Annotated in this window: 50 protein-coding genes (2 of these 50 cut by a window edge); 18 read left to right on the top strand and 32 right to left on the bottom strand. The window is 70.9% G+C overall.

Features of this window, described 5'->3' with window-relative positions:
- On the bottom strand, positions 1-348 hold the 5' portion of the coding sequence (locus ACFPQ9_RS33310; RefSeq protein ID WP_380861804.1) for an HD domain-containing protein. The gene continues 291 nt to the left of window position 1, outside the view; 348 of the gene's 639 nt are visible here — the first part of the coding sequence; the start codon lies at positions 346-348; the stop codon falls past the left edge of the window.
- 119 nt (positions 349-467) lie between these two features.
- Between ACFPQ9_RS33310 and ACFPQ9_RS33315 the strand changes: the two genes are divergently transcribed.
- The 3 genes from ACFPQ9_RS33315 (at position 468) to ACFPQ9_RS33325 (ending at position 3882) form a co-directional block, all read left to right on the top strand.
- Positions 468-1451, top strand: a complete 984-nt coding sequence (locus tag ACFPQ9_RS33315) for a GlxA family transcriptional regulator (RefSeq protein ID WP_380861806.1) — start codon at positions 468-470, stop codon at positions 1449-1451.
- A 119-nt stretch (positions 1452-1570) separates the two neighbouring features.
- Entirely contained in the window at positions 1571-2932 is a 1362-nt protein-coding gene (locus ACFPQ9_RS33320; RefSeq protein WP_380861808.1) for an MFS transporter, read from the top strand.
- A 98-nt stretch (positions 2933-3030) separates the two neighbouring features.
- Positions 3031-3882 carry a PaaX family transcriptional regulator gene (locus ACFPQ9_RS33325; RefSeq protein WP_380861810.1) on the top strand — a complete coding sequence of 284 codons (852 nt, stop codon included), beginning with the start codon at positions 3031-3033 and terminating at the stop codon, positions 3880-3882.
- 21 nt (positions 3883-3903) lie between these two features.
- Here ACFPQ9_RS33325 and ACFPQ9_RS33330 read toward each other — a convergent pair whose 3' ends face one another.
- From ACFPQ9_RS33330 to ACFPQ9_RS33350, 5 genes are all read right to left on the bottom strand, one after another.
- Positions 3904-4428: a glycoside hydrolase family 30 beta sandwich domain-containing protein gene (locus tag ACFPQ9_RS33330; RefSeq protein WP_380861949.1), complete on the bottom strand. Its 525-nt coding sequence runs from the start codon at positions 4426-4428 to the stop codon at positions 3904-3906.
- Positions 4428-4583, bottom strand: a complete 156-nt coding sequence (locus tag ACFPQ9_RS33335) for a hypothetical protein (RefSeq protein WP_380861812.1) — start codon at positions 4581-4583, stop codon at positions 4428-4430. Before ACFPQ9_RS33335 ends, ACFPQ9_RS33330 begins: the two co-directional genes overlap by 1 nt.
- A gap of 118 nt (positions 4584-4701) precedes the next feature.
- On the bottom strand, positions 4702-6141 hold the full coding sequence (locus ACFPQ9_RS33340; RefSeq protein ID WP_380861814.1) for a hypothetical protein: 1440 nt from the start codon (positions 6139-6141) through the stop codon (positions 4702-4704).
- A gap of 112 nt (positions 6142-6253) precedes the next feature.
- The gene (locus ACFPQ9_RS33345; protein ID WP_380861816.1) at positions 6254-8404 is read right to left on the bottom strand and encodes a glycoside hydrolase family 99 protein; all 2151 of its coding nucleotides are present in this window, start codon (positions 8402-8404) and stop codon (positions 6254-6256) included.
- A complete protein-coding gene (locus ACFPQ9_RS33350; protein WP_380861818.1) occupies positions 8401-11247 on the bottom strand; it encodes a carbohydrate-binding protein in 2847 nt (948 codons plus the stop codon). Before ACFPQ9_RS33350 ends, ACFPQ9_RS33345 begins: the two co-directional genes overlap by 4 nt.
- Before the next feature lie 496 nt (positions 11248-11743).
- Between ACFPQ9_RS33350 and ACFPQ9_RS33355 the strand changes: the two genes are divergently transcribed.
- The 3 genes from ACFPQ9_RS33355 to gdhA all read left to right on the top strand — a co-directional run bounded on the left by ACFPQ9_RS33355 (position 11744) and on the right by gdhA (position 14255).
- Positions 11744-12133 (top strand): RNHCP domain-containing protein, encoded by a 390-nt coding sequence (locus ACFPQ9_RS33355; RefSeq protein WP_380861820.1) that lies wholly within the window; start codon positions 11744-11746, stop codon positions 12131-12133.
- Positions 12134-12161: 28 nt separating this feature from the next.
- Positions 12162-12590, top strand: coding sequence for an RNHCP domain-containing protein (locus ACFPQ9_RS33360; RefSeq protein ID WP_380861822.1), 429 nt, complete (start codon positions 12162-12164; stop codon positions 12588-12590).
- Positions 12591-12890: 300 nt separating this feature from the next.
- A complete protein-coding gene (gdhA, locus tag ACFPQ9_RS33365) occupies positions 12891-14255 on the top strand; it encodes an NADP-specific glutamate dehydrogenase (RefSeq protein WP_380861824.1) in 1365 nt (454 codons plus the stop codon).
- Positions 14256-14314: 59 nt separating this feature from the next.
- Here the strand turns inward: gdhA and ACFPQ9_RS33370 are convergent, their stop codons facing one another.
- Positions 14315-15055 carry a DUF1775 domain-containing protein gene (locus tag ACFPQ9_RS33370; protein ID WP_380861826.1) on the bottom strand — a complete coding sequence of 247 codons (741 nt, stop codon included), beginning with the start codon at positions 15053-15055 and terminating at the stop codon, positions 14315-14317.
- Positions 15056-15380: 325 nt separating this feature from the next.
- Here ACFPQ9_RS33370 and ACFPQ9_RS33375 point away from each other — a divergent pair, with 325 nt between their 5' ends.
- Positions 15381-16385, top strand: coding sequence for an esterase/lipase family protein (locus ACFPQ9_RS33375; protein WP_380861828.1), 1005 nt, complete (start codon positions 15381-15383; stop codon positions 16383-16385).
- Between the two features lie 310 nt (positions 16386-16695).
- Here ACFPQ9_RS33375 and ACFPQ9_RS33380 read toward each other — a convergent pair whose 3' ends face one another.
- The 3 genes from ACFPQ9_RS33380 to ACFPQ9_RS33390 form a co-directional block, all read right to left on the bottom strand.
- Positions 16696-18078: an L-serine ammonia-lyase gene (locus ACFPQ9_RS33380; protein WP_380861830.1), complete on the bottom strand. Its 1383-nt coding sequence runs from the start codon at positions 18076-18078 to the stop codon at positions 16696-16698.
- A gap of 68 nt (positions 18079-18146) precedes the next feature.
- A complete protein-coding gene (gene glyA, locus ACFPQ9_RS33385) occupies positions 18147-19409 on the bottom strand; it encodes a serine hydroxymethyltransferase (RefSeq protein ID WP_380861832.1) in 1263 nt (420 codons plus the stop codon).
- Positions 19406-20596, bottom strand: a complete 1191-nt coding sequence (locus tag ACFPQ9_RS33390) for an aromatic ring-hydroxylating oxygenase subunit alpha (RefSeq protein ID WP_380861834.1) — start codon at positions 20594-20596, stop codon at positions 19406-19408. Before ACFPQ9_RS33390 ends, glyA begins: the two co-directional genes overlap by 4 nt.
- A gap of 211 nt (positions 20597-20807) precedes the next feature.
- On the opposite strand from ACFPQ9_RS33390, the gene ACFPQ9_RS33395 reads away from it, so the two are divergent.
- The gene (locus ACFPQ9_RS33395) at positions 20808-21599 is read left to right on the top strand and encodes an IclR family transcriptional regulator (protein ID WP_380861836.1); all 792 of its coding nucleotides are present in this window, start codon (positions 20808-20810) and stop codon (positions 21597-21599) included.
- A gap of 20 nt (positions 21600-21619) precedes the next feature.
- Here the strand turns inward: ACFPQ9_RS33395 and ACFPQ9_RS33400 are convergent, their stop codons facing one another.
- The 9 genes from ACFPQ9_RS33400 to ACFPQ9_RS33440 form a co-directional block, all read right to left on the bottom strand.
- The gene (locus tag ACFPQ9_RS33400) at positions 21620-22222 is read right to left on the bottom strand and encodes a sarcosine oxidase subunit gamma (RefSeq protein ID WP_380861838.1); all 603 of its coding nucleotides are present in this window, start codon (positions 22220-22222) and stop codon (positions 21620-21622) included.
- Positions 22215-25451 carry a sarcosine oxidase subunit alpha family protein gene (locus ACFPQ9_RS33405; RefSeq protein WP_380861840.1) on the bottom strand — a complete coding sequence of 1079 codons (3237 nt, stop codon included), beginning with the start codon at positions 25449-25451 and terminating at the stop codon, positions 22215-22217. The genes ACFPQ9_RS33400 and ACFPQ9_RS33405 overlap by 8 nt, the downstream gene beginning before the upstream one ends.
- Before the next feature lie 28 nt (positions 25452-25479).
- Positions 25480-26730: a sarcosine oxidase subunit beta family protein gene (locus ACFPQ9_RS33410; RefSeq protein WP_380861842.1), complete on the bottom strand. Its 1251-nt coding sequence runs from the start codon at positions 26728-26730 to the stop codon at positions 25480-25482.
- Positions 26727-27587 (bottom strand): bifunctional methylenetetrahydrofolate dehydrogenase/methenyltetrahydrofolate cyclohydrolase, encoded by an 861-nt coding sequence (locus ACFPQ9_RS33415; protein WP_380861844.1) that lies wholly within the window; start codon positions 27585-27587, stop codon positions 26727-26729. The genes ACFPQ9_RS33410 and ACFPQ9_RS33415 overlap by 4 nt, the downstream gene beginning before the upstream one ends.
- Before the next feature lie 146 nt (positions 27588-27733).
- On the bottom strand, positions 27734-30172 hold the full coding sequence (locus ACFPQ9_RS33420) for a GcvT family protein (RefSeq protein WP_380861846.1): 2439 nt from the start codon (positions 30170-30172) through the stop codon (positions 27734-27736).
- 192 nt (positions 30173-30364) lie between these two features.
- Positions 30365-31330, bottom strand: a complete 966-nt coding sequence (locus ACFPQ9_RS33425; protein ID WP_380861848.1) for an ABC transporter substrate-binding protein — start codon at positions 31328-31330, stop codon at positions 30365-30367.
- Positions 31331-31343: 13 nt separating this feature from the next.
- Complete coding sequence (locus ACFPQ9_RS33430; protein WP_380861850.1) at positions 31344-33347, bottom strand: ABC transporter permease; 2004 nt, start codon at positions 33345-33347, stop codon at positions 31344-31346.
- Positions 33347-34432 carry a quaternary amine ABC transporter ATP-binding protein gene (locus tag ACFPQ9_RS33435; RefSeq protein ID WP_380861852.1) on the bottom strand — a complete coding sequence of 362 codons (1086 nt, stop codon included), beginning with the start codon at positions 34430-34432 and terminating at the stop codon, positions 33347-33349. The genes ACFPQ9_RS33430 and ACFPQ9_RS33435 overlap by 1 nt, the downstream gene beginning before the upstream one ends.
- Positions 34433-34452: 20 nt before the next feature.
- Entirely contained in the window at positions 34453-35922 is a 1470-nt protein-coding gene (locus ACFPQ9_RS33440; RefSeq protein ID WP_380861854.1) for an aldehyde dehydrogenase family protein, read from the bottom strand.
- Between the two features lie 219 nt (positions 35923-36141).
- Between ACFPQ9_RS33440 and purU the strand changes: the two genes are divergently transcribed.
- Positions 36142-37014, top strand: a complete 873-nt coding sequence (gene purU, locus ACFPQ9_RS33445) for a formyltetrahydrofolate deformylase (RefSeq protein WP_380861857.1) — start codon at positions 36142-36144, stop codon at positions 37012-37014.
- A 79-nt stretch (positions 37015-37093) separates the two neighbouring features.
- On the opposite strand, the gene ACFPQ9_RS33450 is transcribed toward purU, so the two are convergent.
- Genes ACFPQ9_RS33450 through betA form a run of 3 tightly spaced genes read right to left on the bottom strand, consistent with a single transcriptional unit; the run spans position 37094 to position 40459 of the window.
- Positions 37094-37936, bottom strand: a complete 843-nt coding sequence (locus tag ACFPQ9_RS33450) for an alpha/beta fold hydrolase (protein ID WP_380861859.1) — start codon at positions 37934-37936, stop codon at positions 37094-37096.
- A gap of 12 nt (positions 37937-37948) precedes the next feature.
- On the bottom strand, positions 37949-38785 hold the full coding sequence (locus ACFPQ9_RS33455; RefSeq protein WP_380861861.1) for a methylenetetrahydrofolate reductase: 837 nt from the start codon (positions 38783-38785) through the stop codon (positions 37949-37951).
- Positions 38786-40459, bottom strand: a complete 1674-nt coding sequence (betA, locus tag ACFPQ9_RS33460) for a choline dehydrogenase (RefSeq protein ID WP_380861863.1) — start codon at positions 40457-40459, stop codon at positions 38786-38788.
- A 201-nt stretch (positions 40460-40660) separates the two neighbouring features.
- Between betA and ACFPQ9_RS33465 the strand changes: the two genes are divergently transcribed.
- Positions 40661-41407, top strand: a complete 747-nt coding sequence (locus ACFPQ9_RS33465; protein WP_380861951.1) for an IclR family transcriptional regulator — start codon at positions 40661-40663, stop codon at positions 41405-41407.
- Between the two features lie 9 nt (positions 41408-41416).
- On the opposite strand, the gene ACFPQ9_RS33470 is transcribed toward ACFPQ9_RS33465, so the two are convergent.
- From ACFPQ9_RS33470 to ACFPQ9_RS33490, 5 genes are all read right to left on the bottom strand, one after another.
- Positions 41417-42547 (bottom strand): aromatic ring-hydroxylating oxygenase subunit alpha, encoded by a 1131-nt coding sequence (locus ACFPQ9_RS33470; protein WP_380861865.1) that lies wholly within the window; start codon positions 42545-42547, stop codon positions 41417-41419.
- 103 nt (positions 42548-42650) lie between these two features.
- Entirely contained in the window at positions 42651-43811 is a 1161-nt protein-coding gene (locus ACFPQ9_RS33475; protein ID WP_380861867.1) for an NAD(P)/FAD-dependent oxidoreductase, read from the bottom strand.
- Positions 43808-44173, bottom strand: coding sequence for a bifunctional 3-phenylpropionate/cinnamic acid dioxygenase ferredoxin subunit (locus tag ACFPQ9_RS33480; RefSeq protein WP_380861869.1), 366 nt, complete (start codon positions 44171-44173; stop codon positions 43808-43810). Before ACFPQ9_RS33480 ends, ACFPQ9_RS33475 begins: the two co-directional genes overlap by 4 nt.
- A 196-nt stretch (positions 44174-44369) precedes the next feature.
- On the bottom strand, positions 44370-45005 hold the full coding sequence (locus ACFPQ9_RS33485; RefSeq protein WP_380861871.1) for an MBL fold metallo-hydrolase: 636 nt from the start codon (positions 45003-45005) through the stop codon (positions 44370-44372).
- Positions 45002-46087 carry an S-(hydroxymethyl)mycothiol dehydrogenase gene (locus ACFPQ9_RS33490; RefSeq protein ID WP_380861873.1) on the bottom strand — a complete coding sequence of 362 codons (1086 nt, stop codon included), beginning with the start codon at positions 46085-46087 and terminating at the stop codon, positions 45002-45004. The genes ACFPQ9_RS33485 and ACFPQ9_RS33490 overlap by 4 nt, the downstream gene beginning before the upstream one ends.
- A 205-nt stretch (positions 46088-46292) precedes the next feature.
- Here ACFPQ9_RS33490 and ACFPQ9_RS33495 point away from each other — a divergent pair, with 205 nt between their 5' ends.
- The 4 genes from ACFPQ9_RS33495 to ACFPQ9_RS33510 all read left to right on the top strand — a co-directional run bounded on the left by ACFPQ9_RS33495 (position 46293) and on the right by ACFPQ9_RS33510 (position 48540).
- Positions 46293-46595: an ArsR/SmtB family transcription factor gene (locus ACFPQ9_RS33495; RefSeq protein ID WP_359043828.1), complete on the top strand. Its 303-nt coding sequence runs from the start codon at positions 46293-46295 to the stop codon at positions 46593-46595.
- Positions 46592-46984: a VOC family protein gene (locus ACFPQ9_RS33500; protein WP_380861875.1), complete on the top strand. Its 393-nt coding sequence runs from the start codon at positions 46592-46594 to the stop codon at positions 46982-46984. Before ACFPQ9_RS33495 ends, ACFPQ9_RS33500 begins: the two co-directional genes overlap by 4 nt.
- A gap of 78 nt (positions 46985-47062) precedes the next feature.
- Complete coding sequence (locus ACFPQ9_RS33505; RefSeq protein WP_380861877.1) at positions 47063-48190, top strand: PP2C family protein-serine/threonine phosphatase; 1128 nt, start codon at positions 47063-47065, stop codon at positions 48188-48190.
- 107 nt (positions 48191-48297) lie between these two features.
- Positions 48298-48540 carry a hypothetical protein gene (locus ACFPQ9_RS33510; protein ID WP_380861879.1) on the top strand — a complete coding sequence of 81 codons (243 nt, stop codon included), beginning with the start codon at positions 48298-48300 and terminating at the stop codon, positions 48538-48540.
- A 73-nt stretch (positions 48541-48613) separates the two neighbouring features.
- Here the strand turns inward: ACFPQ9_RS33510 and ACFPQ9_RS33515 are convergent, their stop codons facing one another.
- The 5 genes from ACFPQ9_RS33515 to ACFPQ9_RS33535 all read right to left on the bottom strand — a co-directional run bounded on the left by ACFPQ9_RS33515 (position 48614) and on the right by ACFPQ9_RS33535 (position 53805).
- Positions 48614-49072, bottom strand: coding sequence for an SRPBCC family protein (locus ACFPQ9_RS33515; protein WP_380861881.1), 459 nt, complete (start codon positions 49070-49072; stop codon positions 48614-48616).
- Between the two features lie 143 nt (positions 49073-49215).
- The gene (secD, locus tag ACFPQ9_RS33520) at positions 49216-51489 is read right to left on the bottom strand and encodes a protein translocase subunit SecD (RefSeq protein WP_380861883.1); all 2274 of its coding nucleotides are present in this window, start codon (positions 51487-51489) and stop codon (positions 49216-49218) included.
- A gap of 137 nt (positions 51490-51626) precedes the next feature.
- Positions 51627-52058 (bottom strand): hypothetical protein, encoded by a 432-nt coding sequence (locus ACFPQ9_RS33525; protein ID WP_380861885.1) that lies wholly within the window; start codon positions 52056-52058, stop codon positions 51627-51629.
- Between the two features lie 56 nt (positions 52059-52114).
- On the bottom strand, positions 52115-52843 hold the full coding sequence (locus tag ACFPQ9_RS33530; RefSeq protein WP_380861887.1) for a response regulator: 729 nt from the start codon (positions 52841-52843) through the stop codon (positions 52115-52117).
- Positions 52844-52845: 2 nt separating this feature from the next.
- Positions 52846-53805, bottom strand: a complete 960-nt coding sequence (locus tag ACFPQ9_RS33535; protein ID WP_380861889.1) for a HAMP domain-containing sensor histidine kinase — start codon at positions 53803-53805, stop codon at positions 52846-52848.
- Between the two features lie 474 nt (positions 53806-54279).
- Between ACFPQ9_RS33535 and ACFPQ9_RS33540 the strand changes: the two genes are divergently transcribed.
- The 4 genes from ACFPQ9_RS33540 to ACFPQ9_RS33555 form a co-directional block, all read left to right on the top strand.
- Positions 54280-54645 (top strand): TraR/DksA family transcriptional regulator, encoded by a 366-nt coding sequence (locus ACFPQ9_RS33540; RefSeq protein WP_380861891.1) that lies wholly within the window; start codon positions 54280-54282, stop codon positions 54643-54645.
- A 63-nt stretch (positions 54646-54708) separates the two neighbouring features.
- Entirely contained in the window at positions 54709-55077 is a 369-nt protein-coding gene (locus ACFPQ9_RS33545) for a TraR/DksA family transcriptional regulator (protein ID WP_380861893.1), read from the top strand.
- Positions 55074-55934: a rod shape-determining protein gene (locus ACFPQ9_RS33550; RefSeq protein WP_380861895.1), complete on the top strand. Its 861-nt coding sequence runs from the start codon at positions 55074-55076 to the stop codon at positions 55932-55934. The genes ACFPQ9_RS33545 and ACFPQ9_RS33550 overlap by 4 nt, the downstream gene beginning before the upstream one ends.
- A 388-nt stretch (positions 55935-56322) precedes the next feature.
- Positions 56323-56790 carry the 5' portion of an Rv1733c family protein gene (locus ACFPQ9_RS33555; protein ID WP_380861897.1) on the top strand. Its footprint extends 177 nt past the window's final position, so only the first 468 of its 645 coding nucleotides appear in the window; its start codon is at positions 56323-56325; its stop codon lies beyond the right edge, outside the window.

The raw sequence follows: 56790 nt of genomic DNA on the forward strand, positions 1-56790 counted from the left end.
CTCCGGGGTGGTGTGCAGGGCGACGGCCGTCCAGACCCGGTCGGCCGGCTCGCCGGTGACGCCGTGGGCGTGCAGGAAGCGGCGGGCCTCGTCGGCGCCGTCGATCTCGAACCGCTGGTCGGTGCGCCGGTAGCGCTCGGTGAGGCCGAGGTCGTGGAACATCGCGCCCACATAGAGCAGTTCGGAGTCGAACCGGAGCCGCGCCCGGAGTCCGCGCAGCGACCCGAACAGGAAGACCCGCCGGGAGTGGTCGAACAGCAGTGGCTCGGCGACGTCCCGTACGAGCTCGGTGGCCTCCCGTGCCAGCGCGCTGTCCGGGATCCGTACGCCCGCGATCGTCTCCACCATGATGACGGCCTTCCTCTTCTCGCCCGACCGGTCCGCCCGGCCGGTGACCTCCTTCAATGTCGCCCGGTGGCCTATCCTGAGGCCATGTCCTTCCTGCCGCACGACCCACAGATCCGGACATGACCCATCGCGTGGCCCTCCTGGTGTTCGACGGGGTGACCCTGCTCGACGCCGGCGGCCCTCTGGAGGTGCTGCACCAGGCGGGGCGGCTCGGCCACCCCTACGCGCCGGTGCCGACCTCCCCGTACGGCGGCGACGTCACGACCTCCTCGGGCGTGGCGCTGGCCCGGACCGCGGCCGCGGCCGACGTGGGGCCGGTCGACACGCTCGTGGTCGCCGGGGCGGACGCGCTCGCCGAGCGACGCCCCGGCGAGGACCTGCTGACGGCGGCCGCGCTGCTCGCGGAGCGCGCGGAGCGGGTCGCGTCGGTGTGCAGCGGTGCGTTCGTCCTGGCCGAGCTGGGCCTGCTCGACGGCCGCAGGGCGACCACGCACTGGCGGCACGCCAAGACGCTCGCCCGCCGGTATCCCCGGGTGCGGGTGGAGCCGGACGCGCTGCACGTCCGGGACGGCCGGTATCTCACCTCGGCCGGCATCAGCGCCGGTATCGACCTGACCCTGGCGTTGGTCGAGGACGACCATGGAGCGGACGTGGCCCGGGAGGTCGCCCGCGAACTGGTCGTCTTCATGCAACGTCCGGGCGGACAGTCGCAGTTCTCCACCGCCCTGGCGACTCCGCCGCCCCGCAGCGATCTGCTGGCCTCGCTCACGGCGTCCGTGCTCGCCGATCCGGCCGCCGACCACAGTCTGCCCGCGATGGCCGCGTCCGCCGCCGTCAGCACCCGGCACCTGACGCGGCTGTTCCAGAGCGAGTTCAACACCACACCGGCCCGCTGGGTCGAGCGCGTCCGTCTGGACCGCGCGCAGCAACTCCTGCTCGACGGGCACAGCGTGACCTCGGCGGCGCGGCACAGCGGGCTCGGCAGCGACGAGACCCTGCGCCGCGCGTTCGCCCGCCACCTGGGCACCACCCCGACCGAGTACCGCGGGCGTTTCACCACGACGCGCCCGCGAGAGTCGACGGCGGCCACCCGCCCGAAGTAGTCGGGCCGCCGAACAGCCGCGGCCCGCGCCGGGACCTGTCAATGTTGTGCACTTTATTGACGACGGTCATCAGTGCGCCTACTTTCGCGGTGTCCTTCCCCCGCTCAAGGGAGACCGCGATGCCCTCGTCCCCCGTCGCATCACCGTCGCCGTCCACAGACCCCGAACGGACCCGGCAGCTGCGCAGAGTCGCCCTGTCCGGCCTGCTCGGTACGGCCGTGGAGTTCTACGACTTCCTCGTCTACGGCACCGTCGCCGCGCTGGTCTTCGGCGAGCTGTTCTTCCCGGGCGCCGATCCCGCCGTCGGCACCATCGCCGCGTTCGGCACCTTCGCCGCCGGCTATGTCGCCCGCCCGCTCGGCGGCATCGTCTTCGGGCACTTCGGCGACCGGCTCGGCCGCAAGTCGATGCTGTTGCTCACCATGGGTCTGATGGGCGGCGCCAGTTTCCTCATCGGCCTGCTGCCGACGTACGACACGGTCGGCGTGTGGGCGCCGGTCCTGCTGATCGCGCTGCGCGTCCTCCAGGGCATCGCCATCGGCGGTGAGTGGGGCGGCGCCACGCTGATGGTCGTGGAGCACGCCGGAGAGCGGCGCCGCGGACTGTGGTCCAGCTTCACGCAGATGGGAGCACCGCTCGGCTCCCTGCTGTCCTCGCTCGTCGTCACCCTCGTGGTCGCCATGCCCCGGGAGCAGTTCACGGCCTGGGGCTGGCGCGTGCCGTTCCTGCTGAGCGTGGTGCTGCTGGGCGTCGGCCTGTTCGTCCGGCTGAAGGTGGTCGAGAGCCCGCTGTTCGCCGAGGTGAAGAAGGACCGTGCCGAGGCCCGGCTGCCGATCCTCGACGTCCTGCGCCGTCCCCGCCCGCTGCTGCTGGCCTGCTGCGTCGGCATCGGTGCCTTCACCGCCCAGTCCCTGCTGACCAGTTACCTCATCGCGTACGCCACCGGCGTCGGCTACGCACGCCCGCAGGTGCTCACCGCGCTCACGGTCTCCGCCGCCGTCGCCCTGGTGGTGCTGCCCTGCGCCTCCGCGCTCTCCGACCGCGTGGGCCGCCGCCCGGTCGTCCTCACCGGAGCCGTCCTCTCGGCGGCCACCGCCTTCCCGGTCCTCGCGCTCATCGACTCCGAGTCGCCGGGCGCGCTGATCCTCGCCGTCGTCATCGGCCACGGCATCGCCCAGTCCACGATGTACGGCCCACTGGGCGCCCTGCTCACCGAGATGTTCGGCACCCGGGTGCGCTACACCGGTGCCTCCCTCGGCTACCAGGGCGCCACCCTCATCGGCGCCGGCTTCTCCCCCATGATCGCCGGCAGCCTGGTCGCCGGCAGCGGCAACGGCACCCCCGTGGCGCTGCTGCTGTGCGGCGGGTCCCTCATCACCGCGCTGGCCGTCGCGTTCGTGCGCGAGACCAGCCGTACGTCCCTGTCCGGCGCCGCAGCCCGGCTCCCCGCCACCGCGCGGTCGGAGGAGATCACCGCATGACGACCGGCACCCGCACGACGTTCGATCCGACCGCACCGATCCACTAGCCGTACGACCGCCCGTCGGGGCCCTCGACGGGCGGCCGTACCCTTGCCAGCGTGGAGGACGACGACATCCTGGACGGTCAGGACACCTCGGAGGGCCCGCAGCCGCGCCCGCAGTCGCTCATGCTCGCCTTCTTCGGCAACCACGTCCTGGAGGAGGGCGAGGTCGGCGTCTACTCCGGCAGCATCATCGACGTGCTCGGCCGTGTCGGCGTAGGCGAACAGGCCGTGCGCTCCACGCTGACCCGGATGGTCAACCGGGGCCTGCTGCGGCGCCGGCGCGAGGGCCGCAAGATGTTCTTCGGGCTGACCCCGCAGGCGACGCGTGTCCTGGAGGACGGCCGCACCCGCATCTGGCGGCAGAACGCGGTCAACGACGACTGGGACGGCTCCTGGACCCTGCTCGGCTTCTCCCTGCCGGACTCCTGGAAACGCCAGCGGCACGATCTGCGCTCGCGGCTCACCTGGTCCGGGTTCGGCGCGTTGTACAGCGGGCTGTGGATCGCGCCCGGGACCGTCGACGTCTCCGACGTCGTCGAGGAGCTCGGCCTCTCCGCCCATGTCAAGGTCTTCCACGCGCAGGCGGACGTGGCGACCGACATCGAGCTGATGATTCGCGAGACCTGGGACCTGGAGAGCATCGCCGCCCGCTATGTGCTCTTCGACAAGCGCTGGACCGCCCATCTCGACGCCGGGGCCGGCGACGACCCGATCGGCACCCGGCTGCGGCTGGTCAGCGAGTGGCTCTGGACGATCCGCACGGACCCCCGGCTGCCGGCCCGGCACCTTCCCCCGGAGTGGCCGGCCCGCCCCGCGCAGGAGACGTTCCGGCGCGTCGCCGACCACACCGCGCGGCCCGCGCGGGAGAGGGCACGCGAGCTGCTGGAGACCACCCGGCTGGGGTGAGCGGTCGGCGACGCCCCGCTGCTATCGGTCCCGGCCGCCGTACCCCTTCCAGCGGTACGTGGCGAAGGAGTTGGCCGGCACGGTCACCACGAACTTCTGGCCGCCGACGACGACCCGGACCCGGCTGTCCGTGCCGGCGTTGTTCCCGAGTACGGCGACATGAGCGCCGTTGCGGGAGCGGTAGACCACATTGCGGATGCCGTTCTCCGTGGCGCTGGAGTCCAGGCGCACATCCCCGGGCGCGAGGTACTTCGCGAACTGCCCGAGTCCGTACAGCTCGTCGCGCACGGTGAAGTCCTTCGTGACCGTGTTCACCTTCACCAGCCGGTCCGGCCACTTGGTGGTGGCACCGACCTGCTCCCAGTCGATGTCGTTGTCCCGGGAGGGCGTCCAGTGCAGGGTCCCGCCGTCCTGGTCCGTCGCCTGGGCCCACAGGACATAGGAACCGGCGTCGAGACGGAAGTCGTCGAGGACGGTCGAGGGCGAGAGGTCGCTGGTCTCCGTGAGGTGGACCGGCTTCCCGGTCTCCTTGCGAGCGTCGCGCATCACGCCGGGACGGTCGGCAGTGGCCGCCATGCCTGGGTGCCGCCTGTCGAGTAGGTGCCGGTCACAGCCTGGCCGTGTGCGGCCTGACCGGTGCCGACGAGTGCGGACAGGGTGGTGACCGCGACGGCCGCGAAGGTGGTGAGGGGACGTCTCACAGCTGCTCCTGGACTTGGGGGGACAACAGCGTGGGATGGTGCGGGAGTTGAGATCCAAGCAACGTCCGCACACTTACGTCAAGGCATGAAGAAAGCCGTCCCGCACGCCCTTCCGGACTCACCCGGCGGCGACGGCCGCGAGCAGCTGGGCCCGCGTGGGTCCCGGTGGCATACGGCGCTGGACCTCGGGGATGAGCCGGTCCACCGCCTCGACCAGGGCGGGGGCACGCAGTTCGGCCGCGGCGCCGGGCAGGAGGTGGGCCGCCGCCCGCTCCGCTCGCAGCGCTTCCGGGTCTCGTTCCGCGAGGAGCGCCAGTGCCCTCGCCCGGCCCCAGTCGGGGTGCCGGTAGCGACGGCCGGCCGCGTGCGCGTCCATCTCGGCCAGGCGGTGTTCGGTGTAGGAGGTGCTCCGCCCGTAAACGCCGTCCAGTCCGTCCCGGGTGGCCCGGCCGAACTCGGCGATCGGATCGAGGCGTTCGGTGACGCCCGTCCGCCGGAGGACGTCACGCAGCCTCAGGCTGTGCTCCAGACTCATCGCCAGTCCCCGGCCGATGCTCGGCACGGTGAGCGCCCACGCGTCACCGACGGCGACCACCCCGGTGACCCGGGGATGCACGTCGTCGTACAGGGTCCGCTTACGGTCCGTCAGACCGGCCATGATCTGTACGCCGTCGGTGATGGGCCGGCCCCCGAGCCAGGCGTCGGCGCCCGGGAAAAGACGTACGGCGGCGCACCACGGGCCCTCGTGGCGCAGCAGCCGGCGCAGTTCGTGGTCGTCGCCGCGGCTGATGAGGCCGAGCGAGTACGTGCCGTGGTCGGCGGGGATGCGCAGCAGGCCGAGGGATCCGTGCTCGGCGATCAGCGGGAAGGTGTCGGCCGGCAGGGTGCCGTCGGCCGACCGGAAGTAGCGGCAGTAGTACGTGAAGCCCCGTCGGCCCACCTCCTCCACCGGCCCCGGAACGCCGATGTCCCGCAGCCAGGCGGGCAGCGCCGAGCGGCGGCCGGTGCAGTCGACGACCAGGTCGGCGGGCAGCGGGCCGGTGCTGGTCTCGACTCCGGTGGCGTGGGGCACGCGCCGACCGCGGGCGGGCCCGGTGGTGATCGGGCCGTCGGCCGGGTCGCCGGCGCGCAGTCCCCGGCAGACGACGCCCCGTACGATGCGCACGCCCGCCGACTCGGCCGCGTGGGTGGCGACGTGTTCGAGCAGGCTTCGCCGTGCGGCCAGCGTGTCGAAGCGGGCGTCGGCGGGTCGCAGGTCGCCGCGCAGGCCGGGTTCGGGGGCCAGGGCGTTCATCCGGACGGCCCCGGCCGCCGTCATCCGCTCGACCAGGCCCGGCAGTTGCGCTTCGGCAAGTCGGAGCCAGCCGGCGAGCGGGAGGTGGGTGAGGCGCAGTTGCGGGATGCCCGGGCGGTGCCAGCGCGACCACGCCTCGTCCGGGTCCGGCGGCGCCGGATGCGGGTCGCGCTCCAGCACGGTCACCCGATGTCCGTCCGCGGCCAGCAGCAGGGCTGTCTGGAGACCGCCGAGCGCGGCGCCCAGTACGACGATGCTCGCCATGGGGGTCATCATTCCCCGTGGGCGGGCTGCTCGTGCGCGCGCACGGGCCGATGTCGGCCGTCCGAGCAGCGTGGGTGCCCAGCCGGACGGCTCCGGCCGGGCACTTCGGGTTTCAGCCTCGCGACGCCTCCTCGAATCGGCCCACCCAGTACGCGGTGCGGTCCAGGTACGCCGTCTGTGCCGCCTCTCCCGTCTGCCCGTAGGCGCCGTCGTAGGTCCGGTAGCCGTGGCCTGCGGGTGGCGTGGAGTCGGCGGGTTCGATGGAACTGCCCTCGTGCCACTCGTTGAACGACGTGACCGACACCCAGGTCGGGGATCCGCCGATCGCCGGGTCCAGGGCGTTGGACCACTGCCGGTCGTAGGCCGCGCCGTTCGCCCGTTCCACGGTGGGTGTGGAGTTGCCCGGCACGGCCCGGTCGTCGATGTAGCCCGGCGCGACGGACGGCGCCCAGATCAGGCCGTTGGCCCGGGCGTGGTCGCCGGCCTGCTTCCAGCCCGGTGCCGTGGCGCCCGCGATGCCGTCGTAGGTGTACATGCCGGAGAAGTGGGCGATCTTGGTGGTGTCGGTGGTCTGGGCGAGCACGATGCTGGTGTCGGTGACCCGGTCGAGCGCCGACCAGTCGGCGACGTCCAGGCTCTGGAACACATAGAACGCGCTCTTGCCGCCGTGCTCCGCCGAGCGGTGGAAGGCGGGGTGGCTGCCGTAGGTGCTGTTGATGTACTCGATGTCGGCGGCCGTCGAGGCGCCGGTGCGGCCCGCGTACGGCTCCAGGTGCCAGGCCACCTCGATGTCTCGCTCCCGCGCCGCGTCGAGCACGCCCCGAGCGAGCCGGTCCTCGTAACTGCCCCGGCCCCACCAGCTGTAGACGATGACACCGGCGCCGGACCGGGCGACCCACTCCATGTGCCGGGCGACGGCGCCCTCACGGTCGCCCGAGTCGTACGGACCCAGGGCCGGGTAGGGGTCGGCGCCGATGTCGTCGGGCGGGGTGCGGCCGCCCTGCTGCCAGTGCCGCCAGCCGCCGTTGACCGCCGGGCTGCCGTACCAGGGGTAGTAGAAGAGGTGCACGTCGTCGGAGAGGGCGTCGGCGGTCGGGGCGGCGCCGAGGCTGAAGGTGTCGATGTCGAACAGGGCTCCCCCGCCGCCGGTGAATCTCAGGAACAGCGGCCCGAAGGCGGATCCCGTGAGGGTCGTGGTGACGGTCTTGAAGGTCTCCCAGCCGCCGGTCACCGGTACCGCCACGGTGCCGAGCAGGGTGCCGGTGGCCGAGCCCGAGCGGATCTCGATCGTGCCGCCCGCTCCGGCCGAGGACACCTTCGCCGTGAACGTCCTGGCCCCCGCGGTGGAGACGGGGGCGTAGCCCGCCCAGTCACCGTTCTCGATGTAGCCCAGCGTCTGTCCGCCGCTCGCCGGGGCGTGCGCGGCGACCTGCACGCCGGAGCCGGAGGTGTACGCCTCGGCCTCGACCTGACCGGTACCCGCCGGGGCCGAGCAGTCGGCCGTCGCCTGTCCGGCCGTGTACCGCACGCCGCCCAGCAGCAGGGAGCGGAAGGCCGGGTCGGCGTAGGACTCGACGGTGTGGCCGAGCCCGGTATAGAAGGAGCGGCCCTGTCCCTGGCCGTGGCACCAGGTGATGGGGTGGTCGGCGCCCATCGAGCCGCCGCTGTAGGTGCTTTCGTCCAGGGTCTGCAGGACGTGCACGCGGGGGCGGGGGTTGGCGCGGTAGTTGTACCACTCGTCGGTGCGGGTCCAGCTGGCACCGAGGTGCGAGGTGGCCGGGTGGGTGCGGTCCTCGGTGCGGATCGTGGCCTGCTGGATCGCGGGGTGGCTCTGGAACCAGGCGCCGACCAGCTGTCCGTAGTACGGCCAGTCGTACTCGGTGTCAGCGGCCGCGTGCACGCCCAGATAGCCGCCGCCGGAGTCGACGTAGGACTGGAGCGCGGTCTGCTGGGCGGCGTTCAGGACGTCGCCCGTGGTGTTGAGGAACACCACCGCCTCGTATCCGGCGAGGTTCGCGGACGTGAAGGCGCCGGCGTCCTCGGTCGCGGTGACGGAGAAGTCGTTCTGTGCGCCGAGGGTGCGCAGGGTGTCGATGCCCGCCGGGATCGCGTCGTGCCGGAAACCGGCCGTCTTGGAGAAGACGAGGACCTCGAAGGAGGCCGCGTGCGCCGTCCCGGCCGGGGTGAGCAGGGCGCCCAGCACGGCCAGGGCCAGGGCCGTCGTGCCGCGGCGCAGCCGCCGCATCAGGGTGGTCATGGTCATCGCCCCTTTCGTGTCGAGGAGGCGAGCGTGAAGGTGTCGACGTCGAAGAGGCTGCCGGTGCCTCCGGTGAAGGTGAGGAACAGCGGGCCCGTTCCGGCGCCGTTGAGCGTGGCGCTGACGGTGGTGAAGGTGTCCCAGCTGCCGGTCACCGGCACCGTCACGGAGCCGAGCAGCGGCCCGGTCTGCGAGCCGGAGCGGAACTGGAGGGTGCCGCCGGCGCCGGCCGAGGAGACCCGGGCGGAGACGGAGGTCGCGCCCGCGGTGGAGACGGAGGCGTAGCCCGCCCAGTCGCCGTTCTCGATGTACCCCAGGGTCAGACCGCCGCTCGCCGAGCCGTGCGCCGCGGACTGGACGCCCGAGGCGGAGCTGTACGACTCCGCCTCCCACGGTGTGGTCGTGGTGGAGCCGGAGCCGAGGGTGAAGGCGTCGACGTCGAAGAGATTGCCCTGCCCGGTCGGGCCGCGGAACACCAGGAACAGCTCGGTGGTGCCGGAGGGCGCGCCGGAGAGGCCCGCCGTGACGTCGGTGAAGGTGTCCCAGCCGCCGGTCACCGGCACGGTCGCGGTGCCGAGCAGCGTGCCGGTGGCGGAACCGGCACGCACCTGGAGGGTGCCGCCCGCTCCGCCGGAGGCCACCCGGGCGGTGAACTTCGTGGCGCCCGCGAGGACGTACGGCTTGAACGAGATCCAGTCGCCGTCGTCGGTGAAACCGACCGTCCGGCCGCCCTCGGCGGTGGCATGGTTCGCGATCTCGATGCCGGACTGGGCGCCGAAGTGCTCGCCCTGCCGGTGGCGGGGTTGCAGGGTGCGCACGGAGTGCGTGGTCAGGCCGCCGGCGTCGGTGTACTCGGCGTCGAAGACCCCGTAGAGGTTGGCGGCGCTGTCGTGTTCGCCGTCTGCGGGCACCGTCAGGTTGCCCTGGCAGCCGTTGGTGGAGGTGATGGCGTGGGTGTGGCTGTCATGGCCGAGGAGATAGGTGACCTTGACCTTGGAGCAGTCGACGCTGCCGTCCTCGGGATCGCTGACCTGCACCCGGAACGGCACGGTGTCACCGAAAGCGAACGGCTGCCCGTCCGGGGGCTGTTGCAGGGTCACCGTCGGCGCCGTGTTGCCGGCGGTGACCACCAGGCTGGCCGTACCGGTCAGCCCCTCCGGATCGCGGACCGTGAGGGTGGGGCGATAGGAGCCGGCGGTGGTGTACGTGTGGCTGGGGTTCGCCTGGGTGGAGGTGGTGCCGTCGCCGAAGTTCCAGGAGTAGGTCAGCGCCCCGCCCTCCGGGTCGGAGCTGCCCTGGGAGGAGAACCGCACGGTGAGCGGCAGGGCGCCTGAGGTGCGGTCGGCGGACGCCCGGGCGACGGGGTTGCGGTTGCTGCCCGCGATGTACTCGATGCGGTACAGGCCCGCGTTGTTGCTGCCGGTGCCGTAGTCCAGCACGTACAGCGCGCCGTCCGGGCCGAAGTCGGTGTCCATCACCTGGGTGCCGGTCCAGGGGACGTTTTCGATGGTGCCGTAGGTGCCGTCGCTCCTGACCTCGATGGCCTTGATCCAGCGGCGGCCGTACTCGGCGGCGAAGTAGCGGCCGTCGAGGGACTGCGGGAACTTCACCGTGGAGGCCGAGTTCGGGTCGTACCGGTAGACCTCACCGCCCATCGGTGACTCGGAGCCGCCGCCGAACTCGGGCGGTGAGCCGTCCAGGCCGTACTTGATCCAACTCGGCTTCGCGGGCGGCAGCTTGGCCTGCCCGGTGTTGCGGAAGGAGTTGTTGGCGGGGCCGCCCGCGCAGTCGTACTTCGCTCCCGAGGGGCCGCTGGGGAAGGTGTACTCGTTGTACGTCTCGCCCGTGGTGTTGGTGCCGGTGCAGTACGGCCAGCCGTAGTTGCCGGGTCCGGTGATGCGGTCGAACTCGACCTGGCCGCCGGGTCCCCGGTTCGGGTCGGTGCCGCCGGCGTCGGGGCCGTAGTCGCCGAGGTAGACCGTGCCGGTGGGGCGGTCCACGGACATCCGGAACGGGTTGCGGAAGCCCATCGCGTAGATCTCGGGCCGGGTGCCCGCGGTGCCCGGTGCGAAGAGGTTCCCTGCGGGGACGGTGTAGCCGCCGGCCGCGGTCGGCTTGATCCGCAGCACCTTGCCGCGCAGGTCGTTGGTGCTGCCGGAGCTGCGCTGGGCGTCGAACTGCGGGTTGCGGTCGGTGCGTTCGTCGATCGGCGCGTAGCCGGAGGAGTCGAACGGGTTGGTGTCGTCGCCGGTGGTCAGATACAGGTTCCCGGCCGCGTCGAAGTCGATGTCGCCGCCGACGTGGCAGCACTGGCCGCGGTCGTTGGGCACCTCAAGGACGACCTTCTCGCTCGCCGGGTCCAGGGTGCCGTCGGTGCGCAGCGTGAACCGCGACAGGTTGAGGTGTCCCTTCCAGCGTTCGAAGTCGGCGGCGCTGCCGGTGACGGGTGCGTCGCCCGCCGGGGTGTTCAGCTTCGGGGAGTAGTAGACGTAGACGTACCGGTTGGCGGTGAAGGAGGGGTCGACGGCGATGCCCTGGAGGCCCTCCTCGTCGTGCGTGTAGACGTCGAGTTTGCCGGCCTGTTTGGTGTTGCCGGCGGTGTCGGTGAGGCGGATCGTGCCGTCGCGGGCGGTGTGCAGGACCGAGCGGTCGGGCAGTACGGCCAGGGACATCGGTTCGCCCAACTCGGCAGCGCCGGTGGCGAGTTGGACATGCTGATAGTCGGCGGGCGGCAGGTCCGCCGGGGCGGCGGAGGCCGGGGCGGCCAGGGGGTCCGCCGTGACGGCGGCGGCCAGGACGAGCGCGAGCGCGGTGAGCGTTCTCAGCCCCGCGCGAGGGCGCCGAAGCATGGGGGGTTGTCCTTCCTGACGATGCGGGTGTCAGGCAAGGCGCGCGCCGGCCGCGCTTGCCGGGGAGGTGCGTCCGTGCGGGTTCGATGCGCTGTGCGGATAACTTACGCCTTGAACAAAGGGAATTGCAGGCTTCCGCAGATGTCTTGCATGCTGCGGGGCGTCGCCAAATTTGTCAAGGGCCTGTCAAAATCAACCCTGCCCGGCCCGACCCCCAGCCCGGCCCCGCGACGGCCCCGCGCCGGCCCCGCGCCGGCCCCGCGCCGGGGCGACGAAATAACGAGTGGACGCCGCCCCGCAGCCGAGTGCTAGCTTGAGCGAGCTCAACCCATCGACTTTGCTCTGACCTGCCCTGGAAGGGGTGTTTTTGTGACCCGGCCCGCGCCGAGCGCGCCTCGCCGCACCGCGTAAGCCGCCCCTGACCGATTCAGGGCCTCCCGAGGCCGCTCGGCCTGCTCTTGCTGTCCTCGCACACTTCTCAGCAAGGAGCACCCGGGTGTCCAGCGACAACCTCGCTCACCAGCACAACCCCCTCAACGACGTCCTCAGCACCGACGGCACCTTCACCTGCGTGTGGTGCGGGCTGACCGTGTCGGCCCTGGCCCCCGACGGCAGCCGCCGTAACCACTGTCCGTCCTGCCTGCATTCGCGGCACGTCGTCGACCAGGTCGACGGCGGCCGGTGCGAGTGCGACGCGCGGATGAACCCCATCGCCATCGCGGTGCTGCGCACCGGTGACTGGATGCTCGTCCACCGCTGCGTCCGCTGCGGCGAGCTCACCTCGAACCCGGTGTGCGCGGACGACAACCAGCTCATCCTGATGCGCATGGCCGTGCGCCCGCTGGCACAACCTCCGTTCCCTCTCGAAGCGTTCGGCTCCCTCTGAACGCCCGGCTCGGAAAGGAGGACCAGCCATGCCACGCCGAACCCGGGCGAGCGGCCGCAACCGGCGGCACCGCCCCCAGCGCACCAAGGACGTACTGCACGGCAACGGCGGCCACCGGGCCAATGACTTCCGGTGCGTGGGCTGCCGGCTCGACGTGTCCCTCGTCGCACCCGGCACCGCACACCGCAACCATTGCCCGAACTGCCTGGTCAGCCTGCACGTCGACCGACGCGTCCCCGGCGACCGCGCCGCGGACTGCCATGGCCGGATGGAGGTACTGGGGCTGACCGTAAGGCCGGACGGTGAATGGATGCTCATCCATCAGTGCCAGTCCTGCGCCGCACTCAGCGCCAACCGCATCGCCGGCGACGACAACGCCGTCGCCCTGATACGTCTGGCGCTCAGACCGCTGCGGGACGGCAGGGCCGCCGGCAGCGCGCTGCTCACGGTGCTGTGACGCCATGAGGGGGCCGGGTCGGCGCCAGGGCGTCGGCCCGGCTTCTCCCGCGGCCGCGCGCAGGTGCTACGACGCTACGAGACGCCGACTCGGACCCGCTGCTGCGCAACGGCTGGATCTACGGCCACGACGCCGAGCACGCGATCAGCGCTCGCCCTTGAGCCGGGCGGGTGGGCCGTGCCACGGCACCTGTGCCACCGGCGGGACGACCGCCGTCGACCTGGTGCGACCGTCCACTGAGTACCCACCCCGCGCTCTCCCGTACATTCGCCTGCAACGTCGTACAACGGAGGTACGTCCATGACGGTCCAGTACACGCCGCCCGCGGACCTGCGCCTGACCGCCGAGGTCTACGCAGGCGTCCAGGCCAGGGACCCCGCACAGTCAGAGTTCCACCAGGCCGCGCGCGAGGTACTGGAGTCGCTGGAGCCGGTGCTCGCCCGCCACCCCGGGTACGCCGGACACCACATCCTGGAGCGGTTGTGCGAGCCGGAGCGGCAGCTGCTCTTCCGTGTGCCCTGGGTCGACGACGCCGGCCGGGTCAGGGTCAACCGGGGCTTTCGCGTGGAGTTCAACTCCGCGCTCGGACCGTACAAGGGCGGACTGCGCTTCCATCCGTCCGTGAACCTCGGCATCGTGAAGTTCCTCGGTTTCGAGCAGATCTTCAAGAACGCGCTGACGGGTCTGCCCATCGGCGGTGGCAAGGGCGGCGCCGACTTCGACCCCAAGGGCCGCTCGGACGGCGAGATCATGCGGTTCTGCCAGTCGTTCATGACCGAGCTCCACCGCCATCTCGGCGAGCACACGGACGTCCCGGCGGGCGACATCGGCGTCGGAACCCGCGAGATCGGTTATCTCTTCGGCCAGTACAAGCGCATCACCAACCGCTACGAGTCCGGGGTCCTCACCGGCAAGGGCCTCGACTGGGGCGGCTCCCATGTGCGGACCGAGGCCACCGGATACGGCACCGTCTACTTCGTCTCCGAGATGCTCGCCGAGCGCGGCCAGGACCTCGACGGCCGGCGGATCGTGATATCCGGCTCCGGCAACGTCGCCATCTACGCGGCGCAGAAGGCGCACCAGCTCGGTGCGAAGGTCGTCGCGATGTCGGACTCCGGCGGCTATGTGGTCGACGAGGCGGGCATCGACGTCGAACTGGTCAAGGAGATCAAGGAAGTCCGGCGCGGCCGGATCAAGGAGTACGCCCAGACGACGACCCGGGCCCGGTACGTCGAGGGCGGTTCCGTCTGGGACGTGCCGTGCTCGGTCGCGCTGCCCTGCGCCACCCAGAACGAACTGGACGAGAACGCGGCACGGGCGCTGCTCGCCTCCGGAGTGGTCGCCGTGGCCGAGGGCGCCAACATGCCCACCACACCGCAGGCCGTACGACTGTTCCAGGACGCGGGCGTCGCGTTCGGCCCCGGCAAGGCGGCCAACGCCGGCGGGGTCGCCACCTCGGCCCTGGAGATGCGGCAGAACGCCGGCCGAGACGCATGGACCTTCGAGGAGACCGACCGGCGGCTCGCGGCGATCGTGGCCGGCATCCACACCACGTGCCGCACGACCGCCGAGGAGTACGGGGCGCCGGGCAACTACGTCGTCGGCGCCAACATCGCGGGCTTCGTCAGAGTGGCCGACACCATGCTCGACCTGGGGGTCATCTGAGGTGACACCGGGCGTGTCGTGGATCGTGCGTCAACGACACGCCCAGAAGCGAGGCGTGGTCAGGCGGCCCCGCCCTTCCGCTTCCGCAGCCACCAAGCGCCCCCGCCGAGCAGCACCACGGCCGCGGCGATGCCCACGGGCACGGCGACGGACATGCCGTCGTCGTCCTTCGCGTCGGCCGCCGGCTTCGCGGAGGAGCCCTGGGCGCCGGGCCCGTCCGAGGCGGCGGTCGATGACGGGGCGGCGGTCGTCGGTTCCTCCGTGGGGGTGGGGCTCACCGGCACGGCGCCGGGCGCGGCGGCCTTCAGCGCAAGGCGGGGCGCGGGGTGACCGTGGCCGTGGCCGTCCCCCTCGGCCTCGTCCTCCAGCTCGATCCAGCGGTCGACCTTGCCGTCGCTGTAGCTCTGAAGGGTCTTGAAGACGACCTCCTTGGCGTCCGGCAACTGCCGTACGGTCACGACGTACTCGACGTCCTCGCCGACGGCCAGCTTCGGCCCGGACACCGTCCAGCCCCGGGCGGTGGGCGCGAACTTCCAGCCCTTGGGGCCCTCTCCGTAGGTGATGTCCTGCGGGACGATCCCCTCGGGCAGGATCACCTCCAGCTTGCTGATCCCGGCCGAGCCCGACTCCGACTCGGCGGCGAAGGTCAGTTCGACGTTCTGGTCGAGGGCCCGCGCACCCTCGGCCTCCACCTCCGCATGGGCCGCCGCCGGCCCCGCGGTGGCGACGGCCAGCGCGAGGGCGGCCGAGGTGAGCACGCCGGTGCGGCGCAGACTGCGGATCAGAGTGGAGCGGGACACTTACGACTCCCTTGTGCCGACGACGTGATGACTGCGGACGAGCGCGGACAGAGCCGCCTCTCCACAGGAGTCGGCCGCGGGCGCGGGTGAGTTCCCGGGTCCGTCCAGAAAATCTTCGGGCGGTCAGGCTCTTTCGTCCGGCGGATCATCCAGCAACGATCCTTGGAGGATCCTGCGATGATCCGCTGGTTGTTCATGGGCTGGACGGATGAATGCGGTCTGCTCCATATGAGGGCCCGCGAGCGGCTGTTGAGCCGCGGCCGGCTCCGCTCCTCGATCATCTTCGCGTCGGCGCTCGGCCGGCTACGAGACGAGGAGTGGCCCGATGTCGCATCGGATGGATTCCCGGAGCCGGTCGTACCGGCGGCGCGCAGGATGGGCCGCGGTCTGCACGGGCCTCGCCCTGTCGCTGACCGTCGGTGCGCAGAGCGAGGCGGCGACATCCGACACCCCGACGCCTCCCCGTCCGCTGGGCCGGATCGTCGACGTCTCCGCGGCGGTGGCCGGGGGCCTTCTCCACCCGGAAGCGCCCCCGGCCGGTGCCGACGACTGGAGCTGCCGTCCCTCTCGCAAGCATCCGCGCCCGGTCGTACTGCTGCACGGGTCCGCGGCGAACGCCTTCAACAACTGGAGCATGCTGTCGCCCTGGCTGAAGCAGCAGGGCTACTGCGTCTTCGCCCCCAACTACGGCGGCCCTCCCGGCAGTCCGTTCCAGGCCACCGGACCCATCCGGGTGTCGGCCCGACAGGTCGCGCGCTACGTCGACCGCGTCCTGAAGGCCACCGGTGCCCGCCAGGTCGACATCGTCGGGCACTCCCAGGGCGGCGGTCCCACGCCCCGCTGGTATCTGCGCTTCGAGGGTGGCACGAACCCCAAGCACCCGAAGCGCAACAAAGTGCGCCACCTTGTCGCCCTGGCTCCGTCCAACCACGGCGGGAACGTCTCCGGCATCGGCACCCTGACGACCCGGCTCGGCCTCAACCCGGCCGTGTCAGCCGTCGTCGGTCAGGCCTGGTCGGACCAGATGGTCGGCTCCGAGGTGAACAGGACGCTCGACAAGGGCGGGGACACCCAGCCCGGCGTCCACTACACCGTCATCGCCACCCGGTACGACGAGTTCGCCACGCCGTACCACAACAGCTTCCTGACCGCGGGGCCCGGCGCGAAGGTGCGGAACATCCTGATCCAGCGGATCTGCGACGAGGACCTCTCCGACCACCTGTCGCTCGCGTACGACACCAACGCCGCCCAGCTCGTGAGCAACGCCCTCGATCCCGCTCACGCACAGCCCGTGCGCTGCGGGCTCACCCTGCCCGTCCTCGGCGGCTGACCGGGCACGCACATGGCGACGATGAAGTCCGTCCAGACCACAGGCGTCTGCCAGGTCGAGGTGGTGGACGTCGAGCGTCCCGTGCTCGGCGCAGGGCTACCCGACCGAGATCTTCGAGGTCACCCCCGAACTGGTCGCGCACCAGGAGCGCTTCGCCCAGCTGATCAGCCACCGCGTTCCCTCGTCCGAGGTGGACCGCGCCTTCGAACTCGCCCTCACGCCCGGCGCCGTGGAGAAGGTCGTGGTGACCTACGACGACTGAGACATGCCTCCGTTCGTGAACGTCGTTCCGCTCGGCGCGTCCGCCTGCTCAGCACTCGATGACGTTCACCGCGAGCCCACCCCGCGCCGTCTCCTTGTACTTGACCTTCATGTCGGCGCCGGTCTCCTTCATCGTCTTGATGACCTTGTCGAGGGAGACGTGGTGCCGACCATCGCCGCGCAGTGCCATGCGGGCGGCGGTGATCGCCTTGACGGCGGCCATGCCGTTGCGTTCGATGCAGGGGATCTGGACGAGGCCGCCGACCGGGTCGCAGGTGAGGCCGAGGTTGTGTTCCATGCCGATCTCGGCGGCGTTCTCGACCTGTTCGGGGCTGCCGCCCAGGACTTCGGCGAGCCCACCGGCCGCCATGGAGCAGGCGGAGCCGACCTCGCCCTGGCAGCCGACCTCGGCGCCGGAGATGGAGGCGTTCTCCTTGAAGAGCATGCCGATCGCGCCCGCGGCGAGGAGGAAGCGGACGATCCCGTCCTCGTCGGCGCCGGGCACGAAGTCGAGGTAGTAGCGAAGGACCGCCGGGATGATGCCCGCCGCGCCGTTCGTCGGGGCCGTCACGACACGGCCGCCGGCGGCGTTCTCCTCGTTCACGGCCATCGCGTAGAGGGTCACCCACTCCATCGCACGACTCGTCGCATCGCCCTCGCTGCGCAGCGCCCGTGCCGCCGCGGCTGCGCGCCGACGGACCTTCAGGCCGCCCGGAAGAATGCCCTCGCGGCCCAGACCCCGTGCGATACAGGCGTCCATGACCCGCCAGATCTCGAGGAGACCGGTACGGATCGCCGTCTCGGTGCGCCAGGTCCGTTCGTTCTCCAGCATCAGGGCGGAGATCGACAGGCCGGTCTCACGGGAGAGGCGCAGGAGTTCGTCGCCGGAGCGGAACGGGTGAGGCAGCACCGTCTCGTCGGGCTTGATGCGGTCCGCCTCGACGGCGTCCTCGTCGATCACGAAGCCGCCGCCGACGGAGTAGTACGTCTTCTCCGACAGGGGCACACCGTGGGCGTCGTACGCGAAGAGGATCATGCCGTTCGCGTGGTGCGGCAGCGATCGTCTGCGGTGCAGGACCAGGTGGGTCGAGACATCGAAGTCGATCTCGTGGGCCGGGCCGATCTCGGCGCCGAGGAGGCGGATGCGTCCGCCGGCCCGGATCCGCTCGACGTCCAGGTCGGCCCGGGCGACGTCGACGGTGTGCGGCTCGTTGCCCTCCAGGCCCAGCAGTACCGCTTTCGGGGTGCCGTGGCCGTGGCCGGTGGCGCCCAGGGAGCCGAACAACTCGGCCCGTACGGCGGTGGTCTGCGCGAGCACGCCCTCCTGCTTCAGCCGGGTGACGAACATCCCGGCGGCACGCATCGGGCCGACGGTGTGCGAACTGGAGGGGCCGATGCCGATCGAGAACAGGTCGAAGACGCTGATTGCCACGCCGTACTCCGTGGGAGGGGCGGGGCGTGCCGGTCGGTGACGGGCACGCCCCTGTGGGAAGTGGTCCGTCAGAGGCCGGGGTAGAGGGGGTGCTTGTCGGCGAGTGCCTTGACCCGGGCCTTGAGTGCGTCGGTGTCGTAGGCGGGCTTGAGGGTTTCGGCGATCACGTCGGCGACCTCGGTGAAGTCCTCGGCGGTGAAGCCGCGGGTGGCCAGGGCCGGGGTGCCGATGCGCAGGCCGGAGGTGACCATCGGCGGGCGCGGGTCGTCGGGCACGGCGTTGCGGTTGACGGTGATGCCGACCTCGTGGAGGCGGTCCTCGGCCTGCTGCCCGTCGAGGTCGGAGGCGCGCAGGTCGACCAGGATCAGGTGCACGTCGGTGCCGCCGGACAGCACGTTCACGCCCGCCTCGCGGGCGTCCGGCGCGGTCAGCCGCTCCGCGAGGATGCGGGCGCCCTCGATGGTGCGCTGCTGGCGCTCCTTGAACTCCTCGGACGCGGCGACCTTGAAGGAGACCGCCTTCGCGGCGATCACGTGCTCCAGCGGGCCGCCCTGGAAGCCGGGGAAGACCGCGGAGTTCAGCTTCTTGGCGAACTCCTTGCTGCGGGCCAGGATGATCCCGCCGCGCGGGCCGCCGAGGGTCTTGTGGGTGGTGGAGGTGACCACGTCGGCGTGCGGGACGGGGTTGGGGTGCTGTCCGGCGGCGACCAGGCCGGCGAAGTGCGCCATGTCGACCCACAGGTAGGCGCCGACCTCGTCGGCGATCCGGCGGAACGCGGCGAAGTCCAGCTGGCGCGGATACGCCGACCAGCCGGCGATGATCACCTTCGGGCGGTGCTCCTTGGCCAGGCGCTCGACCTCGGCCATGTCGACCAGGCCGGTGTCGGTCTCGACGTGGTAGGCGACCACGTTGAACTGCTTGCCGGAGAAGTTCAGGCGCATGCCGTGGGTGAGGTGGCCGCCGTGCGCGAGGTCCAGGCCCAGGATGGTGTCGCCGGGCTGGGCGATCGCGAACAGCGCCGCCTGGTTGGCGGAGGCACCCGAGTGCGGCTGCACGTTGGCGTACTCGGCGCCGAACAGCTCCTTGACCCGGTCGATCGCGATCTGCTCGGCGACATCGACGTGCTCACAGCCGCCGTAGTAACGCCGCCCCGGATAGCCCTCGGCGTACTTGTTCGTGGCGACCGAGCCCTGCGCCTCCATGACCGCGACCGGAGCGAAGTTCTCCGACGCGATCATCTCCAGCGTCGACTGCTGACGCTCCAGCTCGGCATCCAGCGCCGCCGCGATCGCCGGATCCAGCTCATGCAGGGGTTGGTTGAGAAGGGTCATCGGCGCTCTCCTTGGTCGTGGGCACAGGGGGCGGCGTGGGTGAGATCGAGCGCTGTCTCGGAGGACCGGCCGGCGATCTTCTCCTGCACCCAGGTGTGGAACTCCCCGATGTGGTGCTCGCTGGGCACCAGCACGCCGCCCTTGGCGTAGGTCCGGGAGCTCATGCCCGGCTGGGTGCGTTCGCAGGCGTCGAAGTCCTGCTGGTTCACCCGGTGGAACAGCTCCACCGAACGTTCCACGTCCTTGCCGCCGGCCACCACGTGCGGGAGGTAGAGCCAGTCGCACTCGACGACCGTGCGGTCGTACGCCATCGGGTACATCCGGTGGAAGATCACATGGTCCGGCACCAGGTTGATGAACACCTGCGGCCTGACCGTGATCGCGTAATAGCGGCGGTCCTGTTCGTCGGCGACACCGGGGATGCGGTCCAGGCCGGCGGAGCCGTCGACCGTGAAGCCCTGGACCTCCGCACCGAACTCGGCGCCATGGCCGACGTAGTACTGCGCCGCGTAGCCGTCCGCGAACTCCGGCAGCACCTCCGTCAGTTCGGGGTGGATGGTGGCGCAGTGGTAGCACTCCATGAAGTTCTCGATGACGAGCTTCCAGTTGGCTCGCACCTCGTAGGTGATACGGCGGCCCACCTGGAGGTGGTCGATGTCGTAGCGGTCGATCGACTCGACGTCGCCGAGCCGATCGACGACCGCCCCCATGACGTCGCTCTCGAACGAGGGCGGGATGTCGGCCAGGCACACCCACACATACCCGAGCCACTCCCGGACATGGACCTCGGCCAGTCCGTACGCCGTCCGGTCGATGTCCGGCATCGACGTCAGGTTGGGCGCGGCCACGAGCTTGCCGTCCAGGCCGTAGGTCCAGGCGTGGTACGGGCACTGGAAGGCCCGCCTGACCTCGCCGGACTCGGCCGTGCACAGTTTGGCGCCGCGGTGCCGGCAGATGTTCAGGAACGCCTTGACCGAGCCGTCCCGGGAGCGGGTGATCAGCACGCTCTCCCGGCCGACCTGGTGGGTGCGGAAGCTGCCGGGCTTGTCCAACTCGGCGGCGCGGGCCACGCAGAACCACATCGTCTCGAAGATCCGCTCCTGTTCCAGGGCGAAGATCTCGGGGTCGGTGTAGTGCCTGCCCGGCAGCGTGGCGATCAGGCTCGGGGGCGGGCCGGTCGTGGTCATCCTCGGTCCTCTCCTCGCATGTGTTTCACATTGAGCAACCAGCAGCGTCATATGAAACGGACGCCCAAACTGTCCCGTCGCGAACATCCACTGTCAAGGGCCGGACACCGGTCAACGCGAACCGCTCCGCCGTCTTCCGCTCGCACCACGGGCGTGCGAGCATGCGGACAGCCCCTCGGGATCCATGGACACAGCCGCGTATAGTTGCGCCATGAGCAACAGCGCGGCAGAGAGCGCAACAAGTGCGGTGGGTGGCGTGCAGTCCGTCGACCGTGCCGTCAGCGCCTTGGAGATCCTCGCCCGGCGCGGCGAGGCCGGTGTCAGTGAGGTGGCCGCCGAGATCGACGTCCACAAGTCGACCGCGTTCCGTCTGCTCGGGGCGCTGGAGGCACGTGGGCTGGTCGAGCAGTCGGCCGAACGGGGCAAGTACCGGCTCGGCTTCGGGATCGTGCGGCTCGCGGGTGCGGTGACCGGCCGTCTCGACGTCACCCAGCAGGGCCGGCAGGTGTGCGAGCGGCTCAGCGAGGAGATCGGCGAGACCGTCAACATCGCGGTCCTCCAGGAGCACTACGCGGTCAACCTGTATCAGGTACGCGGCCCCGGCGCGGTCGGCACCCACAACTGGGTCGGCCAGCTCACCCCGGTGCACGCCACGTCCAGCGGCAAGATCCTGCTGGCCCACCTGACGGCGGAGGAGCGGGCCGAGGTGCTCGCGGCGTCGGGGCTGAGGAAGCTGACCCCGCACACCCTCACCGCGAGGACGAAGCTGGAGAAGAACCTCGCCGAGGCGCGGGAGCGCGGGTACGCGGTGACCCTGGAGGAACTGGAGATCGGACTGCACGCCGTGGCGGCGCCGATCCGGGCCCGCGACGGTGAGGTCGTCGCCGCCCTCAGCGCCTCGGGCCCCGCGTACCGCTTCACCGAAGAACGCATCCACGAGCTCGCGCCGGCGCTGGTCAAGGGAGCGGAGGAGATCAGCCACCGGATGGGGCACCTGGGCTGAGCCCCGCCCCGTCGGCTCGCTCAGACATACTCCGCCGCCGCGTCGAGCAGCCAGTCCGCCAGATAGCCCGCGAACGACGAACGGACCAGCACCCAGAACCCGGCCCTCGGTTCGTCCCGGGCGACCAGGACGATCTGGGTCCGGCCCAGGGTCGTCTGGGCGCAGCGCCCGGAGCCGAACGCCCTCGGATGCAGGTCCAGCGGGCAGCCGTGGGCCAGCAGATCGTGGGCGCGGGGGCCGGTGACCAGCAGGGTGGTGCGCTGGGCGGAGACGTCGGTGACCGAGACCGGCTCCTCCCCCGCCGCCTCCCGGATCCGGCCCTCCAGATCCCGCTCGCCGCCCGGCGGTGCGACCAGCAGCCATTCGTCCGGGCCGAGCCACAGCGCGGTCAGCTCGCCCGCGCGGACGACCGTGTTCGGCTGGAGCGGCAGCGGGAGGTCCAGCGCCAGTCCGACGGCCTCGGCCGCCGCTCCCTTGGCGTCGAGACGGACGTCGACCTGGGTGAGGAAAGGGAGTTCGGCCAGCCGGACCGCGCCGTCGGAGGTGCGGGTCGCGGCGGCCAGGCGGTCCGCGTACTGCGCCAGAGGGCTGCGGAGCGGGACGGTCAGGGCGTGGTCAGCCATCGCGGCGGGCTCCCTCGGGGTCGTAGAGGACGGGGCTTGCGACGGTCACCGGGACCAGCCGGTCGCCCACGGCGGCGATCAGCCGCTCGCCGATGCGGTCGCGACCGCCCTTGATCAGGGCGAGCGCGAAGGTCCGGCCGAGTGCCGCGCTGCGATAGCTGGACGTGACATGGCCGAGCATGGGGACCGGCGGTGCCGGCAGCACACCGTCGGCGATCAGGTGGGTGCCCTCCGGGAGGAGGGTGCCCGGGTCCTCGGGGAGGAGGCCGACCAGGTGCTTGCGGTCGGGGCGGCGGGTGTCGGCACGGGCGTGGGACCGCTTGCCGACGAAGTCGGGCTTCTTCTTCGACACCACCCAGTTCATGCCGAGGTCCTGCGGAGTGACGGTGCCGTCGGTGTCCTGGCCGATGATCGGGTAGCCCTTCTCCGCGCGCAGGACGTGCATGGTCTCGGTGCCGTACGGGGTGATGCCGTACGGGGCGCCGGCCTCGTACACGGCCTCCCACAGGGGCAGGGCCTGCCACGGTGACACGTTGATCTCATAGGCGAGTTCGCCGGAGAAGCTGATCCGGCAGACCCGGGCCGCGACGCCGGCGACGGTCGTCTCCCGCCAGGCCATGAACGGGAAGTCCGCGTTGGCGACGGCGAGTTCGGGCGCGAGGGCACCGAGCACCTCGCGGGACTTCGGGCCCACCAGGGCGACCGTGGCCCACTGCTCGGTCACGGACGTGCAGTGGACCTTGAGCTCGGGCCACTCGGTCTGGTGCCACTCCTCCATCCAGTCCAGTACGGCGGCCGCGTTGCCCGTCGTCGTGGTGGTCAGGAAGCGGTCCTGGGCGACGCGGATGACGGTGCCGTCGTCGAAGACCATGCCGTCCGGGCGGCACATGACGCCGTAGCGGATCATGCCGACCTTCAGGGTGCTCATCATGTTGGTGTAGAGCCGGTCGAGGAAGACGGCCGCGTCCGGGCCCTGTACATCGATCTTGCCGAGCGTGGAGGCGTCCATGAAGCCGACGCTCTCGCGGGTCGCCCGGCACTCGCGCAGCACGGCGGCCTCCATGTCCTCGCCGTCGCGCGGGTAGTACCAGGGGCGCTTCCACTGGCCGACGTTCTCGAACAGGGCGCCGTGCGCGACATGCCACTCGTGGAGGGCGGTCGTGCGGACCGGGTCGCTCAGCGGGCCGCGATCGCGGCCCGCGAGGGCGGCGAAGGAGACGGGCGTGTACGGCGGGCGGAACGTCGTCGTGCCGAGTTCCGAGATGTCCACACCGAGGAGCTCGGCGACGACGCCGCCGGCCAGGATGCCGGAGGTCTTGCCCTGGTCGTTGGCGGTACCGGCCGTGGTGTAGCGCTTGGTGTGCTCGACGGAGCGCAGGCCGGCGCCGGTCGCGCGGGTCAGGTCGTCGACGGTGACGTCGCGTTGGAGGTCGACGAAGCGCGGGGCATCCTCCGCACCCGGCACGGCGTACACATGCAGGGGAGGCGTCCGCCGTGGCTGCGCGGCCGGTGCCGGGAGGCGGGTCGTCCGGGGTGTGTAGCCCTCGGCCTCGACGGCACGCGCGCCGGCCGCCGTGCCCTGTGCCAGGGCTCCGGCCAGGTCCAGTACGCCGCTCGCGGCGCCCGCGACCTCGACCGCCTGCCGTCCGCTGTCGGGGACGAAGGAGCCCAGCGCCTCGTCGTGGCGGAGCTTGCCGCCGGACTGGCTGAACAGATGCACCACCGGGTTCCAGCCGCCGGAGACCAGCAGCAGGTCGGCGGCGAACTCCCGCCGTCCCACGGTCTCTCCGTACGGGGCGACGGTCACGGCGGTCAGGCGTGCCTCGCCCGCGGTGCCGGTGACGGCGTGACCGGCGAGCACCTCGATGCCGGCGGCCCTGGCGCGCTCGGCCCACTCCCCCGGTTCGGGGCGGGTGTCCACGACGGCTGTGACACCGAGGCCCGCCGAGGCGAGGTCGAGGGCCGCCGCGTAGGCGCTGTCGTTGGTGGTGAAGACGACCGCGTGACGGCCGGGCAGGACGCCGTGCCGGTTGACGTACGTGCGGGCCGAGGCGGCCAGCATCACTCCGGGGCGGTCGTTGTCCGCGAACGCGAGTGAGCGCTCGTGGGCGCCGGTGGCCAGGACCACTCGGCGGGCCCGGATACGCCAGACGCGTTCGCGGGCGACGTGCGCGGGGGCGTCGGCGCCGAGGTGGTTGGTGCGGCGTTCGACAGCGAGGAGGTGGTTGTCGTCGTAGTGGCCGAAGACGGTGGTACGGGGAAGGACGCGTACCTCGGGGGTGGTGGCGAGTTGCCCGGTGACCTCCTCCACCCAGTCGAGGTGTTCGCCCGTGCCCAGCAGGCTGCCGCCGGGCTCCGGCTGGTCGTCGGCCAGGATGACGCGGGCGCCGGTGCCGGCCGCCGCGGCCGCCGCCGCGAGGCCCGCCGGGCCGGCGCCCACGACCAGCACGTCGCAGTGGGCGTGTACGGCGTCGTAGCGGGCCGGGTCCGGGGCGGTGGCGAGGCGGCCCTGGCCGGGGAGGCTGGTGGCGACCAGGCCGTCGTACAGCTCCACGGTCGTCGCCGGGAGCATGGGCTCGGGGAAGGGTTCCTCGATCTGGACCACCGCGTTGGGTTCTTCGACGCCGGCCGAGAAGATGCCTCGGGGGCGGCCGAGTTTGATGCTGGTGGCTGCCTGGATGACTCCGTTGGCGAGGAGCGCGGAGGCGAGGGTGTCACCTCTGCGGCCTCGGTATTTCGTGCCGTCGAAGGTGAAGGTGAGGGGGGTTTCGCGGTCGAACCGGCCGCGGGTCGGGTGTCGGAAGGGTTCGCCCCCACCGCCCTTACCCGTCCCGTCCTGAAGGGGCTTCGCCCCTTCGACCCCACCAGGGGGCTCTGCCCCCCGGACCCCCGTCGGCCCTGAAGGGGCCTCGTCCTCAAACGCCGGACGGGCTGGATGCAGTGGACCGGGCTCAACACTGTCCGGGCGTTCCTCTCCCGACCTGTACACCGTCAGGATCTCGTTCGTCGACGTGTCCCGTACCGCGTTGAACCAGCGACGGCAGCCCGCCGCGTGGCTCCAGCGTTCGGCGAAGGGGCCCTTGGTGTTGTCACGGAAGAAGAGGTACCGGGCCCACTCCTGGTCGGTGAGGGACGCGGGGTCCTGCGGGTACGGCACATGGGCCTGGCCGCCGTAGTGGAACTCGGCCTCGTCGCGGGGCCCGCACCACGGGCAGGGGATGAGCAGCATGGATCGGCTCCCAGAGCTTCCAGTGGTCCTAGTGGGCCACCGCGGCCGCGCCGTGCTCGTCGACGAGCGCGCCGGTGGTGAAACGGTCGAGCGAGAAGGGGGCGTTCAGGCCGTGCGGGGTGTCGTTGGCGATGGTGTGGGCGTAGACCCAGCCGACGCCGGGCGTGGCCTTGAAACCGCCGGTCCCCCAGCCGCAGTTGAGGTAGAGGTTGTCGACGGGGGTGAGGCCGATGATCGGCGAGGCGTCCGGGCTGACGTCGACGATGCCGCCCCAGGTGCGCAGGACGTGGGCGCGGGCGAACACCGGGAACAGCTCCAGGGCCGCCGACATCTGCTCTTGGATGATGTGGAAGGCGCCGCGCTGGGTGTAGGAGTTGTACGCGTCGATACCCGCGCCCATCACCAGCTCACCTTTGTGGGCCTGGCTCACATACACATGGACCGCGTTGGACATCACGACCGTGGGGTGGACCGGTTCCAGGAGCTCCGAGACCAGGGCCTGCAACGGGTGGCTCTGGAGCGGGAGTTCGATGCCGGCCATCGCGGCGAGGACGGAGGTGTGGCCCGCGGAGCAGAGTGCCACCTTGCCCGCCGCTATGGGGCCCAGGTTCGTCCGGACGCCGACCACCCGGCCACCGACCACGTCCAGGCCTGTGACCTCGCAGTTCTGGATGATGTCGATGCCCGCCGCGTCCGCCGAGCGGGCCAGGCCCCAGGCCACGTGGTCGTGCTTGGCGATGCCCGCGCGGGGCTGGTACGTGGCGCCCAGGACCGGATAGCGCACGTCCGGGGAGATGTTGACGATCGGGCAGACTTCCTTGACGCCGTCCGCGTCCAGCCACTCCGCGTCCACGCCGTTGAGACGGTTGGCCTCGACACGGCGCACACTGTCGCGGACGTCCTGGAGGCTGTGTGCCAGGTTCAGTACGCCGCGCTGCGAGAAGAGGATCGGGTAGTCGAGCTCCTCCGCCAGTCCCTCCCACAGCTTGAGGGCGTGCTCGTAGATGCCGGCGCTCTCGTCCCACAGGTAGTTGGAGCGGATGATCGTGGTGTTGCGGGCCATGTTGCCGCCCGCGAGCCAGCCCTTCTCCAGCACGGCGACATCGGTGATGCCGTGGTTCCTGGCGAGGTAGTGGGCGGTGGCCAGGCCGTGTCCGCCGCCGCCGACGATCACCACGTCGTACGACTTCTTGGGCTCGGGGTTGCGCCACAGCCGGTCGGGGTGGTCGGGGAGGTCGGCGCCCGGGGTGCGGGGGCTCGTCGGGACATGCGTGTTCATACGGCGGTAGCGTTCCTCTCCGCGGCCTCGACCACGTTGGCCAGCAGCATGGCCCGGGTCATGGGGCCCACGCCTCCGGGCATCGGCGCCAGCCGGCCGGCGACCGTCGCGGCCTCCGGGTGGACGTCGCCGACCAAGCCTGCTTCGGTTCGGGTGATGCCGACGTCCAGGACCGCCGCGCCGGGGCGCAGCATGTCCTTGGTGATCAGTCCGGGCGAACCGGCGGCGGCGATGACGATGTCCGCCTCGCGCACATGCCAGGCCAGTCCCTTGGTACCGGTGTGGCACAGGGTGACCGTGGCGTTCTCGGAGCGGCGATTCAGCAGCAGTCCGAGGGGACGGCCGACGGTGATGCCCCGGCCGATCACACACACCCTCGCTCCGGCGATCGGCACGTCGTAGCGGCGCAGCAGTTCGACGATGCCGCGCGGGGTGCACGGCAGCGGCGCCTCCTCGCCCAGGACGAGGCGGCCGAGGTTGACGGGGTGCAGTCCGTCGGCGTCCTTGGCCGGGTCCATCCGTTCCAGTACGGCGCCCGCGTCCAGCTGGCGGGGCAGCGGGAGCTGGACGATGTAACCGGTGCAGTCCGGGTCGGCGTTGAGTTCGTCGATCGTGTCCTGGACCTGCTGCTGCGAGGCGTCGGCGGGCAGGTCCCGGCGGATGGAGGCGATGCCGACCTGCGCGCAGTCGCGGTGCTTGCCGCCGACGTAGGCGTGACTGCCGGGGTCGTCTCCGACGAGGACGGTGCCGAGTCCGGGCGGCCGGCCGCCGGTGGCGGTCAACTTCGCCACGCGGTCGGCGAGTTCGCCGCGGATGGCGGCGGCGGTGGCCTTGCCGTCAAGGAGTTGTGCGGTCACCGGGTAGCACCTTCCGACGAGGCTGCGGTGGAACGCCCTGAAGGGCGCGGGGCTGTATCGATGTGCGGCTCCGCCGCGTGGGCGCGACCAGCCACGACGAGGCCGCAGACGAACGACGACCCATCGCGGCAGCTCCCTCGCGGCGCTCAGCCACGAAGGCGGGACATCGTCGGATCGAACAACGGCTCCTCCGCGACGACCGCCTCGACGCGCCGGTCGAAGTAGCCGATGTGCACGGTCCGGCCGGGGACGGCGAGTTCCGCCGGCAGCCACGCGTAGGCGATCCCCTTGCCGATGGTGTAGCCGTACGCGGCGCTCGTGACGTACCCGACCGCGCGCTCGCCGTCGTACACCGGCTCCTTGCCCATCACGACCGACCATGGGTCGTCGATGGTGAGGCAGGTCAGCCTGCGCCGTACGTCGGCCTTGCGGCGCTCCAGCGCCGCCTTGCCGATGAAGTCGTCCTTGTCGAGCTTGACGGCGAAGCCGACGCCGGCCTCGTAGGGGTCGTGCTCGTAGGTCATGTCGGTGCCGAAGGAGCGGTAGCCCTTCTCCAGGCGCAGGCTGTTGAAGGCGCCGCGGCCTGCGATGACGCCGCCGAGGGGCTCCGCCGCCTGCCACAGGGTGTCCCAGAGTTTCAGGCCCTGGTCGGCGGTGGTGTACAGCTCCCAGCCGAGTTCGCCGACATAGCTCAGCCGCATCGCCCTCACCGGGACGCTGCCGATGTAGGCGCGCTTGGCACGGAAGTACTTCAGGCCGTCGTTGGTGAAGTCCTCGTCCGTCAGGGGCTGGAGGACCTTGCGTGCCAGCGGTCCCCACAGGCCGATGCAGCAGGTGCCCGGCGTGATGTCGCGGACCTGGACCGTGCCGTCGGCGGGGAGGTGGCGGCCGAACCAGTCGAGGTCGAGGTTGCCGTTGGCGCCGACCTGGAAGAGGTCGCGGCCGAGGCGGGCGACGGTGATGTCGCTGCGGATGCCGCCGTCGTGGTCCAGGAGGAGGGTGTAGGTGACCGAGCCGACCGACTTGGCGACCTTGCCGGTGCACAGCCGCTCCAGGAACTCGGCGGAGCCGGGCCCGCTCACCTCCAGGCGCTTGAGGGCCGTCATGTCGTACAGGGCGACGGTCTCGCGGGTGGCCTGCGCCTCGGCGCCGACGATGGGCGACCAGAACTGCGCGGCCCAGTCGTTGGGGGTCGGGATGCTGCGGCCTTCGACCAGCTTCGCGTTGGCCTCGTACCAGTGCGGGCGCTCCCAGCCGTTGGCCTCCAGGAAGAAGGCGCCGTGCTCCTGCTGGCGGGGGTGGAAGGGGCTGGTGCGGATCGGGCGCGGGTCGCCGGAGGGCTGGAGGGGGTGGAGGATGTCGTAGACCTCGACGAAGTTCCGGCAGTCGCGGGCCAGGACGTACTCCGGGGAGAGCTGGTGCGGCTCGAAGCGGTTGACGTCGCACTCGTGCAGGTCGAAGGACGAGCAGTGGCCGTCGACCAGCCACTCGGCCAGGGCCCGGCCGACGCCCGCGGAGTGGGTGACCCAGACGGCCTCGGCGACCCAGAAGCCTTTGACGTCCGGGGACTCCCCGAGGAGGGGGAAGTTGTCGGTGGTGAAGGAGAACAGGCCGTTGATGCCCTCCTCGACCTTCGCCTCGCGTGTCGCGGGGAGGAGGGACTGGGTCTCGGCCCAGGCCGGGTCGAAGTCCTCCTCGGTGAACTTCAGGACGGACGGCATCTCGTCGGCCTCGTCCACGGAGAGGATCTCGTCGGCGGTGATGGGCATCGGACGGTGGCCGTAGTAGCCGATGCCGATGCCGTCGAAGCGGTCGCGGCAGTAGAGGTCGGCGTCCTGGTGGCGCAGGATCGGGCGGACGGCCTCCTCGGTCTGGCCGGCGAGAGCCGGGACGGGGCCGGTCCAGGCGAGCTGGTGGGCGAGCGGTGTGAGCGGGAGGTTCATGCCGGCCATGCGGGCGATCTTCGGGCCCCAGATGCCGGCGCAGCACACGACGATGTCGGCCTCCAGGTCGCCCTGGTCGGTGCGTACGCCCGTGACCTCGCCGTCGGCGCGGAGCACGTCCAGCACCTCGTGGCGGGCGAGGAACGTCACTCCGCGCTCGGTGGCCCGGCGGATCTGGGCCTCGACGGCGAGGACCGCCTTGGCGAGGCCGTCGGTGGGTACGAGGAGGCCGCCGAGGACCTTGTCGCGGTCGACGAGGGGGTGTTGCTCGACGCACTCGTCGGGGGTCAGCAGCCGGGATTCGATGCCCCAGGCGGTGATCCAGCCGTGGCGGCGGTGCAGTTCCGTGAGGCGCTCGGGGCTGGTGGCCACTTCGAGACCGCCGACCTGGAGGAAGCAGGGCTTGCCGTCGACTTCGAGGGAGCAGAACTTCTCGACGGTGTAGCGGGCCAGTTCGGTCATGGTCTTGGAGGAGTTCGTCTGGAAGACCAGGCCCGGGGCGTGCGAGCTGGAGCCCCCTGTGGCGGGGAGCGGACCCTGGTCGACCACGGTCACTTCGGTCCAGCCGCGCGCGGAGATCTCGTCCGCGAGAGCCGCACCGACGACTCCCGCTCCGATGATGACCACTCGGGGTCCCGCCATCGCCGCACCTCCGGTTGAGTTGCTTTCTGCGCAACGTGACTCAGGTTGCGCAACTCAATGTGCCTGCCGTGCAGGTGGGTGTCAAGAGGTCCGCGGGCGCCCCGAAATCGGCGTAGAAACGGCCTGGAAACGGCAATGCCCGGTGGGTGGTGCGCGTCCGCTCGCACCACCCACCGGGCATCCGTGAAGGGCCTACTTGATCCAGGCCTCCACCTTGTCGCGGTTGGCCTCGACCCACTTCTCGGCCGCCGCCTCGGGGGTCATCTTGTCGACGGCTATGTACTTGGCGACGACGTTCTGGTCGTCGTTGGTCCAGGTGAAGTTCTTCACCAGGTCATAGGCGGGGCTGCCGGACTTGGCGAACTTCGCGCTGACGATCTTGTCCAGTTCGTAGACCGGATAGTCGCAGTCGACCTTCTCCGCGTCGGCGTCGCAACCGTCCTTGTACTCGGGCAGCTTGACCTTGACCAGCGGCACCTCGGACATGAACCACTGGGGCTCGTAGAAGTAGCCGATCACCCATTCCTTGTTCTTCTCCGCCTTGCGGAAGGCCTGGATGAGGGCGGTCTCACTGCCCGCGTACACCACTTTGAAGTCCAGCTTGAGGTTCTTCACCAGGGCCTCGTCGTTGGTGACGAACGACGGGTCGCCGTCGAGGAGCTGGCCCTTTCCGCCCGACTCCGAGGTCTTGAACTCGGCCGCGTACTTGTCGAGGTTGTTCCAGTCGGTGATGTCGGGGTGCGCCTTGGCCAGCCACGGCGGCACGTACCAGCCGATGAGCCCCTTGTTACCGGTCGGGCCGGCGTCGAGGGCCGTCTTCTGGTCGGTGATGTACTTCTTCTTCAGGTCGTCGTGGCCCCAGTTCTCGATGACGGCGTCGACCTCGCCCGTCCCGAAGCCCTGCCAGGCGATCTCCTCCTTGAGGTCCTTCTGGTTGACCTTGCAGCCGAGGTCGTGCTCGGCGACGTACGCGACGACCGCCGCGTTGGCCTCGTAGCCGACCCACGGATTGACCGCGAGGTTGAAGGTGCCGCACTTGCCGGAGTCGCCCGAGCCGGACCCCGCGGAGTCGTCGCCGACCTTCGCACCGCCGCAGGCGGTGAGGGTGAGGCCGAGGACGGCCAGTCCGGCCGCGCCGGCTCGCCAGTGTCTTGCCATGGTGTGGTGCTCCTTATGCGCTGGTGCGGCGAGCCGCTGCCTGAGTGATCCGGTCGAACATGACGCCGAGAAGGACGATGGCGAGCCCCGCGGCGAGCCCCTTCCCGTACAGCTGGCCCTGCGAGAAACCGGCCACGACGTCGTAGCCGAGGGCGCCCGCGCCCACCAGGCCGCCGACCACGACCATCGACAGGACGTAGATCAGGCCCTGGTTGGTCGCGAGCGTCAGGGCGCTGCGCGCCATCGGCAGCTGGACCTTGGTGATGATCTGCCAGGTGTTGCACCCGGCCGAGGTGGCCGCCTCCACGGTGGTGGCGGGCACGTTCCGGACCCCGTCCGCGATGATCTTCATGGCGACGGGTGCCGCGTAGACGACGGCGGCGACGATCGCCGTGAAGCGGGTCGCGCCGAACAGCGCGAGGAACGGCACGAGATAGACGAACGGCGGCATGACCTGTGCCGCGTCCAGGCTGGGCCGCAGCAGCCGGTCGACCAGCGCGCTGCGGCCCATCCACACGCCGAAGCCGATGCCGAGCAGCATCACGAGCACCGTGGCGACGACGGTCGACGCCAGCGTCGTCATGCTGTCGGACCACACACCGGTGCCGACGAGCAGGCCCACGCAGACGGCCGTGGTGATGCCGGCGCGCCAGCCCCCGAGGACCACGGCGAGCGCGATCAGGGCCGCGCCGACGAGCCACCACGGGGAGTCGGTGAGGAGTGTCTGGAAGGGGTTGAGCAGGCCGTTGGTGATGGCGTCGCGGAAGGCGTTGGTGAGCCCGGACAGGTTGTCCTGCGCCCAGGTGGTCACGCTGTCCGCCCAGCTGGAGATGGCGCTGCCCACGCCTCCCTCGCCGGGGAACTCCGCCGCCCACACATAGGTGTGCGAGAGGTAGACGAGGACCGCGGCGGCCGCCGCACCCGCGCCGAGCAGGGGGCGGCGCCAGGCCAGGAGGCGGTTCTTCGAACGCCGTGCCGCCTCCTCGCGGCCGCTCGCCGCGGTGGTGACGCGGTCGAGCACGATGGCCATGACGACGATCGCGAGACCGGCGTTGAAGGCGGTGCCGACGTCGAGCGACTGGAGGGCCTGGACGACGGTCTTGCCGAGGCCGGGCGCGTCGATCAGGGCGGCGATGGTCACCATGGCCAGGGCGGCCATGATGGTCTGGTTGACGCCCATCACCACGGTCCGCTTGGACATCGGCAGCAGTACCTTCGTCAGGGCCTGTCTGCGGGTGGCACCCAGCGAGTCGGCCGCCTCGACCGTGGACGTCGGCACGGAGCGGATGGCGTGCGCGGTGATCCGGATCGCGGGCGGCGCCGCGTAGATGAGCGTGGCGATGGTGGCGGAGGCCGGGCCGATGAGGAAGAACAGGGTCAGCGGGGCCAGGTAGACGAAGGTCGGCATCGTCTGCATGAAGTCCAGGAAGGGCGTCATGATCCGGTTGAACCGGTCGGACAGCCCCGCCCAGACACCCAGCGGGATCGCGAACAGCAGCGCCACGAAGACGGCGGACACGGTCAGCGCGAGGGTGTCCATGCTCTCCTGCCACAGGCCCTGGAGCCCGAGGAAGGTGAAGCCTGCCACCGCGAGGAGCGCGACCCGCCAGTTGCCGACGGCCCAGGAGACATAGCCGACGATGCCGACGACGCCGAGCCAGCCGATCTGCGGGACCGGGCGTCCGGCGCCCGGCTGCGAGATCAGCTCCTGCACGAAGGTGACCAGGGAGTCGATGACGAGGCGGATCTCGTTGAAGAAGTAGAGAAAGAGCGGGTTGGAGTTGCGGTCCGCACCGATCGAGTCGTTGACGTCGTTGAACCACCGGTGCAGGTCGGTGAGGTCGGCCGCGGCGAGGGTCAGTGTGTGCTTTCCGCGCAGGACGGCGAAGAGCACCAGCCAGAGGACGAGGATCGCGCCGACCACCATGGACCGGCTGATCCTGCGTTCGGTCCGGGCAGGAGCGGGCGGCTCCTCGACGGGTGCCGTCTGCTCCGGTTTCTCCATCGCGACGGTCATCACGCGCCGCCTTCCGTCCCGGCGACCACCGCGAGGATCTCCTCGTCGCCGACGATGCCGAGCAGCTTGCCGTCCTCGACGACCTTGACCGGCTTGTCGGCCGCCAGCACGGCCCGGGTGGCTTCCCGTACGACGACGTCAGGGCCGAGTTCGGGGCCGTCGAGGGCGTCGCCGTCCGCGGGCGGGCGCATGATCCAGCGCAGGGTCAGTACATCGCCGCGCGGGACGTCCTTGACGAACTCGCGGACGTAGTCATCCGCCGGGGCGCCTACGAGCTCGTCGCCGGTGCCGCACTGGACCATCTTGCCGTCGCGCATGATGAGGATGCGGTCGCCCAGTTTGAGGGCCTCGGAGAGGTCGTGGGTGATGAACACCATCGTCTTGCCGACCTCGTGGTGCAGCCGGATGACCTCGTTCTGCATGTCGCGGCGGATCAGCGGGTCGAGCGCGGAGAACGGTTCGTCGAAGAAGAGCACGTCGGGGTCGCCGGCCAACGCCCGGGCGAGGCCCACGCGTTGCTGCATGCCGCCGGAGAGCTGGTCGGGGTAGGAGTTCTCGTAGCCCGCGAGGCCGACGAGCTCGACGACCTCCTGGGCGCGCTTGGTGCGCTCGGCCTTGCTCATGCCCCGGATCTCCAGGCCGAACGCCACGTTCTCGACGACGCGGCGGTGGGGCAGCAGACCGAAGTGCTGGAAGACCATGGAGAACTTGCGGCGCCGCAGGTCGCGCAGGCGCGCCTGGTCGGCCTGGCGGATGTCCTCGCCCTCGAAGACGATCTCGCCGGCGGTGGGTTCGATCAGCCGGGTGAGACAGCGCACCAGGGTGGACTTGCCGGATCCCGACAGGCCCATGACGACGAAGACCTCGCCGGGCGAGACGTCGAAGTGGACGTCCCGTACGGCGGCGGTGCATCCGGTGCGGTCCATGAGCTCGCGGCGGGTGAGGCCGCACAACTCCTCGGAGTCCGGCACCTGGTCGGCCTTCGGCCCGAACACCTTCCACAGCCTGCGCACGGATATGACCGGGGTGGAGCCCGAGTCCTGGGGCGTGCCGCGCCGCTGCGGCACCTCGGTCTGAGTGGTCACGTTCGACCTCATTTCGGCGTTCAGCCGCGGAACCAGTGCTGCGGCCGGGGTTGGATGTTCTGCCAGATGTGTTTGGGCTCTCGGTACTCGTTCAGGCCGGTCGGGCCCAGCTCACGGCCCACGCCCGAGTGCCCGAAGCCACCCCATTCCGCCTGCGGCACGTAGGGGTGGTAGTCGTTGATCCACACCGTGCCGTGGCGCAGCCGCCGGGCGACCCGCTGGGCCCGGCCGGCGTCCTGGGTCCAGACGGCTCCGGCCAGTCCGTACTCGGTGTCGTTGGCGATGCGTACGGCGTCGTCCTCGCCGGTGAAGCGCTCCACGGTGAGCACGGGTCCGAAGGACTCCTCGTGCACCACCCGCATGTCCTGCCGGCACTCGTCGAGCACGGTGGGCGGGTAGTAGTGGCCGTTCGCGAGCGCCGGGTCGTCGGGACGCGCGCCGCCGCAGCGCAGTACGGCGCCCTCGGCGAGGCCGGAGGCGACGTACGCCTCGACCTTCTCCAGGTGCTGTGCGGAGATCAGCGCCCCGGTCTCGGCGTCGGGGTCGAAGGGGCCGCCGAGGCGGATCCGCCGGGCGCGGCGGACGACTTCGTCGACGAAGCGGTCGTGCAGGGAGTCCTCGACGATCAGCCGGGCGCCCGCCGAGCAGACCTGTCCCGAGTGCAGGAAGACGGCGGTGAGGGCGAAGTCGACGGCCGTCTCGAAGTCGGCGTCGGCGAAGACGACGTTGGGGTTCTTGCCGCCGAGTTCGAGGGCGACCTTCTTCACGGTCGCCGCGGCGGTGGCCATGATGTGTCTGCCGGTGTCGAGGCCGCCGGTGAAGGAGACCATGTCGACTCGGGGGTCCTCCGACAGGGGTGCGCCGGCCTCGGGTCCGGCGCCCAGGACGAGGTTGGCGACGCCGGCCGGGATCCCGGCCTCCTCCAGCGCCCTCATCAGCAGGACGGAGGTGGAGGGGGTGAGTTCGCTGGGCTTGAGGATGATGGTGTTGCCGGCCAGGAGCGCCGGGGCGACCTTCCAACTCGCCTGGAGCAGTGGGTAGTTCCAGGGAGTGATCAGTCCGCACACGCCGACCGGCTCGTACACGACGCGGCTGACGGCGTCGTCCCGGCCGGTGTCGATCACCCGTCCGGCGTCGGTGCCGCCGAGTCCGCCGTAGTGGCGCAGACAGGACACGACGTCGGCGATGTCGTACTCGCTCTCCACCAGCCGCTTGCCGGTGTCCAGGGACTCGGCGCGGGCGAAGTCCTTGGCGTCGCGTTCGAGGATGTCGGCGGTGCGCAGCAGCAGGGCGCCGCGTTCCCGTTCGGGGGTGTTCGCCCAGTGCCCCGCGTCGAAGGCGCGGCGGGCGGCGGCGATCGCGGCCTCGGTGTCGGGGCGGGTCGCTTCGGAGACGGTCGCCGCGAGCGTGCCGTCAGCGGGACATCGGATCTCCCGGTGCCCACCGGCCACCGGATCCCGCCATTCGCCATCCACGTACAGGTCTGCCACGCGCCGAGCCTTTCAACAGAAATTCGTTGCGCATCATGCACCCGATTGCTTGTGGTGGAACACCCTGGCGAATGTCCAGACAGTCGTCAAGGGGTTCGCCGATGACGATTTGACCATGCGATCACTTGCTCGCTCCACCCTTGACCGAGAGGAGCGACAAGCCGACCATGTTGCGTATCGCTCACCATGTTGTGCAATGCGCACCGACGGAGGCCGCACATGTCCCCTCGACCGCAACCTGGCCGTGAGTTCGTCCTCACTCTCTCCTGTCCCGACAGCGCCGGACTGGTCCACGCAGTGAGCGGCTTTCTCGTCAGGAACTCCGGAAACATCCTGGAAAGCCAGCAGTTCGACGACCGACTTCAGGACCGCTTCTTCATGAGGGTCCACTTCGACGTCTCGGATCCGAACGCCGATCTGGAAAACCTTCGTTACCGGTTCGGTCCGGTCGCCCAGGCCCACCACATCACCTGGACCCTGGACGACGCCGCCACCCCGACCCGGACCCTGATCATGGTGTCCAGGTTCGGCCACTGCCTGAACGACCTGCTCTTCCGCCGGCGCACCGGCGCGCTCAACATCGAGATCCCGGCGATCGTCTCCAACCACCGCGACTTCGAAGGGCTCGCCGAGACCTACGGCATCCCCTTCCACCACGTCCCGGTCACGAAGGACACCAAGCCCGAGGCCGAGGCACGGCTGCTGGAACTGGTGCGCGAGCTGGACGTCGATCTGGTGGTGCTGGCCCGCTACATGCAGATCCTCTCCGACGACCTGTGCAAGCAACTGGAGGGCCGGGCCATCAACATCCACCACTCCTTCCTCCCCAGCTTCAAGGGCGCCCGCCCCTACGAGCAGGCGTACACACGCGGTGTGAAGCTGGTCGGGGCGACGGCCCACTATGTGACACCCGATCTGGACGAGGGGCAGATCATCGAGCAGGACGTGGTCCGGGTGGACCACTCGCTCGACCCCGGCGAGCTGGTCACGGTCGGCCGGGACGTGGAGGCCCAGGTGCTGGCGCACGCGGTGAAGTGGCACAGCGAGAGCCGCGTGATGGTGGACGGCAACCGCACGGTGGTCTTCCGCTGAGCGCAGCCGGCAGGGGGGCGGGACCGGGATCTGCGGTCCCGCCTTCTTCGTATACGGCCCCGCGGTCCCGCCCCTCCTGTCACCGCTGCCGCTGGAGGAAGCCGAGCAGGGCGGCCGTGAGCTGCGCGGGGGCGTCCTCCTGGACGAGGTGTCCCGCCCCGGCAATCGGTTCGAGAAGGGCGCCCGGGACGAGAGCGGCGAGCTCGTGCCCCTTCGCCACCGGGATCCAGGTGTCGTCCTCGCCCCAGCACACCAGCGTGGGGAGGGCGATCCGGCCGTAGCGGCCCTGGATCTCGTCGGTGTAGCGCTGGTCCGCCTGAGCGATCTGCCGGTAGAAGGCGGCCTGGCCGGCGTCGTCCAGCCAGGGCTCGACGAGCCGGTCGAGGACGTCGGGGCGCAGACCGGGGCTGCTCGCGGATGCTACGTACTGGCGCACCAGGGCGCCGTGCAGTTCAGGGGGCAGCCGCTCGAAGACGTCGGCATGCTCGCCGACGAGCCGGAAGAACGGGGAGCCCCACGGGGCCAGGGCGACCGGATCGACCAGGGCGAGGGCCCGGTAGCGGGCGTCGTGCAGCAGATGGGCCCGCAGGGCGACGGCACCGCCGAAGTCATGGGCGGCCACCAGCGGCTCCGCGAGCTCCCAGTGGTCCAGCAGCTCGCGGAAGACGCGGCCCTGGGCGGCCAGGGACACGTCCTGGCCCTCGGCCTTCTCCGAGCTTCCGTAGCCGGGCATGTCCCAGACGTGGACGTCGTACTCGCGGGCGAGCGAGCGGGCGACGGCACGCCAGACGTACGAGGAGAAGGGGGTGCCGTGCAGCAGGACGACCGGTGGTCCGCCGGGCGGGCCCAGCCGGTCCCAGCGGACGTCACCGGAGGTGCTGGTGAAGGTTCGGGTCAGATGCCAGTCGGTGTCGGCCGCCATGCCTCTCCTGGTTCAGTCGCCGAGGCGGTCCAGCAGGGCGCGGCGCCAGCGCTCGGTCTCGGCGATCTGGTTGAAGGTGAACAGGTGCAGGCCCGCCACACGCGCCGAGGGAACGGTCAGTACCCCCTCCGCGCGCGTCAGGAGCCTCTCGGGTGCATACCCAGCGGGCGCCGCGAACCTCAGGAACCAGGAGGGGTGCTTCGTCAGGAAGCGCGTCGACTCCCCCACCCCGATCTTCGTGGCCATCGCCAGCAGCTTCGCCCGCTGCACCGGCCCGGCCACCCCCACATGCAGTGGCAGGGAGACGCCCCGGCGGCGTATTCGGCCGATCCAGTCCGCCAGCACCCTCGGGTCGAAGCAGAGGTTGCTCACAAGGTACGTGGCGTGCTCGCGCTTGTCCCACATGGCCTGGACGGTGATGTCGTCGTGGATGAGGGGATGGCTCTCCGGGTAGCCGGTCACGCCGACGCGGGCGAAGGGACCGCCCAGCTCGGTCAGCCTGCGCAGCACCGGCAGGGCGCCCTCGTAGGCCCCGGCGGGCGGGTCGGCGTCACCCGCGGGGACGAAGATGTCGTCGACACCGACCTCGCGGAGCCGGCCCGCGACCTCCTTCAGGTGCAGGTCGTCCCGCAGCAGCCGCGCCGGCACGTGCGGGACCACCCGATAGCCGTGCGTGGCGAGGCGTACGGCGAGGTCGAGGGTGGGTTCCAGGCCCTTGACCGGCGACGCCGTCACGGTGACGACGACGTCGCGCGGCACATGGGCGAGGACCTTCTCCTCGGTCGACCTCGCGGGGAGCACTTCGTAGCGGACGCTCTTCAGCAGCGCCCCGAGTCCTGCGGCGGCCAATCAGTGCTCCGTCTGCTTCTGTGCGTCGGGGTGGCGGTAGTACGCGGCCTTCGACGGCGCGAGCGGCTCCTTGCCGAGGATCAGGTCGGCGGCCTTCTCGGCGATCATCATCACCGGGGCGTAGATATTGCCGTTGGTGACATACGGCATGACGGAGGCGTCCACGACACGCAGCCCCTCCACTCCGTGCACGCGCAGGTCGGCGGGGTCGACGACCGCCATGTCGTCGGTGCCCATCTTGCAGGTGCAGGAAGGGTGCAGGGCGGTCTCGCCCTCCTCGGCCACCCAGGCGAGGATCTCCTCGTCGGTCTCGACCTTCTTGCCGGGCGAGACCTCGCCGCCGTTGTAGGGGGCGAGCGCGGGCTGGTTCAGGAGCCTGCGGGCGACCCGGATGGCCTCGACCCATTCGCGGCGGTCCTGCTCGGTGGAGAGGTAGTTGAAGCGCAGCGCCGGGTGTTCGCGCGGGTCCTTGCTCTTGATCTTCACCGAGCCGATGGCGTCGGAGTACATGGGCCCGACGTGTACCTGGTAGCCGTGGCCGCCGGCGGGCGAGGAGCCGTCGTAGCGGACCGCGACGGGCAGGAAGTGGAACATCAGGTTGGGGTAGTCCACGTCCTCGTTACTGCGGGCGAAGCCTCCGGCCTCGAAGTGGTTGGTGGCGGCCGGGCCCTTGCGGAACAGCCATTGGAGCCCGATGAAGGGGGCGCGCCACTTCGCCATGTACGGCTGCATGGAGACGGGCTGCTTGCAGGCGTACTGGACGTAGACCTCCAGGTGGTCCTGCATGTTCTCGCCGACGCCCGGCAGGTCGTGGACGACGTCGATGCCGAGGGCGCGCAGTTCGGCGGCGTTGCCGACGCCGGAGAGCTGGAGCAGCTGCGGGGAGTTGATGGCGCCGCCGCACAGGATGACCTCCTTGGCGCGGACCTGCTGCGGTGCGCCCCGGCCGCGCCGGTACTCCACGCCCACGGCCCGCTTGCCCTCGAACAGGACGCGGGTGACGAGGGCGCGGGTCCTGACGGTGAGGTTGGGCCGCTTCATCACGGGCTTGAGGTACGCCTTCGAGGCCGACAGCCGGCGTCCGCGGTGGACGTTGCGGTCGAACTTGGCGAAGCCTTCCTGCCGGTAGCCGTTGACGTCGTTCGTGGGGGCGTAGCCCGCTTCCTCGGTGGCCTTGAGGAAGGCGCCGAAGAGGGGGTTGGTGGCGGGGCCGCGTTCGAGCACGAGGGGACCGTCGTGGCCGCGGAACTCGTCGTCGGGGTCGGCGGCGAGACAGTTCTCCATCCGCCGGAAGTACGGCAGGCAGTGCGCGTAGTCCCAGGTCTCCATGCCCGGGTCGGCCGCCCAGCGCTCGTAGTCCATGGGGTTGCCGCGCTGGAAGATCATGCCGTTGATGCTGCTGGAGCCGCCCAGCACCTTGCCGCGGGCGTGGTAGACGCGGCGGCCGCCCATGTGGGGCTCGGGCTCGGACTCGTACTTCCAGTCGTAGAACCGGTTGCCGATGGGGTACGTCAACGCCGCGGGCATATGGATGAAGACGTCCCACGGATAGTCCGACCGCCCCGCCTCCAGCACCAGCACCCGGTTCGCGGGGTCCGCCGAGAGCCGGTTCGCCAGTGCGCTGCCGGCCGAACCTCCACCGACGATGACGAAGTCGTATTGCAGGGAAGCCATGGTGCCTCGTCTCGCTCGCGCCGTAGATGTGCGAGGCATGCTAGCCCTGGTGCCGCTATACGCACCAGGTTGCGCGCAACGCAACCTACAGCTCTTCGTTTCGGTACGGTTACTTGCAGTGGTGTTGTTTACTACGCGTATAGTTTCACTGTGAGCAACTACAGCCATGACACAGAAACGTCGAATTCACAGGCCGGCGGCGTGCAGTCGGTGGACCGGGCGATCAGCGTGCTGGAGATCCTCGCCCAGCGTGGCGAAGCGGGCGTGAGCGAGGTCGCGGCCGAGATCGACGTACACAAGTCCACCGCCTTCCGTCTGCTCGGCGCCCTGGAGTCACGTGGCCTGGTGGAGCAGGCCGGCGAGCGCGGCAAGTACCGGCTCGGATTCGGCATCGTCCGCCTGGCCGGCGCGGTCACCGGCCGTATCGACATCACCCAGCAGGGCCGACCGATCTGCGAGCGCCTGGCCGAGGAGCTGGGTGAGACGGTCAACATCGCCGTGATGCAGGAGCAGTACGCGATCAACCTGTACCAGGTGCGCGGTCCGGGCGCCATCACCGCGCACAACTGGGTCGGCCAGCTCACCCCATTGCACGCCACGTCGAGCGGCAAGATCCTGCTTGCGTACCTGCCGGCCAAGGAGCGCGCGGCGCTGCTGGCGGAGACCGGACTGAAGAAGGTCACGCCGCGCACCATCACCGCGAAGACGAAGCTGGAGAAGAACCTCGCCGAGACGCGCGAGCGCAAGTACTCCATCACCCTGGAGGAGCTGGAGGTCGGCCTGCACGCGATGGCAGCTCCGGTCCGCAACCGCGACGGCGACGTCATCGCCGCACTCAGCGCCTCGGGCCCCGCCTACCGGCTCACCGAGGAGCGCATGCACGAGCTCTCCCCGGTGCTGCTCAAGGGCGCCGAGGAGATCAGCCACCGGATGGGTTACCTGGGCTGATCCGCCCGGCTACGGCAGGGGAGCGCCGAGGCGTTCGTTCACCCAGTCGTGGAACGCACCGATGTGGTGCTCACTGGGCACCAGCACGCCACCCTTGGCGTACATGCGCGAGGCCATACCGGGCTGGGTCCGTTCGCATGCCTCGAAGTCCTGGCGGTTGACCCGGTCGAAGAGTTCCACGGACCGGCTGACGTCCTTGCCGCTCGCGACGACGTGCGGAAGGTAGAGCCAGTCGCACTCGACGATCGTGCGGTCCACGGACACCGGGTACATCCGGTGGAAGATCACATGGTCCGGGACGAGGTTGATGAACACCTGCGGCTTGACGGTGATCGCGTAGTAGCGGCGGTCCTGCTCGTCGCCGACCCCGGGAATGCGGTCCAGGCCCTTCGAGCCGTCCACGGTGAAGCCCTGGACGTCCGCACCGAACTCGGCACCATGGCCCACGTAGTACTGGGCGGCGTAGCCGTCCGCGAACTCCGGCAGTACCTCGGTGAGTTCGGGGTGGATCGTGGCGCAGTGATAGCACTCCATGAAGTTCTCGATGATGAGCTTCCAGTTCGCCTTGACGTCGTACACGATCCGTCTGCCGACGGAGAGGTTGTCGATGTCGTAGTGCTCGATGGACTCGACGTCGCCGAGGCGGGAGACGATCTCGCCGATGACGTCCTCCTCGAAGGACGGCGGGTTCTCCGCGAGACACACCCAGACATAGCCGAGCCATTCCCGTACGGCCACGCTCACCAGCCCGTACTCGGTGCGCCCGACGTCGGGCATCTTGGTGAGGTTGGGGGCGGCGACGAGCTTGCCGTTGAGGTCGTAGGTCCAGGCGTGGTACGGACACTGGAACGCCCGCTTGACCTCGCCGGTCTCCTCGGTGCAGAGTCTGGCGCCGCGATGCCGGCACACGTTGAAGTACGCGCGGATGGCGTTGTCCCGGGCCCGGGTGACGAGGATGCTCTCGCGGCCCACGTCGACGGTGCGGAAGGCGCCGGGCTTCGCCAGGTCCGAGGCGCGGGCGACGCAGAACCACATGGTCTCGAATATGCGCTCCTGCTCCTGGGTGAAGATCCCCGGATCCGTGTAGGAGATGCCGGGAAGAGTGGCGATCAGGCTGTCCGGCAGGCCGGTCGAGGTCACGGTGCACTCCTCGGAGGACGTCGGGGAGCGCCCCTCAGGGGCGCGGGGAACTGCGCGACCAGCCACAACGGCGCCGCGGAAAAACAACAACCCATCTCGGTGCTCACAGCGGAGCGGCCAGGTGCTTGCGCCAGCGCGTGAACAGCCGCGGCTGGTTCATTCCGAGCACGGCGACCGGGATGCCGGACCGCCGGTAGACGGCCAGGACGTTGCGCTCGTCCGCGGTGCCGTCCTCGACGGTGACGCTGTCGGCGCCGGCCGCGTGACCGGCGAACTGGATCTTCACGCCGTACTGGTCGGACCAGAAGTACGGCGGCCTGGGCACACCCGGTTCCACGGCGCCGCCCGCCATCAGTGCGGCGATCGCGGCGTCGGGACGCTCGCGCGCGCCGGTCCAGTGCTCGACGCGGCGGTGCAGGCCCGCGCGCGGGTCGTACCAGTTGGCGCAGTCGCCGACGGCGACCACCCCGGCCAGGCTGGTGCGGCCGTCCGCTCCGCACTTGACGCCGTTGTCGAGGACGACGCCGGAGCCCTCCAGCCACTCGACGTTCGGACGGGCGCCGACCCCGACCACGACGATGTCGGCGGGGAGGGTGCGGCCGTCCTCCAACAGGACCGCGTCCACACGCCTCTCGCCGCTCAGTCCCTTGACGCCCACGCCGCACAGCAGCGCTACGCCGTGGTCCGCGTGGAGGGCGGAGACGACGGCGCCCATGGTCTCGCCGAGCGGTCCGGCGAGCGGCGCCGGTGCCGCCTCCACGACGGTGACCTCCAGCCCGAGGGCACGGGCGGTGGAGGCGACCTCGGCACCGATGAAGCCGCCGCCGATCACCACCAGCCGTCCGCCCAGGGCCAGTTCGTCCCGCAACGCGCGGGCGTCGTCCAGAGTGCGCAGGGTGTGCACTCCGGCCAGACCCTCGGAGCCGGGGAGGGTGCGGGCCGCGGCGCCGGTCGCGATGACGAAGCCGTCGGCGCGGACCTCACGTCCGTCGGCGAGCCGGACCGTGCGGTCCGCGTGGTCGAGGGCGACCGCCCGGGTGCCGAGCAGCCACTCGGCCCGCAGGTCCTCGTCGTCCGTCTCCAGGGCGAGTTCCGGTTCGCCGAGGGTGCCGGCGAGGAACTCCTTGGACAGCGGGGGCCGGTCGTAGGGGCGGTGGAGCTCGTCCCCGATGACGGCCAGCCGTCCGTCGTAACCCTGCTTGCGCAGTGAGCGCGCCGCCGACAGCCCGGCGAGGGAGGCGCCGACCACGGCGACGGTCCTCACGCGATACCTCCGGCGAGCCGCGCGGCGATGCAGGGCGGCAGGTTGGGTGCCTCCGTGGAGAGCCGCACGTGGATCATGCCGTCCTCGTCGACGACGACCTCGTGCGTCCGGACCGGAAGCTTCGCCGGCGGGGCGTCGACCGCACCGGTCCTCAGGTCGAACTTCGAAGCATGCAGCGGGCATTCCACCTCGCAGCCCTCCAGCCAGCCGTCGGCGAGCGAGGCGTCCTGGTGGGTGCAGGTGTCGTCGATGGCGAAGAGCTCACCATCGTCGGTGTGGAACACCGAGACCGGCGGATCGATGTCGAGCCGGTGGGCCTCGCCTCGCGGAAGATCCGCGAGACGGCACGCGGGAATCATCATGACACCTCGGGTGCGTATAGCGAAACGGATTGCGGTAAGCGCAACGTCAGTCTGGAGGCCGCTCAGAAGCGTTGTCAAGGCGTCAAAACGCCTCGATCGCACCGGCCCGGCGCCCGGTCTCCGGGCAGCGCGAAGCGCCCGGGCCACCTGCGGAAAGCAAGCGGAACGGGCGCCCCACACAGCCCCCTTCGGGGGCTCAGAAGCCGCGGTCGATCCATTCCTGGAGGTGCGGAGCCTCGGCGGCGACGGTGGTCGTACCACCGTGTCCGGTGTGCACGACGGTCTCCCCGGGCAGCGTCAGCAGCCGGTCCCGGATCGACTCGACGATGGTCGGGAAGTGGCTGTACGACCGCCCGGTCGCCCCCGGCCCGCCGCTGAACAGCGTGTCGCCGCTGAACAGCGCCCCCAGGCGCGGCGCGTGCAGGCACACCGCGCCGGGGGCGTGGCCGGGAGTGTGCAGCACGGTGAGATCGACGCCGGCCACCGTGAGCAGCTGCCCGTCGGTCAGTTCGGCGTCCGGCGCCCTGTCGGGGTGGGTCTGCTTCCACAACGGCAGGTCGTCCGGGTGCAGGAGGACCGGGGCGCCCGTGCGGGCGGCGAGTTCGGGCGCGGCGTCGATGTGGTCGTTGTGGGCGTGTGTGCACACGATGGCCAGCAGCGCCCGGTCGCCGACTGCCGCGGCGATGGCGTCGGCGTCGTGCGCGGCGTCGATGACGATCACCTCGTGGTCGTCGCCGACGATCCAGACGTTGTTGTCGACGTCCCAGGTGCCGCCGTCCAGGGAGAAGGTCCCCGAGGTGACCAGGTGCTCGATGCGGGCGCCGGCCGTCACAGGAGCACCACCGAGCGCAGCACGTCGCCGTGGTGCATCCGCTCGAAGGCCTTCTCGACCTCGTCCAGCGCGATGGTCTCCGTGACGAAGGCGTCGAGGTCCAGGCGGCCCTGGAGGTAGAGGTCGATGAGCATCGGGAAGTCCCTGCTCGGCAGGCAGTCGCCGTACCAGGAGGACTTCAGCGCGCCACCGCGCCCGAAGACGTCCAGGAGCGGCAGTTCGAGCTTCATCTCCGGGGTCGGCACACCGACCAGGACGACGGTGCCGGCGAGGTCGCGGGCGTAGAAGGCCTGCTGGTACGTCTCCGGGCGGCCGACCGCCTCGATGACGACGTCGGCGCCGAACCCGCCGGTCAGCTCGCGGATCGCCTCGACGGCGTCGGTGTCCCTGGAGTTGACGGTGTGGGTCGCGCCCAGCTTCCTGGCCGTGTCCAGCTTGCGGTCGTCGATGTCGACGGCGATGACCTTCGCCGCGCCCGCGAGGTTCGACCCGGCGATCGCGGCGGCACCCACACCGCCGCAGCCGATGACCGCGACCGAGTCGCCCCGGCCGACGCTGCCCGTGTTGATGGCCGCGCCGATGCCCGCCATCACGCCGCAGCCCAGCAGACCGGCGGCCGCCGCCGACGCGGTCCGGTCGACCTTCGTGCACTGTCCGGCCGCGACCAGCGTCTTCTCCGCGAAGGCGCCGATGCCGAGCGCCGGCGACAGCTCCGTGCCGTCGGTCAGCGTCATCTTCTGCTTGGCGTTGTGGGTGTTGAAGCAGTACCACGGGCGTCCGCGCAGACAGGCACGGCACTGTCCGCACACCGCACGCCAGTTGAGGATCACGAAGTCGCCGGGGGCGACGTCGGTGACCCCCTCCCCCACCGACTCCACGACGCCCGCGGCCTCATGGCCGAGCAGGAAGGGGAAGTCGTCGTTGATGCCGCCCTCGCGATAGTGCAGATCGGTGTGGCAGACCCCGCAGGCCTCGATCCTGACCAGCGCCTCGCCCGGCCCCGGGTCGGGGACGAGGATCGTCTCCAGGCTGACGGGGGCGCCCTTGCCCCGCGCGACGACAGCACGGACCTGGTGCGTCATGGCCACTCCTCGACTGGTCGAGACTCGGAATCAGATGTTGCTCATTACGGCACGCATCTCACGTGTCGCAACACAGCATCATGGAGGGCCGAGCGGCGGTCAAGGAGGTGGACCGCATTGCGGCGGCACGGTTCCGGCGCCCTGTCCGCGAGCCGGGGGACCCTCGACTTGATAGGCAAGTCACGACTTGCCTATGCTGGTGGTCGTGGCCGACGACCTGTTCAAAGCACTGGCCGACCCGACCCGCCGCACCATCCTCGACGAGCTCACGGAGAAATCCGGACAGACACTGTTCGAGATCTGCTCACGACTGGCCATGAAGCACCAGCTGGCCATCTCCCGCCAGGGAGTGTCACAGCACCTTGCCGTGCTGGAGGCCGCAGGGCTCGTCGAGACCAGGCGGGAGGGCCGCTACAAGTTCCACGACCTGAACACGGCCCCGCTGCGGCAGATCACCGAGCGGTGGCACGTGCCCGACACATCCGGACCGGAGAAGAGCACCTCATGAAGATCCATCTGACCAGCGTCTTCGTCGACGACCAGGCCAGGGCCCTGCACTTCTACACGGAGATCCTCGGCTTCCTGAAGAAGCACGACGTCCCCGTGGGCGAGAAGGACCGCTGGCTCACCGTCGTCTCCCCCGAGGAGCCCGGCGGCACCGAGCTCCTCCTGGAGCCGGTCGGCCACCCCATCGCCCGGACCTACCGCGACACCCTCGTCCAGGACGGCATCCCGTTGGCCCAGTTCGCCGTCGAGGACGTCGGCGCGGAGTACGAGCGCCTGCGCGCCCTCGGCGTCCGCTTCACCCAGGAACCCCTGGAGATGGGCCCCGTCACCACGGCCGTCTTCGACGACACCTGCGGCAACCTGATCCAGATCGCGACCCAGCCGGCGTAGACGGTCGCTCGACGGACCCCGCGACGGGTGCGGGCGTCGATGTGGGCGCCGCGGCGTGATGGGGTGTATCCAGAACATATGGTTCCTGGACGCCCCAAAGATCTTCCATGGTCACAGGAGCCGCCCCATGCGTTGCTGGCGGTGCCGATCCTCATGATCGTCATCGTCACGGTGGTCGACATCCTGGCTCCGGCAAGCGTCCACCTCGGGCCGTTCCTGGTGGCCGCGCCCGCCGTCACGGCGTCGTTCGCCGGACCTCGTACGACCGCGTACATCGGCGCGCTCGCCGTGTCGGCCCAGGTCGTCGTGGCGGCGGTACGCACCAGCCTCGTCGACCTGAACCACTCCTTTCAGATCATCACCCTGATCCTGATGTCGGCGTTCGCGACCTCGTTCGCCGCCCGGCGGGAGCGCCACGAAAGGGAACTGATGCAGCTGCGGTCGGTCGCGACAGCGGCGCAGGAGGTGGTGCTCAAACCGCTGCCCCAGCAGGTCGGTTCGCTGCGCATCGCTTCGGTGTACCAGGCCGCCGAGTCGGAGGCGCAGATCGGCGGCGATCTGTACGCCGCCGCTCGCACGGAGCACGGCATCCGGATCGTCATCGGCGATGTCCGGGGAAAGGGCCTGGAAGCGGTCGGGGACGCCGCCCTGCTGCTCGGCGCTTTCCGGGGCGCCGCCCACAGACAGGCGGACCTCTCGGCGCTCATGGGCTTCCTCGAGGGAACCGTCACCTCCGACCTCGACGACCCCTCGGGCCTCGACGCCGCGGCCGAGGACCGTGGCGAGGCGTTCATCACCGCCGCCGCACTGGACATCCCGGACGACGAGCCGGTCCTTCGCCTGATCAACTGCGGACACCCTCCCCCGCTGCTGCTGCGCGGCGACCAGGTCCGCCCCCTCACCGTGCGCCACCCGGCACCGCCCCTGGGCCTCACCGAGTTCGTGGAGACCGAGCTCTCCGAGGAGACGTTCGCCTTCGAGCACGGTGACATCGTCCTGCTCTACACCGACGGTGTCATCGAGGCCCGCGACCACGAGGGCACGTTCTACCCGCTGGCCGAACGGGTGGCGGGCAAGGCCGCAGAGCACGGGCCCGACGCTCTCCTGGCCCACCTGTCCAAGGACCTGATGCGGCACGTCGGCGGACATCTGGGGGACGACGCCGCCATGGTGGCGATCGAGCGCCTGCCGCGGCGGCCGTCCTGAAAACCCGGGTTCAGGCATGGGCGTGTCGTACGGGTCGGCCGGGCCCGACGCTCCGCCAAAAGGGCAGGACCGAACACCCTGTCGGGCATCCCGTCGTTGAGCCGGGCATGAAGATCATCACTGCCGCAGCACTCGCCGGCGCGGCCCTCCTCGCGGCCGCCGTCCCCGCCTCCGCCGACGACGGGCCCATCGACTTCGGCATCTTCCAGGGCGTCAACGACACCAAGGGCTCCAACACCACGGACACGGGCACGACCTGGGGGCGGACCGGCAGCGGGACGGACGGAACCGTCCCGAAGTCGGCCCTCACCATGCTGTGGGAAGACCTGACGTCGCCCGGCCGGCAGTGACGTGACCGGGCCCCGAGGCCGGTGAGAGCGGGTCTGCCCGCCCCCACCGGCTCCGAGGCCGGGTCGGGTCGGGTCAGCCCGACTGGATCGCCGCTTCGGCCGCCGCCTTGATCCGAGCGCCGAAGCCGGGTGCGTCCTTGCGGGCGGCGGAGAGCGCCAGGCCGACGAGGAGCTTGCCGAGGCCGTGGCCTTCCAGCACGTTGAAGATACGGACCCGGGTCCGGCCGTCGCCCAGCGGCTCCAGGTCGTAGCCGCCCTCACTGGCCGTCACGATGTTCTTCGACACCTCGGCCCATCGCATCCTCGCCGGGGCCTGGAGCTCCGTGATGCGGAACTCCCTGGCCGTCTTCATCCCGGCGTCCTTGACCGTGCTGCGGAAGACCGTGCCCACGGCGGTCGGGGCATCGGGAGTCCGCTCGATCTTGAGCACGCGGGGGCTGAACTGCGGATCGTTACGTCCGTCGGCGAGGTAGTCGAACACCGCCTCGACAGGTCGATCGACCTCGAACGTCGCCTCAAACTGGCCTGCCATGTGCACTCCTCAATCGCTTGAGCCGCAGCGTGCCCGCGACTCTATGGCGCCACCGGGCATCCCGCGAGGCGAACGGCGTGAACCCGCGCCCGAGATGGCGGGGCGCGGGCACTTGCGCGCACCACGTTTCCTGGCGCTTGCCGCTACCGGTGCCGCCGGGCGCCCGGATACAGGCAGACGGTGAGCGGCGCCGCGGTGAAAACGGAGGAGTAGGTACCGACCGCCAGACCGATGAGCAGGGCGAGGGCGAAGTCGGTGAGGGTGTCGTCGGCCAGGACGGCCAGGGCGGTGAGGACGAGAGCGGCGCCCATGCCGGTGTTGACGGTGCGGGGCAGGGTCTGGAGGATCGCCTGGTTCGTCAGGCGCGGCAGCGGGGTCGTTCGGTCGCGGGCGAGGAGTTCGCGGATGCGGTCGAAGAGGACGACCGAGTCGTTGACCGAGTAGCCGATGACCGTCAGCAGGGCGGCCAGGAAGACGCCGTCGATGGGCTTGCCCAGCCAGGCGAAGACGCCAACGAGGATCGCCACGTCGTGGACGAGTGCGCCGACGGCCGCGGTCGCGAACCTCCAGCGGAACCGTACGGCCAGATAGAGCAGCTGGGCGCCCAGCGCGAGAGCGAGGGCGATGACGGCGTTACGGCGCAGTTCGTCGCCCAGGCTGGGGCCGATCAGCTCGTCACGGACCTTCTTCGTCTCGCCGCCGAGGCCGCCGATGGTCTCGGTGACCGCGGTCGCCTCGGCGTCGGTCAGGTTCTCGGTGCGCACCGTCAGGGCGGTGTCGCCGGAGGACTGCACCACCGCGCGGGGAAATCCGGCGTGGGTGAGCGCCTCGCGTGCGCGGTCGGGATCGACGGCGGTGGTGGTCGAGTACTCGATGAGCCGGCCTCCGGTGAAGTCGATGCCGAAGTCCAGGCCGCGGACCAGAACGCCCGAGGTGGCCACGGCGAGGAGGACGCCGGAGACGGCCAGCCAGCGGCGCGGACGGCGCATCAGGAACGGGTTGCGGCGCAGCAGTCCGTCGCGGACACGTCCGGTGTCGGCGATGCCGGTGAGGCGGGGGCGTCGGCGTACGGCACGCCGTCCGGCCGCGTACTCGGCGAGTACGCGGGTGACGACCAGGGCGCTGATCATGGAGGCGAGGACACCGATGCCCAGGGTGACACCGAAGCCGCGGACCGGGCCGGAGGCGAGCGTGAACAGGAGGGCGGCGGCGACGAGCGTGGTGATGTTGGAGTCGGCGATCGCACTGAGCGCACCGCGGAATCCGGCCGTCAGGGCCGACCGCGGGGTGGGGCGGTTGCGGGCGGCGTACTCCTCGCGGGCCCGTTCGAAGACCAGGACATTGGCGTCCACGGCCATGCCGATGGCCAGGACGAACCCGGCGAGGCCGGGCAGGGTCAGGGTGGCGCCGAGCGCGGCGAGGGCGGCGTAGGAGATCAGGCCGTAGCAGAGCAGAGCCGCGGTCGCGAGCAGGCCCATGAGCCGGTAGACGGCAATGATGAACAGCGCGGTCAGGGACGTGCCGATGACTGCGGCCCAGGCCGCGGCCGCGATGGCCGCGTCGCCGAGCGTGGCGCCGACGGTGCGCTGCTCGACGGTCTCGACCGGTACGGGCAGGGCGCCACCGGAGATGAGCAGGGCGAGTTCACGGGCCTCGGCGTCGTCGAAGGAGCCGGTGATCTGGGTCGTGCCGCCCGGGATGCCCGTGCCGCAGGTGACGGACGGGTCGACCTGCGGCGAGGAGATGATCTTGTCGTCGAGCACGATGGCGACCCGGCGCTGCGGGTCCCCCGCCGGGTGACAGGCGGCCTGTGCGGTCACGTCCGTCCAGGCGTCGCGGCCGGTCGCGGTGAAGTCGATGGTGACGTGCCAGCCGGTGCCACTCTGTTGGTCGAAGCGGGCATCGGCGCCCTTGACGTCCTGTCCGGTGAGGTCGGCGGCCTTGAGCCGCAAGGGCTGTCCGGACTCGTCCGGCAGGGTCAGCGCCTTGGCCGGATCGACCGGAGCGGCCGGGTCCGCCGACGGTGGGGTGCCCGTGGTGGCATCGGGGGACTCGGCCGGGCCGAGGACCGTATGGACCGTGAGCTGGGCTGTGCGGCCCAGGACGTCGGCTGCCTTCTTCGGGTCCTGTACGCCCGGCAGTTCGACGAGGATGCGCTGGTCGCCCGAGCGGACGAGGGTCGGTTCGGCGACGCCGAGTGCGTCGATACGGCCCCGCAGTACCTCCATGGTGCGGTCGGTGGCCTCGCGGTCGGCCTCCGTGGTGTCGGTGGAGCGGGTTTCCAGCGTGATCTGGGTGCCGCCTCGCAGATCGAGACCGAGGCGGACGGGTGTGGTGAGGGCGATGGCCAGCGATGCGGCGATCACGGTGAGAGCGAGCAGCGCACGCGCGCGCAGGGAGTTCTTCCGGCGTTTCAACACAAGCCTCCGGCAGGCACGTCACGGCGGCAGCGGCAGCGGCAGCGGCAGCGGCAGCGGCAGCGGCAGCGGCAGGTAACAGCAGCAACAGCCCGTGGGCACGCGTGGCCGCGACGAGGTAAGGGTGATGGGTTGCTTCAGGTGCCGGTGGGCGCCGGAGGGGCCCTGCCGCGGTCGTGTGCCGATCGGCAGGGGGAGGCGAGGGGGTGCGCGGACGCCGCCGATGTGCGTGCGCCGACCGCGGGGCGGCCGACGGCGACATCGCCCGGGTCCGTGGCGTGATGGTCCGTCGGGCCGGGGCGCTCGCCCAGGGGGTCGTGCCGGGTTCTGGCCTGTGGCGTACAGCCGACGGCGCACTTGTCGTCCGCGCGCGGTCCGGTGTCGGCCAGTTGTGCGCTCGTGGCCGCCACGGCCGGGTCGGGTCTCGGCCCGGAAGCGGCGTGCGCGGTGTGGGCGGGAACCATCGCCAGCAGAACGGCGAGGAGGACGGCGAGGGTCGTGGCAAGCCGATGACCCGCGGCCGAAGTCCGCGGCCCGGCCGTCGGGACGGTGCGGAATGCCGGGCGCATGCACCATCCCTCTCTGGATGTGTTCGGATCCGGAACGTCGGGCCCAGGGGCGGGCGTCAGGGTTCGACAAGACCGGAACGGATGGCGTACCGGGTCAGTTCCAGCCGGTCGCGCAGACCGAGTTTGTGCAGGAGGTTGGCGCGATGGCGGTGCACGGTCTTGACGCTGATGAACAGCATCTCGGCGATCTCCTTGGAGGAGTGGCCCTCGGCGACGAGTTTGAGGACCTCCTCCTCGCGGGGCGTGAGCAGGCGATCGGCGTCCTCCTCGCCGTGCCGGACACGGTCCAGGTAGTTCCGGATCAGGGCCGTGACCGCGCCGGGGTAGAGGAACGGCTCATTGCGCATCGCGGACCGGCAGGCGGCGACCAGGTCGCGGTCGGCCACCGACTTCAGCACATAGCCGCAGGCCCCCGCCTTGAGCGCCTGGAACAGGTACTGCTCGTTGTCGTGCATGGTCAGCATCAGGATGCGCAGGTCCGGCTTGAGCGCGCTGAGTTCACGGGTGGCCTGGAGGCCGGTCATGCGCGGCATCGCGATGTCGAGGATGGCCAGGTCGATCTCCTGCTTCCGGCCCTCCTCGACGGCCTCGGCACCGTCCCCGGCCTCGGCGACGACCTGAAGGTCGGGTTCCCGGTCGAGGATGAGGCGTACTCCGCGGCGCACGAGCGCGTGGTCGTCGGCGAGGAGGATACGGATCGGCTTCGGGGCGGCGGACGCCGACGCCGAGGTGGCCGAAGACGGAGTCGAGGCTGCGGTGGGTTCGGGCGGCATCGGATCGTGCATGGTCAGGGCTGCTTCCTGGGGACTGGTGCGGTGAGCCGGATACGGGTGCCGGTGCCGGGTGTGGAGGTGATGTCGAGGGTGGCGCCGGCGAGCAGCGCCCGCTCCCGCATGCCGCGGATCCCGGCACCCTCGCAGGGGGCCTCGATGCCCCGGCCGTCGTCGGCGATCTCCAGCACCACCGCCTCGTCGGCGCCGCGCAGGCTGACCTCCACGCGGTGCGCGTCCGCGTGCCGGGCCGCGTTGGTCAGGCTCTCCTGAGCCACCCGGTACAGAACGAGTTCGCTCTCATGGTCGAGGGCGGGCAGGTCGCTGTCGAGACGGCGCACGACACGGAGCCCGGTGTGGGTGGCGAAGTCCTGCGCGAGCGAGGTCAGTGCGCTGACCAGGCCCAGATCGTCCAGGACGCCGGGGCGCAGACGACGTACCAGGCGCCGTACCTCGTCGAGGCTCTCCCGGGTGATCTCCTGGGCCTGCTGGAGGTCCTCGCGCAGCGGCTCGGGGGCGTCGTCCGCGGCGCGCTTGAGCACCAGCAGGATCGCGGTCATGCTCTGCCCGACCTCGTCGTGCAGCTCCTGGGCGATACGCCGGCGCTCCGCCTCCTGGGCCAGCAGCGCGCGGGCGCTGGACGTGGCGCGCTCGTGCTCCAGCCGGTCGAGCATGGCGTTGAAGGTGCGGATCAGTTCGGCCACCTCGCTGCCGGCGGCACCGGGCACGGGCAGCCGCTGACCGGGGCGCAGCAGGTCGACCGTGGTCATCAGCCGGGTCACCCGGTCCAGGGGCGCCAGGCCCCAGCGCAGCAGGGTGCCGTTGGCGACCAGCATCACGGCCAGGCCGCCGACCAGGATCATCGCCTCGGTCAGCAGCACCGGCACGGAGACGGTCACCGGCGCCCACAGCAGCAGCGCCGTGGCGATGCCCAGGACCAGGGCGTTCAGCCCGAAGATCCGCCAGAACAACGACACGGGGCAATTCCTCCTTCTACGACCCGACCCTAACCAGCTCCGCTCACAGCCATCACACCCCCTGGCGGGAAGCAGCGGTATCCGGGCCCGATCGACCCCGCCCAGCCTGCCCTGCCCCGACGTGCGCGGTCGATGGGGTCCGGTCCCCATATCCGGGGCCGCGGAGTACCCATCCGCCCTCCCGGACGGGTCGCCGCGTCGGTCATCGTGCCCGCGGGGTGGCTGCCGTGCGGTCGTGGGGTCCCGGACGGTCGCCCCGTGGGTATCACGACCCCCGGCGGTCTCCGTGTGGTCATCGCGATCCCTGGCGAATGGGGCCTGTGACCGATGGGATTCCGATGCCGCGCGGAGCAGAGTCGAGAGGTGTCAGGGCCGTCCGGTTCTGCCAGGACTCGCGGTCTCCACGGAAGCCCGCGGGCCGGCGAACCGGGCGGCCGTTGCTGCGCCCGTCACCTTCTGAGAAAGGACTCCGTCGTGCCGCTCGACACCTCCAGGACCCCTCAGGCGTCCGGCCCGTCCGAGACACCCCGCACGGATCCCCGCCCCGGTCGGCTGACCGCTCATGAGGCCCGTCAGCGCCTGGAACACGCACGCAACAGCCGATTGGCCCAGCTACAGGCCCTCAGCCAGTCGGGTCAGAGCGCGGACGACCATCTCGCCTCGGCTCAGGCCGAGGCGATCCAGCGGGTCCTGAACGAGATCAACGAGGCGTTCGCCCGCATCGACGACGGCTCCTACGGCTCCTGCCTGGGCTGCTCCAAGCCCGTCCCCGCCGAACGCCTGGAGATCCTCCCGTACACCCGGTACTGCGTTCCCTGCCAGCGCCGGGCAGCCACCTGACCGGCGGCATCCCGACCCGCCCTGACCCGATCTGTTTCTCCTGCCCTGCTCAAAAGGGGTGAAGTGGTGAACCACCAGACCGTCGGCGACCGTGCCACGCACCTGTCGCCCGAGGACCTTGCCGCGCTCCGGGACAACCTGCAGGAACAGCGCCTGTTCCGTCAGGACCAGCTGCGGCAGATCGCCGCGGCGCCGCGCGCCGAGGACCTGCTCGGCCGGCGCTCCGCCGCCCAGGCGGAGGTGCACGTCAAGCTCGCCGCGTCCGCGCGCATGGTTCTCGCCGACGTGGAGGCGGCACTGCGACGCATGGCCGACGGCAGTTACGGCACCTGCCATCTGTGCCGACGGGCCATCGACCGCGAACGGCTGACGATCGTGCCGCAGGCCCGCTACTGCGCACGGTGCCAGCAGGTGCGCGAGGCCGGACGATGACCCTCGTCCCGCGCCCCCGCTCCGGCTCTTCCGCCGGCCACCGGCACCGGACCTGGCCACTGTGCCGGCAGTGCTGCGGCCTCGCCCTCGACATGGGCAGCGCCCGTACCCGCGCCTGGATCGCCGGCCGCGGGATGATCCTGGACGTCCCCACGATCACCTTCCCGGGCGCCGGGGCGGTGTACCCGATCCAGCGCGGCGCCATCGTCGACGTACCGGGAACGTCCCGGATGCTCGACCGGCTGCTCGGCCACCGTCTGCCGCGCCGCGCCCGCCCGCTGGTGGTGGTCACCACGCCGGTGCTGGACGGGCCCGCCTACCGTGAACGGGCCCGTACGGCGGTGGAGGTGCTGCGTCCGCGCGCGGTGCTGACCGTCCCCGCCGCGCGTGCCATAGCGCTGGCCGCGGGCGCCGACCTCTCCCGGCCGCTGCTCGTGGTGGACATCGGCGCCCACCTAACCGAAGTGGTCCTCCTCGACGAGGGCGTCGTCCTCGACGCCCGCCGCACCGCTGTGGGCACGGCCGACCTGTCCTGCCCCGGCACTGCGGCGGATCTCATCGACGCCGTCACGACCATGATCACCTCGATGCTCCGGCAGGACCGCACGTCCGTGGCCGCCGACGCGCTGTCCCGGGGTCCCCTCCTGGCCGGCGGTGGCGCCCTGCGTCCCGACCTCGTCTACCGGCTCACCGGCGGTCTGCACGTGCCCCCGCGGGCGGTCCCCGCACCGCACACCGCCGCGATCCGTGGCGCCGCGAGGATCCTGCAATCCGCCCAGGCGCACCCCTCGGCCAGAGCGGCCACGCACCCACCCGGGCCGGACCCTGCTCCGCACGCCAACCAGCCCCGTCCCTGACCGCCACGGCCACTGGCCCTGTCCCCGTCCGCGGTGGCGCACCCCTCGGCCAGAGCCACGCACCCACCCGAGCCGGACCCTGCTCCGCACGCCAACCAGCCCCGTCCCTGACCGCCACGGCCACTAGTCCCGTCCACCGACTGCTACGGGCACCAGCCCCGTTCGAGACGTCCACGGCCACCAGCCCCGTCCCCTGACGGCCACGGCCGGTGCCGCTCCACCGGCCGTGGCACCACTCCGGCATGCGCGCGGCAGACGAGTGCTCCGGCTCCGCACGAGACCTCGCCCCGAGCGAGCCCTCGGCGCCCCGCCCCGGCACCCGCTCGGCCGCCGGCCCCCGGCCCCCGGCCCCCGGCCCCCGGCCCCCGGCCCCCGGAAGGAGAACACCGTGTCCGGCACGATCCCGCCCGCGCAGCCGCCGCCTCCGCCTCCCGACGTCCGGCACCCGTGGGTACATCCCCTGTCCCTCTGGCATTGGCGGCACAACCCGCTGCGCCGGAGCTCCGATCGCCTCCAGGGCTGGATCGCCCTCGCCCTGCTGCTGCTCGTGCCCTTCCTCGGTCTGGTCGCCATGTTCACCATCGGTGACGCCGCCCACCGGCACTACGTCGCGACCGCCGCGGAGCAACGGCAGACCCGGCATCTGACCACCGCCGTACTGACGCACGACGCCCCGCGCCACCCCGAACCCGGTTCGGCGGAGGCGAAGAAGACCCGCTATCCGGTCACGGTCCGCTTCACCGACCCACTGGGCCGGACCCGCACGGCGCAGGCGGACGTACTGCCCGGCCTGAGCGTGGACAGCAGGGTCGACGTATGGGTCGAATCGGACGGAGCACTCACCGAACCGCCCATG

It is taken from the genome of Streptomyces coerulescens (assembly GCF_042657965.1).
Taxonomy (GTDB): domain Bacteria; phylum Actinomycetota; class Actinomycetes; order Streptomycetales; family Streptomycetaceae; genus Streptomyces; species Streptomyces coerulescens.

Coding starts and splice junctions, on each gene's coding strand:
- ACFPQ9_RS33315 (WP_380861806.1), top strand. CDS start 468: ATGACCCATCGCGTGGCCCTCCTGGTGTTCGACGGGGTGACCCTGCTC.
- ACFPQ9_RS33320 (WP_380861808.1), top strand. CDS start 1,571: ATGCCCTCGTCCCCCGTCGCATCACCGTCGCCGTCCACAGACCCCGAA.
- ACFPQ9_RS33330 (WP_380861949.1), bottom strand. CDS start 4,428: ATGCGCGACGCTCGCAAGGAGACCGGGAAGCCGGTCCACCTCACGGAG.
- ACFPQ9_RS33340 (WP_380861814.1), bottom strand. CDS start 6,141: ATGGCGAGCATCGTCGTACTGGGCGCCGCGCTCGGCGGTCTCCAGACA.
- ACFPQ9_RS33345 (WP_380861816.1), bottom strand. CDS start 8,404: ATGACCATGACCACCCTGATGCGGCGGCTGCGCCGCGGCACGACGGCC.
- ACFPQ9_RS33350 (WP_380861818.1), bottom strand. CDS start 11,247: ATGCTTCGGCGCCCTCGCGCGGGGCTGAGAACGCTCACCGCGCTCGCG.
- ACFPQ9_RS33360 (WP_380861822.1), top strand. CDS start 12,162: ATGCCACGCCGAACCCGGGCGAGCGGCCGCAACCGGCGGCACCGCCCC.
- gdhA (WP_380861824.1), top strand. CDS start 12,891: ATGACGGTCCAGTACACGCCGCCCGCGGACCTGCGCCTGACCGCCGAG.
- ACFPQ9_RS33375 (WP_380861828.1), top strand. CDS start 15,381: ATGTCGCATCGGATGGATTCCCGGAGCCGGTCGTACCGGCGGCGCGCA.
- glyA (WP_380861832.1), bottom strand. CDS start 19,409: ATGACCCTTCTCAACCAACCCCTGCATGAGCTGGATCCGGCGATCGCG.
- ACFPQ9_RS33390 (WP_380861834.1), bottom strand. CDS start 20,596: ATGACCACGACCGGCCCGCCCCCGAGCCTGATCGCCACGCTGCCGGGC.
- ACFPQ9_RS33395 (WP_380861836.1), top strand. CDS start 20,808: ATGAGCAACAGCGCGGCAGAGAGCGCAACAAGTGCGGTGGGTGGCGTG.
- ACFPQ9_RS33400 (WP_380861838.1), bottom strand. CDS start 22,222: ATGGCTGACCACGCCCTGACCGTCCCGCTCCGCAGCCCTCTGGCGCAG.
- ACFPQ9_RS33405 (WP_380861840.1), bottom strand. CDS start 25,451: ATGCTGCTCATCCCCTGCCCGTGGTGCGGGCCCCGCGACGAGGCCGAG.
- ACFPQ9_RS33410 (WP_380861842.1), bottom strand. CDS start 26,730: ATGAACACGCATGTCCCGACGAGCCCCCGCACCCCGGGCGCCGACCTC.
- ACFPQ9_RS33420 (WP_380861846.1), bottom strand. CDS start 30,172: ATGGCGGGACCCCGAGTGGTCATCATCGGAGCGGGAGTCGTCGGTGCG.
- ACFPQ9_RS33425 (WP_380861848.1), bottom strand. CDS start 31,330: ATGGCAAGACACTGGCGAGCCGGCGCGGCCGGACTGGCCGTCCTCGGC.
- ACFPQ9_RS33430 (WP_380861850.1), bottom strand. CDS start 33,347: ATGACCGTCGCGATGGAGAAACCGGAGCAGACGGCACCCGTCGAGGAG.
- purU (WP_380861857.1), top strand. CDS start 36,142: ATGTCCCCTCGACCGCAACCTGGCCGTGAGTTCGTCCTCACTCTCTCC.
- ACFPQ9_RS33450 (WP_380861859.1), bottom strand. CDS start 37,936: ATGGCGGCCGACACCGACTGGCATCTGACCCGAACCTTCACCAGCACC.
- betA (WP_380861863.1), bottom strand. CDS start 40,459: ATGGCTTCCCTGCAATACGACTTCGTCATCGTCGGTGGAGGTTCGGCC.
- ACFPQ9_RS33480 (WP_380861869.1), bottom strand. CDS start 44,173: ATGATGATTCCCGCGTGCCGTCTCGCGGATCTTCCGCGAGGCGAGGCC.
- ACFPQ9_RS33490 (WP_380861873.1), bottom strand. CDS start 46,087: ATGACGCACCAGGTCCGTGCTGTCGTCGCGCGGGGCAAGGGCGCCCCC.
- ACFPQ9_RS33500 (WP_380861875.1), top strand. CDS start 46,592: ATGAAGATCCATCTGACCAGCGTCTTCGTCGACGACCAGGCCAGGGCC.
- ACFPQ9_RS33505 (WP_380861877.1), top strand. CDS start 47,063: ATGGTTCCTGGACGCCCCAAAGATCTTCCATGGTCACAGGAGCCGCCC.
- ACFPQ9_RS33510 (WP_380861879.1), top strand. CDS start 48,298: ATGAAGATCATCACTGCCGCAGCACTCGCCGGCGCGGCCCTCCTCGCG.
- ACFPQ9_RS33515 (WP_380861881.1), bottom strand. CDS start 49,072: ATGGCAGGCCAGTTTGAGGCGACGTTCGAGGTCGATCGACCTGTCGAG.
- ACFPQ9_RS33525 (WP_380861885.1), bottom strand. CDS start 52,058: ATGCGCCCGGCATTCCGCACCGTCCCGACGGCCGGGCCGCGGACTTCG.
- ACFPQ9_RS33530 (WP_380861887.1), bottom strand. CDS start 52,843: ATGCACGATCCGATGCCGCCCGAACCCACCGCAGCCTCGACTCCGTCT.
- ACFPQ9_RS33550 (WP_380861895.1), top strand. CDS start 55,074: ATGACCCTCGTCCCGCGCCCCCGCTCCGGCTCTTCCGCCGGCCACCGG.